The sequence below is a fragment of the Mucilaginibacter sp. RCC_168 genome (assembly GCF_041355315.1).
GTDB lineage: Bacteria > Bacteroidota > Bacteroidia > Sphingobacteriales > Sphingobacteriaceae > Mucilaginibacter.
The window spans coordinates 1-49,314 of sequence record NZ_JBFUPN010000034.1 but is presented as its reverse complement, the minus strand read 5'-3'; the positions used below and the strand labels follow the sequence as shown (position 1 = coordinate 49,314).

General features: G+C 43.3%; 42 protein-coding genes. 23 read left to right on the top strand and 19 right to left on the bottom strand.

Annotated elements, in window-relative coordinates; genetic code table 11:
- The first annotated feature begins 341 nt into the window (after nt 1-341).
- The gene (locus AB6735_RS25800) at nt 342-2,516 is read left to right on the top strand and encodes a DUF5916 domain-containing protein (RefSeq protein WP_370999079.1); all 2,175 of its coding nucleotides are present in this window, start codon (nt 342-344) and stop codon (nt 2,514-2,516) included.
- A 420-nt stretch (nt 2,517-2,936) separates the two neighbouring features.
- Nucleotides 2,937-5,012: a TonB-dependent receptor gene (locus AB6735_RS25795; RefSeq protein ID WP_370999078.1), complete on the top strand. Its 2,076-nt coding sequence runs from the start codon at nt 2,937-2,939 to the stop codon at nt 5,010-5,012.
- A gap of 103 nt (nt 5,013-5,115) precedes the next feature.
- Here the strand turns inward: AB6735_RS25795 and AB6735_RS25790 are convergent, their stop codons facing one another.
- Both AB6735_RS25790 and AB6735_RS25785 read right to left on the bottom strand, forming a co-directional pair.
- A complete protein-coding gene (locus AB6735_RS25790) occupies nt 5,116-7,671 on the bottom strand; it encodes a family 20 glycosylhydrolase (RefSeq protein ID WP_370999077.1) in 2,556 nt (851 codons plus the stop codon).
- 276 nt (nt 7,672-7,947) lie between these two features.
- Nucleotides 7,948-8,877, bottom strand: coding sequence for a cobalamin-binding protein (locus tag AB6735_RS25785; protein ID WP_370999076.1), 930 nt, complete (start codon nt 8,875-8,877; stop codon nt 7,948-7,950).
- Between the two features lie 245 nt (nt 8,878-9,122).
- On the opposite strand from AB6735_RS25785, the gene AB6735_RS25780 reads away from it, so the two are divergent.
- From AB6735_RS25780 to AB6735_RS25755, 6 genes are all read left to right on the top strand, one after another.
- Nucleotides 9,123-9,746: a LysE family transporter gene (locus AB6735_RS25780; protein WP_370999075.1), complete on the top strand. Its 624-nt coding sequence runs from the start codon at nt 9,123-9,125 to the stop codon at nt 9,744-9,746.
- 70 nt (nt 9,747-9,816) lie between these two features.
- On the top strand, nt 9,817-10,377 hold the full coding sequence (locus AB6735_RS25775) for an NUDIX domain-containing protein (RefSeq protein WP_370999074.1): 561 nt from the start codon (nt 9,817-9,819) through the stop codon (nt 10,375-10,377).
- Between the two features lie 40 nt (nt 10,378-10,417).
- Nucleotides 10,418-11,152, top strand: coding sequence for a lysophospholipid acyltransferase family protein (locus AB6735_RS25770; protein ID WP_370999073.1), 735 nt, complete (start codon nt 10,418-10,420; stop codon nt 11,150-11,152).
- 310 nt (nt 11,153-11,462) lie between these two features.
- Complete coding sequence (locus AB6735_RS25765; protein WP_090473820.1) at nt 11,463-11,936, top strand: ribonuclease H-like YkuK family protein; 474 nt, start codon at nt 11,463-11,465, stop codon at nt 11,934-11,936.
- Between the two features lie 60 nt (nt 11,937-11,996).
- A complete protein-coding gene (locus AB6735_RS25760; RefSeq protein ID WP_370999072.1) occupies nt 11,997-12,833 on the top strand; it encodes a sulfurtransferase in 837 nt (278 codons plus the stop codon).
- Complete coding sequence (locus AB6735_RS25755) at nt 12,830-13,300, top strand: hypothetical protein (RefSeq protein ID WP_370999071.1); 471 nt, start codon at nt 12,830-12,832, stop codon at nt 13,298-13,300. Before AB6735_RS25760 ends, AB6735_RS25755 begins: the two co-directional genes overlap by 4 nt.
- A 397-nt stretch (nt 13,301-13,697) precedes the next feature.
- Here the strand turns inward: AB6735_RS25755 and AB6735_RS25750 are convergent, their stop codons facing one another.
- The 7 genes from AB6735_RS25750 to AB6735_RS25720 all read right to left on the bottom strand — a co-directional run bounded on the left by AB6735_RS25750 (nt 13,698) and on the right by AB6735_RS25720 (nt 21,045).
- Entirely contained in the window at nt 13,698-15,005 is a 1,308-nt protein-coding gene (locus AB6735_RS25750) for an acetylxylan esterase (protein ID WP_370999070.1), read from the bottom strand.
- Nucleotides 15,006-15,035: 30 nt separating this feature from the next.
- Nucleotides 15,036-15,887, bottom strand: a complete 852-nt coding sequence (locus AB6735_RS25745; RefSeq protein ID WP_370999069.1) for a hypothetical protein — start codon at nt 15,885-15,887, stop codon at nt 15,036-15,038.
- Between the two features lie 180 nt (nt 15,888-16,067).
- On the bottom strand, nt 16,068-17,411 hold the full coding sequence (locus AB6735_RS25740; protein ID WP_370999068.1) for an acetylxylan esterase: 1,344 nt from the start codon (nt 17,409-17,411) through the stop codon (nt 16,068-16,070).
- Between the two features lie 8 nt (nt 17,412-17,419).
- On the bottom strand, nt 17,420-18,250 hold the full coding sequence (locus AB6735_RS25735) for a hypothetical protein (protein ID WP_370999067.1): 831 nt from the start codon (nt 18,248-18,250) through the stop codon (nt 17,420-17,422).
- Nucleotides 18,251-18,269: 19 nt separating this feature from the next.
- On the bottom strand, nt 18,270-19,493 hold the full coding sequence (locus AB6735_RS25730) for an acyltransferase family protein (protein WP_370999066.1): 1,224 nt from the start codon (nt 19,491-19,493) through the stop codon (nt 18,270-18,272).
- A gap of 178 nt (nt 19,494-19,671) precedes the next feature.
- Nucleotides 19,672-20,622: a TIGR01212 family radical SAM protein gene (locus AB6735_RS25725; RefSeq protein ID WP_370999065.1), complete on the bottom strand. Its 951-nt coding sequence runs from the start codon at nt 20,620-20,622 to the stop codon at nt 19,672-19,674.
- A gap of 255 nt (nt 20,623-20,877) precedes the next feature.
- On the bottom strand, nt 20,878-21,045 hold the full coding sequence (locus AB6735_RS25720; RefSeq protein ID WP_370999064.1) for a hypothetical protein: 168 nt from the start codon (nt 21,043-21,045) through the stop codon (nt 20,878-20,880).
- 48 nt (nt 21,046-21,093) lie between these two features.
- Here AB6735_RS25720 and AB6735_RS25715 point away from each other — a divergent pair, with 48 nt between their 5' ends.
- From AB6735_RS25715 to AB6735_RS25705, 3 genes are all read left to right on the top strand, one after another.
- On the top strand, nt 21,094-21,495 hold the full coding sequence (locus tag AB6735_RS25715) for a DoxX family protein (protein ID WP_370999063.1): 402 nt from the start codon (nt 21,094-21,096) through the stop codon (nt 21,493-21,495).
- 318 nt (nt 21,496-21,813) lie between these two features.
- A complete protein-coding gene (locus tag AB6735_RS25710) occupies nt 21,814-22,089 on the top strand; it encodes an ArsR/SmtB family transcription factor (protein ID WP_370999062.1) in 276 nt (91 codons plus the stop codon).
- A 75-nt stretch (nt 22,090-22,164) separates the two neighbouring features.
- Nucleotides 22,165-23,373, top strand: coding sequence for an MFS transporter (locus tag AB6735_RS25705; RefSeq protein ID WP_370999061.1), 1,209 nt, complete (start codon nt 22,165-22,167; stop codon nt 23,371-23,373).
- Between the two features lie 63 nt (nt 23,374-23,436).
- On the opposite strand, the gene AB6735_RS25700 is transcribed toward AB6735_RS25705, so the two are convergent.
- From AB6735_RS25700 to AB6735_RS25690, 3 genes are all read right to left on the bottom strand, one after another.
- A complete protein-coding gene (locus tag AB6735_RS25700) occupies nt 23,437-24,015 on the bottom strand; it encodes a YdeI family protein (RefSeq protein ID WP_370999060.1) in 579 nt (192 codons plus the stop codon).
- Between the two features lie 6 nt (nt 24,016-24,021).
- Nucleotides 24,022-24,456 carry a VOC family protein gene (locus AB6735_RS25695; RefSeq protein WP_370999059.1) on the bottom strand — a complete coding sequence of 145 codons (435 nt, stop codon included), beginning with the start codon at nt 24,454-24,456 and terminating at the stop codon, nt 24,022-24,024.
- A 135-nt stretch (nt 24,457-24,591) separates the two neighbouring features.
- Nucleotides 24,592-24,792, bottom strand: coding sequence for a hypothetical protein (locus tag AB6735_RS25690; RefSeq protein WP_370999058.1), 201 nt, complete (start codon nt 24,790-24,792; stop codon nt 24,592-24,594).
- A 135-nt stretch (nt 24,793-24,927) separates the two neighbouring features.
- Here AB6735_RS25690 and AB6735_RS25685 point away from each other — a divergent pair, with 135 nt between their 5' ends.
- Nucleotides 24,928-25,227: a hypothetical protein gene (locus tag AB6735_RS25685; RefSeq protein ID WP_370999057.1), complete on the top strand. Its 300-nt coding sequence runs from the start codon at nt 24,928-24,930 to the stop codon at nt 25,225-25,227.
- Between the two features lie 143 nt (nt 25,228-25,370).
- Here AB6735_RS25685 and AB6735_RS25680 read toward each other — a convergent pair whose 3' ends face one another.
- Together AB6735_RS25680 and AB6735_RS25675 are read right to left on the bottom strand one after the other, a co-directional pair.
- Nucleotides 25,371-26,297, bottom strand: coding sequence for an alpha/beta hydrolase (locus AB6735_RS25680; RefSeq protein WP_370999056.1), 927 nt, complete (start codon nt 26,295-26,297; stop codon nt 25,371-25,373).
- A 92-nt stretch (nt 26,298-26,389) separates the two neighbouring features.
- Entirely contained in the window at nt 26,390-27,301 is a 912-nt protein-coding gene (locus AB6735_RS25675; RefSeq protein ID WP_370999055.1) for a helix-turn-helix transcriptional regulator, read from the bottom strand.
- Nucleotides 27,302-27,429: 128 nt separating this feature from the next.
- On the opposite strand from AB6735_RS25675, the gene AB6735_RS25670 reads away from it, so the two are divergent.
- Nucleotides 27,430-30,900 (top strand): methylmalonyl-CoA mutase family protein, encoded by a 3,471-nt coding sequence (locus AB6735_RS25670; RefSeq protein ID WP_370999054.1) that lies wholly within the window; start codon nt 27,430-27,432, stop codon nt 30,898-30,900.
- Between the two features lie 53 nt (nt 30,901-30,953).
- Here the strand turns inward: AB6735_RS25670 and AB6735_RS25665 are convergent, their stop codons facing one another.
- Together AB6735_RS25665 and AB6735_RS25660 are read right to left on the bottom strand one after the other, a co-directional pair.
- Entirely contained in the window at nt 30,954-31,328 is a 375-nt protein-coding gene (locus AB6735_RS25665) for a WGxxGxxG-CTERM domain-containing protein (protein WP_370999053.1), read from the bottom strand.
- A 125-nt stretch (nt 31,329-31,453) separates the two neighbouring features.
- On the bottom strand, nt 31,454-32,227 hold the full coding sequence (locus AB6735_RS25660) for a hypothetical protein (protein ID WP_370999052.1): 774 nt from the start codon (nt 32,225-32,227) through the stop codon (nt 31,454-31,456).
- Between the two features lie 147 nt (nt 32,228-32,374).
- Here AB6735_RS25660 and AB6735_RS25655 point away from each other — a divergent pair, with 147 nt between their 5' ends.
- Together AB6735_RS25655 and AB6735_RS25650 are read left to right on the top strand one after the other, a co-directional pair.
- The gene (locus AB6735_RS25655) at nt 32,375-33,085 is read left to right on the top strand and encodes a M23 family metallopeptidase (RefSeq protein ID WP_370999051.1); all 711 of its coding nucleotides are present in this window, start codon (nt 32,375-32,377) and stop codon (nt 33,083-33,085) included.
- On the top strand, nt 33,082-33,846 hold the full coding sequence (locus AB6735_RS25650; RefSeq protein ID WP_370999050.1) for a DUF4846 domain-containing protein: 765 nt from the start codon (nt 33,082-33,084) through the stop codon (nt 33,844-33,846). The genes AB6735_RS25655 and AB6735_RS25650 overlap by 4 nt, the downstream gene beginning before the upstream one ends.
- A 414-nt stretch (nt 33,847-34,260) precedes the next feature.
- Here the strand turns inward: AB6735_RS25650 and AB6735_RS25645 are convergent, their stop codons facing one another.
- On the bottom strand, nt 34,261-35,280 hold the full coding sequence (locus tag AB6735_RS25645; protein WP_370999049.1) for an aldo/keto reductase: 1,020 nt from the start codon (nt 35,278-35,280) through the stop codon (nt 34,261-34,263).
- Nucleotides 35,281-35,637: 357 nt separating this feature from the next.
- Here AB6735_RS25645 and AB6735_RS25640 point away from each other — a divergent pair, with 357 nt between their 5' ends.
- Complete coding sequence (locus tag AB6735_RS25640) at nt 35,638-35,964, top strand: hypothetical protein (RefSeq protein ID WP_370999048.1); 327 nt, start codon at nt 35,638-35,640, stop codon at nt 35,962-35,964.
- A 47-nt stretch (nt 35,965-36,011) separates the two neighbouring features.
- Nucleotides 36,012-37,625, top strand: a complete 1,614-nt coding sequence (locus AB6735_RS25635; RefSeq protein WP_370999047.1) for a mechanosensitive ion channel family protein — start codon at nt 36,012-36,014, stop codon at nt 37,623-37,625.
- 523 nt (nt 37,626-38,148) lie between these two features.
- Here AB6735_RS25635 and AB6735_RS25630 read toward each other — a convergent pair.
- A complete protein-coding gene (locus AB6735_RS25630; protein WP_370999046.1) occupies nt 38,149-39,129 on the bottom strand; it encodes an acyl-ACP desaturase in 981 nt (326 codons plus the stop codon).
- A gap of 648 nt (nt 39,130-39,777) precedes the next feature.
- A complete protein-coding gene (locus tag AB6735_RS25625) occupies nt 39,778-40,809 on the bottom strand; it encodes a glycoside hydrolase family 5 protein (RefSeq protein WP_370999045.1) in 1,032 nt (343 codons plus the stop codon).
- Between the two features lie 172 nt (nt 40,810-40,981).
- On the opposite strand from AB6735_RS25625, the gene AB6735_RS25620 reads away from it, so the two are divergent.
- The 6 genes from AB6735_RS25620 to AB6735_RS25595 all read left to right on the top strand — a co-directional run bounded on the left by AB6735_RS25620 (nt 40,982) and on the right by AB6735_RS25595 (nt 48,931).
- Nucleotides 40,982-42,331, top strand: a complete 1,350-nt coding sequence (locus AB6735_RS25620; RefSeq protein ID WP_370999044.1) for a sensor histidine kinase — start codon at nt 40,982-40,984, stop codon at nt 42,329-42,331.
- A gap of 13 nt (nt 42,332-42,344) precedes the next feature.
- A complete protein-coding gene (locus AB6735_RS25615; RefSeq protein WP_370999043.1) occupies nt 42,345-44,429 on the top strand; it encodes a cellulose biosynthesis cyclic di-GMP-binding regulatory protein BcsB in 2,085 nt (694 codons plus the stop codon).
- 159 nt (nt 44,430-44,588) lie between these two features.
- Nucleotides 44,589-46,433: a glycosyltransferase family 2 protein gene (locus AB6735_RS25610; RefSeq protein WP_370999042.1), complete on the top strand. Its 1,845-nt coding sequence runs from the start codon at nt 44,589-44,591 to the stop codon at nt 46,431-46,433.
- A 158-nt stretch (nt 46,434-46,591) separates the two neighbouring features.
- Nucleotides 46,592-48,157, top strand: coding sequence for a hypothetical protein (locus tag AB6735_RS25605; protein ID WP_370999041.1), 1,566 nt, complete (start codon nt 46,592-46,594; stop codon nt 48,155-48,157).
- A 69-nt stretch (nt 48,158-48,226) separates the two neighbouring features.
- Nucleotides 48,227-48,592, top strand: a complete 366-nt coding sequence (locus tag AB6735_RS25600; protein WP_370999040.1) for a hypothetical protein — start codon at nt 48,227-48,229, stop codon at nt 48,590-48,592.
- A 12-nt stretch (nt 48,593-48,604) separates the two neighbouring features.
- A complete protein-coding gene (locus AB6735_RS25595) occupies nt 48,605-48,931 on the top strand; it encodes a hypothetical protein (RefSeq protein WP_370999039.1) in 327 nt (108 codons plus the stop codon).
- Nucleotides 48,932-49,314 lie beyond the last annotated feature (383 nt).

Here is a 49,314-nt window from a genome sequence, read left to right as displayed (position 1 = left end):
AAAAAGAAGCAAAAAGAAAGCTTCAACAATAATAACAACCTATATTATTTGTTGAAGCTAATCTAAAGGCAATGACGTGTTTTATAGGATTTCCTCCCACCCTCTTTCCGCCGAAGGCGAAGAGAGGGTCAACGAGTGCAACGATGTTGGGGTGAGTCTTCGTCACATGGCATATTCATCAGAAGGAAAGCATCCTGAATGCATGGTAATATCCACCATGCCTGTTGGATCCCGAAATAAATTCGGGATGCCCTGTTAATTAATTTCTTCAAAACACTGTAAATCGCTACCTTACCGCATCCAAGTAAATCGATTTAATAAAACCTAACAAAGCATTAATTTTGAATCTTATCTATCCCTTATCACCAGGAAAATTATTAATGCTGATGGTATGCTGCCTGCTTGCTTTTACGGCATCGGCCCAAAAAAAGAATGCCGCTTATCAATACCACATCCGTAAGGCAACCGGGCCGATAGTTATTGACGGTATGATGGATGACGCCTGGTATAAAACCGACTCCACCAGCAGCTTCTTTATGGTGCTGCCGATGGATACCAGCAAAGCCAGCTTGCAAACCCAGGTACGGATGACCTATGACAATAACAATATTTACATTATTGCCACTTGTTATACCACTGGACCAGGGCAATACATGGTGGAATCAATGAAGCGGGATTTTGCATTTCAAAAAAACGACAATTTTATATTTTTCCTTGATCCTTTTGATGCCCGAACCGATGGCTTTAGTTTCGGCGCCAACGCCGCAGGGGGCCAATGGGATGGCACCATGTACGAGGGCGGCAAAGTAGACCTGAGCTGGGATAACAAATGGGTATCGGTAGTAAAAAACTATCCCGACCGTTGGGTGTTTGAAGCGGCTATTCCGTTCAAAAGTATCCGGTACAAAAAAGGGGTAGATGTATGGGGGATCAATTTTAGCCGCAATGATCTTAAAACTACCGAAAAATCAAGTTGGGCGCCCGTACCGCGGCAATTCCCAACCGCTTCGCTGGCTTATACCGGGTCATTGGTTTGGGATGAGCCTCCACCCGAAGCCGGTACCAATATATCACTGATCCCCTACGCGCTGGCAGGTGTATCCAAAGATTATCAGGCCAAAACGGGTACAGCCTGGAAAAAAGAGATCGGCGGCGATGCCAAGATCGGTCTTACCTCATCCCTTAACCTGGATTTGACCGTGAACCCCGATTTTTCGCAGGTGGATGTGGACCAGCAGGTAGTTAACCTGAACAGATATGAGTTATTCTTTCCCGAGAAGCGCCAGTTCTTTTTAGAGAATGGCGACCTGTTCGCCAATTTCGGTTATTCAGATATCCGGCCATTTTTTTCGCGCCGCATAGGGCTTAACGCGCCTATCCGCTTTGGCACCCGGCTTACGGGCAAAATTGATAAAGACTGGCGCGTGGGCCTGATGGATATACAAACCGGCGAGGCGGATGCTGCAGCTATGCCTGCTCAAAACTACGGCGTATTAACCCTGCAACGCCGGGTGTTTGCCCGCTCCAACATCGGCTTTATGTTTATCAACAAAGATGCTACGGGTACAGCCACTCCGGGTACGCAGTACAACCGTAATGTGGGTATGGAGTTTAACCTGGCATCATCAAACAATTTACTCACGGGTAAACTGCTCGGCATTAAATCATTTACTCCCGGACTGAAGGGACATGACATCGTAGCTGCGGGTCACCTCCAATACCTCAGTAAATACTGGACGGCTTATCTGCAGGACGAATACGTGGGTAAAAACTATACCGCCGGCGTAGGTTATGTACCACGGACTGGCTATAACAAGATCAGTCCGCTGTTGCTGCGTAATTTCTTTCCAAAAGCAGGCGGGATACTGAGTCATGGCGTACAGCTGGTATCCAACTATTATTTTGATGAACAGTTTAAGCGTACCGATAACGAAAGTACACTCTCCTATCTTATCACCCTGCGCAACCGCAGCACCTTTACCTTATCGGCCATTAATGATTATATCAAACTGCTGGTACCTTTTGATCCTACCAATACCGGCAAGCCGCTGCTTCCTATCGGCACAGAAAACCATTGGAATACCATCGACGCACAGTTTGTATCCAAACCACAGGCCCTATTCACCTACCTGGCCGAAACTGCTTATGGCGGCTATTATCAAAACGGTCATAAAACTACCGTTACCATGCAGTTAGGCTATCGTTTTCAGCCTTATGTGAATATCGCGGTGAACAGCTCTTTTAACGACTTGCGGATGGCACTGCCCTATGGCAATACCAGTTTCTGGCTCATTGGCCCACGTACTGATATTACCGTAAGCAATAAGCTTTACTTTACCACTTACATACAATACAACGGGCAGATCCGCAATATCAATACCAATATCCGTATGCAATGGCGCTACAAACCAGCATCCGACTTTTTTATTGTTTACGGCGATAACAACACACCATCGCCCTTCATGGTCAAGAACCGGCAGTTGGTTGTGAAATGGACTTATTGGTGTAATTTGTAAAGGCGTACAAACATCTTAGATATTTCTTTTTCTTCCCCTCAGCGGGTAAGCTTCGGCCGAAAGCCAATAGAACGATGATGGGTTGTGAGGAGGTGGGACATAGCAAGTTTTGCAGAAGATGGGGGTTCGAGTGTGCGAAGCAGGGCAAATAATTGCGGTCCGTGGTTCTATTGGCTTTGTAGCGTAAAGGCTTTGTGCGGCAGAGAAGCATTTCCGCTGAAAGCCTTTTTGGTTACTTTTGTGGCGACAAAAGTAACTGGCCCTCCCGCGGCCATGAGCGGGTATGCGTCAGGTAATCCGTTAAAACCCCTCCCCTTCCCGAGGGAAGGAATCGCACTTACTCCTGCTCTTAATTTGTTACCTAAACTCACATGGTTTTACAGGTTAAAACACATATTTTTGGATTCTACCTATTGATCCATGTTAAAAATTTATACCACCTTACTTTTCATATTTATCATTGCGGCAAATACAGTTGCGCAGACCTCAAAAAGAGATACCACCCATCTGCAAGCGGTTACTGTTAAAGGTTACCTGAGCGAGCAGCCGGTACTCAGTGTACCCGCTTCGGTAAGTGTGCTGGGAGCGGCACAGTTAAAGCTACAACCTGATAACTCCTTCGTGAGCGCCTTGAATACCGTGCCGGGGGTACGGGCCGAAGAACGTTCGCCGGGTAGTTACCGCTTGTCTATCAGGGGTAGTTTGCTGCGGTCGCCATTTGGGGTAAGGGATGTAAAAATCTATTTTGACGAGATCCCGCTTACCGATGCCGGCGGCAACACCTATTTAAACGCGGTGGATATTGCCAGCGTACCCAACATCGAGATATTAAAAGGCCCGGATGGCAGCTTATTCGGCGCCAACTCAGGTGGGGTAATGTTGCTGAGCCCGGTAAACCGCTATGCCGATACGAGCTATAGGTCCATCGGTATCAACACCGGCTCCTACGGACTTTTTCATGAAAAGGCCAGCATACAGCAACAGTTTGGCAAAAACCTGCTGAGCATAAACCAAAGCTACCAGGCTTACCAGGGCTATCGGCAAAACAGCAATATGAGCCGCAATTATATACAGGTGGCTGATAAATGGAACTATAGCGGTAAAAATGAGCTGCGTTTCCTGGGTCTATATTCCGACCTGGCTTATGAAACACCCGGCGGATTAAATTTTGCCCAGTTCAATGCCGATCCAAGACTGGCCCGGCTACCAACACCAACCATTCCAGGAGCTATACAGCAACACATCGGCATCACTACCAAAATGTACCTGGCCGGTTTGGTAAATGAGTACCACTTCAACGATCGAATCCGTAACGTGTTATCAGTTTTTGGTAATCATGTTGATTTTGCCAACCCGTTTATCACCAATTACGAACAGCGCGGCGAAAACACTTTTGGCTTCCGCACCTATTTTGAGTTAGCCGGTTTACCGCACGAAAGCATCAACTGGAAGGTTAACCTGGGCATGGAGTGGCAGCAAACCAATTCGGTGATCAGCAATTATGGCAATAAGGCAGGCGCAAAAGACACCACCCAAACCAGCGATTATATCCACACTAACCAGCATTTTATATTCGCCCGTTACTCGGCCGATATTTATAAACGCCTGCACCTGGAAGCAGCGCTGAGCCTGAACTGGTATGGCTATGATTTCAAGAATATCTATCCACTGGAGCAAACCAACTTTTCCAACCGCAGTTTTACACCGCAGCTGATGCCAAGACTGGCCTTAAGCTACCAGGTAACCAATAACTTTATCTGGCGCGCATCCGTAAGCCGTGGATACTCTACCCCTACTACTGCCGAGGTACGGCCAACTGACAATATCGTGAACACCTCGTTGCAGGCCCAAACCGGCTGGAACTATGAAACCGGTTTCCGCCTGCGTAACCAGGATGAGACCATGTTCCTGGATGTATCGGCCTTTTACTACCGCATCAGCAATGCTATTGTGCGCCGTGTAAATGCTAATGAAACGGAGCATTACATCAATGCCGGCGGCACCAATCAACCCGGAGTTGAACTGTCATTTACCGATTGGCTTATCCGGCCAAATAGTACCCATTTTGTAAGAGGGTTGCAATTTAACGAATCATACACCTACAGCAAATTTACTTTCAGAAATTATGCAGATGCGGTAACCAACGCCAGTTATTCGGGCAATAATCTTACCGGTGTACCGCGTAATATTCTTGTGAGCAGTTTGCAGTTAAGGGTACCTTATAACCTGTCGGTATTTGCTCAGCATAATTACACCTCGAAAATCCCGCTGAATGATGGCAACACGGTTTATGCGGGGAGCTATAACCTGTTACAGGCCAAAGCCAGCTGGCAGCCTGCCATCGGCCACAAAACACACCTGGAAATTTATGCCGGTGCAGATAATATCCTGAATGAAAAATACAGTCTGGGTAACGATCTGAACGCCGTAGGCAACCGCTACTATAATGCATCACCATTGCGAAATTATACGGTGGGCATGGGGGTGGTATTTTAGAAGTTTTGAGTGGTGAGTTTTGAGTAGCCAGTAATCTTCATAAACAGATTTGCTTAAAGTTCAGAACTCACTACTCAAAACTCATCACTCAAAAACTAATACCCTACGGATTCAAACTATTGCTCCCCCCTTCGGCTACATTGCCACCCCGGCCCTTTACATCAAAGGCGCGGAACTTGATCACACCGCCATTGTAATTCACTGGACCGGTATATGGTTTGCTTTTATCATCCGGATCTTTGCCGTTAGTAGTATAGCGGATAGTTAAGCCGGGATAATCAATATTACTCAGGTATTTTCCATCTTGTAAACTAATGCCGGGTTTTGGGATCCGGTAGTTATAACCACCTTCGTAATAACTCAAACGTGGCAATTCACGTTTACCCAAAACATTCAAAAAGCCCGACCATGCCGTTTCGTATTCCTGCTTGGCTTTCACGGGGTCGGTTTCGGTGGCCCATTGCGGATCAGGTGCCCAGGCCCGTTCGGCTAATGCCAGTAAACGCGGGAATATCATATAATCCATCCGTTCGGTACTCTTCACAGTTTCGGCCCAAAGCGCGCCTTGTAAGCCTACGATGTTGCCTTTGCCATAATCGGTAAGGCGCTGTTTGCCTATAAATAAGGACCGGTTAATGGGATTGCCATTTTTATCTACATCCGCATTTTTGAAATAATCAAAGGGGATAAACGAGTAAAATTTATCGATGCCCAAAAACGCGCCCCAGTAATAACCCGGCTCATCAAATGATTTGTAACTGGCCATGTCGAAATACAAATTGGTAACACAGGTAAGCACCACTTTGTAACCTGCGTTGGCTAAACGGTAGGCCAGGTCTTCTTGTCCATCACCCAATACGTTGTTCCATACGTCGGCTTGCAAATGTTCTTTGGTAAAATCGGGATTGGGTACATAAGCCGGGCGACCATCCAGCGTGGTTTTACGCAACGCCATTTCTTCCCAGCCAGAAAGCAACAGGCCTTTGGCTTTTAATATATCATTTACACGACCATAAAAATAGTACCAGAGATCGTTAGTGCTTTGTATCTCGGGGTGACTGGCCTTTAGCGCCAGGTAAGCCGGCGATTTTTCCCATACATGCGCAGGCACCTCATCACCACCAAAATGGATAGTTTGCAGCGGTGCGCCTGCTTCTTTGTAAAGAGCAGCAACATCGCTCACTACGGTTTCTACAAAGTTATAAGTTGATGGCAGCGATACATCGATCACATTATCGTTCCAATACTGCACGGAGCGATACTCCGATTTATCATTCAGATCCCGCAGCAGGTATTTTTCGGCATCGGCTTTTTTACCTTCGGCCATCAGGCGATCGTACCGGGCATCCATCGCTTTGATAGGCGCGCGGGCATGGCCTGGTGTTTCAATTTCGGGGATCACCGCAATGTGGCGATCAGTAGCGTATCTTAATATCTCGATATAATCGGCACGACTGTAAAACCCGGTACCCACCGTATTATTCACATCCGGCCCGGAACCATGCGACGCGGGTAAAAAATGTTTGCTATCCAATGTGTGGCCACGTTTAGCTCCTACCGAAGTTAGCTCAGGCAGCGATGGCAGTTCCAGTCGCCAGCCTTCATCATCAGTTAAATGGAGATGCATGGCATTCAGTTTATAGAGGCTCATGGCTTCCAATAGTTTCAGCACCTGCTTTTTAGGCTGAAAATTACGGGCCACATCCAGCATCACGGCACGATAACCAAAACGGGGCTGGTCTTTCACATCAACCGCGGGTATCTGTACCGATTTTTGTTTTTTGGCAAAAGCTGTAGCGGGTATCAGTGATTTTAAAGACTGAACACCATAAAAAGCGCCGGTACTGGTTGAAGCATTAATGGTGACGCCTTGTGGTGTTACTTTCAATTCATAAGCCTCAGGAGCAAGACCATTTACTTTGGTTAAACTGATAACCGAGGTTTTGGATATACCGATGATCGGGCTGATCAGCAATTGATTTAAACCTGCTTTTAGTTGACCGGCTTCTTTTGTAAACTCTTTATCGGCATCAATACGTATTTGATCATCCAGTGTAAATACGCCGCCTGTTTCCTGGTAGCTTGCGGGTGTAGGAAAAACTTTTGGCAATTGCCCGGCCGGGATATCGGCAACATTTTTATTCCGGTCGAAAACAATTTCGGGGGTTATTAAACCCTGGTAAGTGGGTTTGTAGGGCTCCACAGTAAATGAGGTGATGGAATATCCTTTTTCGGGTTGCGCGTCCCAAACCAGGTAAATACCTTCGGGCGCATCCGTGGCGTTCACTACCGGGTCGTCATTAATATATTCTATCCGGGTTGATGCACCGGGTTTCAGTTCCTTAAAACCTTCTGTTGGGGTGATGCTGTACAGGTCGCCGTTCACCTGGTTTATTTTGGCGTTATTGCTTACCGCATGTTCTACAAAACCACGGCCTGAATTAAAATAGAACTTCCATCCGCCGGCAGGCAATACCTCGTGCCCGCTGTTGGTGATAATCAAAGCGGTAAGGGCCTGGTTTTTATTCTGGTAATTGTTATCAACCACCTGCCAGGTAATGTGCAGATCGGCTATATTGAACTTGATATCCTGATGAAGGGTAAAGGCCGTGCTCATGAAAAGTGCTACGACCAGCATCGTTGTGAAGATTTTGCGCATAGTATAACCGTGATTGATAATAGATTGAATGGTAAATATAATTTAACATTTCAATTTTAGCTATACTTTTTAAAAAAATTTAAGAAGACACTTTGAGAGCAAGGACGAGGAGAGCAAGGAGCAAGGACAAAGGGAGAAAAGATGAGTAGAATAAGGAACAAAGACAGAAAAAGGAAGATAAAATAAATCGACGAAGAAAAAACCCCTCATCCTTACTCCCCTCGTCCTTGCTCTAAAAATCCTTGTTCCTTGTTCCAAAAATCCTTACTCCCTAACCTACACTCCAAACCTGATCCAGCCTTCGCCTTCATAGCCAAAGGCAAACTGTTTGGGGCGGAATATCTCGGCCAGTATCTCGATAGAATCAACTATCCGAGGGCCTGGACGATTGAAGTATTGGTTACCATCAACTATAAAAAGTTGGTTATTTTTGATCGCCTTAAGTTCTGTAAAGCCGGGCAGGCTCATTAAAATATCGATCTCTTTAAGGGTTCTTTCAATAGAAAAACCGCAGGGCATCACTACTAAAAATTCGGGATCCTGCAGCAGGATATCATCCCATTGTACATAAGGCGAATGTTTGCCATCCTCTCCTACCAATATGGGGGTTCCTCCTGCAATTTTTACCAGGCCGGGTACCCAGTTACCGGATATCATCATTGGGTCGAGCCACTCGATACAAGCTACCGTGGGCCGGCTTTCGCTGAATTTTAATTTATGCTTGATTATATCTATGCGTTCCACCAGGTTCTCTACCAGTTCGGCACCCGCTTCCGGAACATTTAATGCTTTAGCTATCGTGATAATATCACTCAGGATATCATCCAGGCTGTTGGGTTGAAGCGAAATTATTCGAGCCTTTTTCTCCAGATAATCATCCAATGCCAGCTCCACATCGGCCAGGGAAACTGCACAAACCTCGCATTGATCCTGCGTGATCACCACATCGGGTGCCAGTTCTTTGATCTGTTCGCGTTTTACCGTGTATACTGATAGTGCATTGGCCAGAATCTCCTTTACCTTGATATCAATCTCATTGCTGCTTAAATTATCCGGGAAATTAGCTTCGGTACAAACCGGCAATTGTTTTACGGATGCAGGATAATCGCACTCATGCGAGCGGCCTACCAGGTTATTTTCTAGTCCCAGGGCACAGATGATTTCGGTAGCAGACGGTAGTAAAGAAACTATTTTATCAGTTGACATGGTGTAAATGTGCGGGTATGCAGATGTGCAAATGATAAATCAAATGTGCAGATATGCAGATGTGCAAATGTGCAGATGATTTATTAGATGTGCAAGTGATAGATTAAATGTGCTTATCGAAGTTCAGGCAAAATCCGCACATCTGTAATCCGCACATTTGCATATCCGCACATCTAATCTATCATCTGCACATTTGCACATCTATCGTTTGCACATCTGCACATTTAGAACTTATCTTTGCACTAATGATATTCCTAACCTTTTTTATTGGGGTTATTGCCAATTTTATTGGTTATATCCCTCCCGGAAATATAAACCTTACGCTCATACAGATCACCATTAACCGGGGGATGAAAGAGGCCGTGCGTTTTATTACCGCTTTTTCCTGTGTTGAGTTTTTCTTCACCTATTTTATTATGCATGCAGCCCGCTGGCTATCGGGCGAATTAAGGTTAGCTGTCATTATCGACTGGGTAATGGTCATCCTATTCGGCGTTTTGGGGACTATTACGTGGATAAATCGCAATAAACCACCCGAAACCAATTACTCCGAACATGCCAGTATCAAATATGGCATATTGCTTGGTTTTTTAAACCCCATGCAGGTGCCTTTCTGGATGGTGACCGGCACCTATCTTATTACTCACGAGTGGATATTGGATGGCCGCGTGGCACTCATTATTTTCAGCATCGGCTCTGCCGCCGGGGCATTTCTTTGCCTTTTCCTGTATGCCCGGTTCGCCAAATTCATGCAGCAAAAATTTGCACTAAGCACGCGTTTTATCAATACAGGTATTGCCATTCTGTTTTTCGCTTTTGCGGGGTACCATATTGTGAAACAGATCTATCTCTCGTTTTTTAAACACTGATACGTTTGCGGTAGACTGACATGGCCAATTAACGCTTTGCTTTCTTAGTTCTTATTACTACTTTAACGCTATGTTCCATCCCGAAGAAAATCCCTGGAAAATAACATCATCCAAAAACGTTTATGATAACCCTTGGATAAACGTTACCGAACACCAGGTCATCAACCCTTCGGGCAATCCGGGTATATATGGCCAGGTACATTTTAAAAACACAGCTATTGGTATAATACCACTTGATGATGAGCTAAACACCTACCTTGTAGGACAATCCCGCTTTCCCTTGAACCAATATAGCTGGGAAATACCCGAAGGCGGCGGCCCGGAGGGTACAGATCCGCTCGAGTCGGCTAAGCGTGAACTATTGGAAGAAACAGGTTTGAAAGCCAGCCAGTGGACCGAAATTCAACGTATGCACCTGAGCAATTCTGTAAGCGATGAACTGAGTATTATTTATCTGGCCCGGGGTCTTAGCCAGTTTGAGGCTGAGCCTGAAGATACCGAACAGTTGATCGTCCATAAAGTTCCCTTTGCCGATGTATACCGGATGGTATGCGATGGCCAAATCACCGATTCTGTAACCGTAGCCGCGGTGCTAAAAGTGCAGTTACTTTTGTTAGAAAATCGCTTATAAAACGGCTCATTTACACAAAAAGAATTAAATTTGCTGGTCGATGAAAAAGTTTTTAGGCTATATTTTGTCTCCCTTTGCTATTGTAGCATTTTTTTTGGCACTCCTTATCTTTCATCCCATACAGTGGGTGAGCTTCCGTCTGTTTGGATACGCGGCACACAAACGATCGGTCGACGCTTTAAACCTATGCTTGCTAAGTACAGCCTACTTACTGGGCAACACGGTTACTTTTATCAATAAGCAAAACCTGCCAGCTGGTCGCCCTATTATATTTTTGGCTAATCATCAAAGCTTGTTTGACATACCACCATTGATATGGTATCTGCGTAAATATCATGCAAAATTTATTTCGAAAATTGAATTGACCAAGGGTATTCCTTCCATTTCCTACAACCTGAAACATGGAGGCGGTGCCAATATCGATCGTAAAGATTCCCGTCAATCCATTGCTGAAATTGTTAAACTGGCCCTGCGTATGAAAGAGAATAAATGGTCGGCAGTGATATTTCCCGAAGGCACACGCTCTAAAGATGGCGAAGTAAAAGGCTTCCAGGTGGGTGGTATAGCAACTATATTAAAAAAATGTCCAGAGGCGCTGCTGGTACCCATCGCTATCAAAGACTCCTGGAAACTGATCCGTTATGGTTATTATCCGCTTAATACTTTTACACCCATGACCTGGGAAGTGCTTGCTCCTATTGAACCAGGTAATGCCCCTATGGAAGACCTGGTGCTGGAAGCTGAAAACCGCATTAAAGAAGCTTTAGGCAATTAATTATTGAATTACTGATTTAGTGAATTAGTGATTTTTTGACGGATATTGTCTGAACCACGGTTAACCGGATTAAAGGATTCTCAGGGTTTTAGAAAAATTCAATAAATCAGTAATTCAATAATTGTCTTCGTGGTAATCCCTTAATCCGCGTAATCGTGTTAAGACAATCTTCTTAAAATCCCCAACGTGTTAATAATCAGTTAAATGTTAACAAATAAATGACGTGGTGTTTACGTTAATATGAAACCTTATCGCTTATTTTTATAGACCCATAAAAAAGGTCGGCAAAAATTTACCTAATACAAATTTTATGACCTGGAGAAAATTCAGCGGCGAGGTTATCCAATCGTCCATTTTAGAAGAGGTTGAAAGAGCGATTGAAAGGGAGGCTGCCCTCGGCAACAAACTCAAAGTATGTATCGGCACCGACTCACAGGTGAAAGGGGCTGTAACCGATTTTGCAACCGTTATTGTTTTTTTACGGGAGCAACGTGGCGGTTTTATGTTCATTCATCAGGAACGTACCTCGCAAAAAATGAGCATCAAGGAAAGGATGCTGAGCGAAGTGCAAAAGTCGATCGACATTGCTTACAAGCTTTGCGACCTGCTCGATCTGTATGACGTTGACCTGGAGGTACATGCCGATATCAACACCAACCCGATGTTTAAATCGAACCAGGCCCTGCATGAGGCTATGGGTTATATTTTAAGCATGGGCTTTGTGTTTAAGGCCAAACCCGAAGCTTTTGCCAGCTCGTACTGCGCCAATAAAATAGTGCAGTAAAAAGCGCAAAAGTAGCCGAGACGTATTTATATTTGATTTTTATACAAATCGAACATACCTATGTCGCCACTAATAGAAATCAACGATCCGGCTTTGTCCGGCGCGAATACCATTCTTATCGACGCCCGTGCCGGGCAGGATGCACATCAACGCTACCTTGCCGGCCATCTGAAAAACGCGGCTTTTGTTGACCTTGATAAAGATCTTGCTGCTAAAGTTACCGATGCATCCCAGGGCGGAAGGCATCCGCTACCTGATATTCATGATTTTGCAGCTTTGCTTGGTAAACTGGGGATAACTCCACAAAGCCATGTGGTAGTTTATGACGACAAGGGCGGAGCTTTTGGCGGTGCCCGTTTCTGGTGGATGCTTAATGCTGCTGGTCATATCCATGTACAAGTACTGAACGGTGGCCTGAACGCCGCGATTAAAGCCGGCATTGAATTAAGCACCGAAGAATATACACCAACACCAGTATCCCCCTACCCTGTAAGCGATGGGTTTAAAGGTACGGTTGACATTGAAGAAACCGGGAGCGCCGCACAAGATGAAAGTCGTATTGTAATAGATGTTCGCGAAACGCCGCGTTACCTGGGCCAAACCGAACCGATAGACCTGATAGCCGGGCACATCCCAGGCGCGCTTAATCTGCCTTATATTTATAACCTGGATGCCGATGGCAAATATCTTCCGGCAGAAACCCTGCGACAGCTTTATAATGATGCTATTGAAAAGGTAGACAACAGCCAGGTAATTGTACATTGCGGCTCGGGTGTTACAGCTTGCCATACCCTGCTCGGGATGGCCTATGCAGGCATCATAGGACCAAAACTATATGTGGGTTCCTGGAGCGAATGGTCGCGCAGGGATTTACCTATTGGCACCACTCACCGATGAAATCATACATATTAAAAACAGAACAGGCCATTCCCATTAGTTTGGATGCTGCCTGGGATTTTTTCTCGTCGCCATTAAACCTGGCCAGGATCACGCCTCCTGATATGGGCTTTGTGGTAACATCCGATTATGCCGCCGATACCAAAATATATCCAGGCATGATCATTACGTATAAAATAGCGCCGCTGCTGGGTATCAGTATGAATTGGATGACAGAAATAACCCATGTAGCCGACAAACAATATTTCACTGACGAACAACGCTTTGGCCCTTATGCCCTATGGCACCACCAGCATCATTTTAAAGAGATCGATGGCGGTGTATTGATGAATGATATTTTACATTATGCGATCCCTTACGGTATTTTAGGCAGGCTGAGCAATACTCTTTTCGTAGCCAATAAAGTAAAGGAGATCTTCGCTTTTAGAGAAAAGGCTATTGAAGAGATATTTGGGAAGATGTCTTAATTATTGAATTAGTGATTTATTGAATTAGTGAGTTCCTCGCTCCCGCGAGATTAGCGCAGCGTATCTCGTGGGAGGCATGGTTTCAGCTTCCAGCTTACGTCAGCTGAAAGCTGAAACCATGTATACCATGAGATGAAAGCTCGCGACAGCAGATAGCATAGAGATTTTTGTCCCCTCCGGGTCTCTCGCAGAGGACCCTGAGGTTTGGACATGTCTTAGTATACAAGTTTTAGAATAATCCTGTCATGTGTTTACAGGCTTGTAAGCAGCCTTAGTGTCCCTTTCAGGAAACCCCGAGGGAGCGGAAGGGCTATTAGAATCAAGGGCAAAAATCAAGAGAACAACAAGCCCGTCATTGCGAGGTACGAAGCAATGACGCGTGGAAAAGGTATGTCCTTTAGAATAATCCAAAAACATCCCGCATCTTATGCCCATCCTCATCCAAGAATGACTTAGGAACCTCGTGCCCCAAATCTTTATATATGCGGATGGTGGCGTATTTAGACGGGATGTTATTATAAAAAACAAATGAGTTTGCCGGTGGTGCCAGATGGTCAAGCAAACCTACACCCACCATTATAGACGATCTGATGTTTGGCGCAAAATTCTTGATATCATAATAATCCAGGTTATCCATCACCTTGCTATAGCTTAGAGTAGGCCTATTGGCAACATATTCTTTAATATCATTGATAGGCCATTCTGCTACACCGGCCAGATTGCGGATGTCACCCAAAATAGGGTTCTGGGCCGATACCAGTTTGATGCGGTTATCTAAACCTGCCAATGCCACCGCAAGGAAGCCCCCCATACTGCCACCCGATATTTCGATCCGGGTAGAGTCCAGATCTGGTCGCGAACAGATAAAATCAATGGTACGTATACAATCCATAATGGCGCCACGCAGCACATATTTATTCTTATCTTCGATATTGAGGGTAATGTAATCCGGTCGTTTAGGATGTATCACATCACGGCTGTTACCCTGCCCACGCACATTAATGGTAATGATGGCCAGGTCCTCATCCTCACCCAGCATGGGCTTCAGATCAACCTGGTAGCCGGGCAAACCTACAAACACCGGAAACCGGCGGTTCTTGCTACTGCCTTTAGGTATAGTTAACCAACCACGTACCGTAATGTCATCCAATGATTTCATCTCGAAAAGGAAAACCCGACGGTTATCTTTTTCCAGCTCAGGTTTCTCGGTTACTTTATAGTTGGGTTTAACAATTGCCAGCTGCGACTTCGCCGTTTGCCAAAAGCTATCAAAATCAGCGGGGCGAGGATGGCTTGACCTGATCTCTTTTGGGCGTATACCAAAAACACGTTTGGTGGTATCGTCATAATCAGATACATTGATCATGAAATTGATCTTATAAAAACCCGGTTTCATGGCGGGTATGGTAAAGTTATAACTGTTGCTGCTGTTTTTGGAGATCTTAACGCCGATAGAATCTTTTACTAAGAGCTTGCCTGCCGGTGTAGTGACCACATAGGCCACACGACCTGTCTGATCGGTATGATAAGTGTTCTTTACCTCGAAAGTATAACTGGCGTTTGAATTAAAGATACCATCATCGCTATGTGCTATCAGGGTGGTTACCACCTCTTCATCGGCTTTTGATACAGGCTTGCCGTTGCCCGTAATTGCAATACAGACACCAACAAGCAGGATAAATGTATATTTAATTTTTTTTACCATTTTATCTATTTAGGACTTAAGACTTGATAGCTACTTAGTATCAATATGATAATTTAACGATGCGGAAACGCTGCTGCCAACGCTGGTATTTCTGCCGCTTACAAAAGTTCCGCCACTTACAAACAAGGCTACTTTTTTACTGAATGAATGCCCATAACTTACCGATACCTGGTTAAAGGCAAAGTTTTTATTAGTAACTGGATTGGGCGAAAACGCTTTGTTATTACTGCTTGCATAAAACCCACCAAAGCTTACCGATATCTGCTCTCTGAATTTTTTATCCAGTGTTAAGCCATAAGTAGCATTATATCTATCCTGAAAAACCGACTCGTAACCAAAGTATTCGCGTACACCGTTCTCCAGTATAAAATAGCTGTTTTTGCCAAACAGGTGTCCGCTGCCCGCAAAAGCCAGTCTTAATTCACCGCCTTTTTGGTTATAACCCAGGTTAAGATTGGTATACATAGGTATAATAGCCGTAGCCTGCAGACTGAAATAGTATTTGTAGTTGATATTAGCCAGGTAATACCGTATGCCTAACTCAGCATCGCCAAAGCCGTAATTTTTATAAGTGGCAGTGTTATCCTTAAAGGTATTAGCAGCATAAGGGATTAAAGCCGATAAGGTAAAACGCCTGCTAAGGCCATACTCGGTGTATAATGATGTGCTTAACGACGAGAATTTGCCATTATCTGCAAAAGGACCTTTATTTCTATGCGCATCCCACTGTTTATCAGCAAAAAAGTAACTGACCGATGGAGATAAAGTAAGCCGTCCCGGCCTAACCGGGAAACCGCCGCCCGCATAGCTTTTATATTGCACTATGATAAGCAGCACAACGGCCATTGGTAAACATTTATAAAAAGTATTTTTAAAGATCATATTTACAAGGTATTGATTACTCTTTGCGGGCATGAAGCAACTCCCACCTCATATAGTCACATCGTTTCCATCTTCAGGAGATTGCCTCGTTCCGCAAATACCGTTTCGCTATCTTTTATTGCTTAAAATAACTCCCACAAATCCTCACACAGCATACGGTAGTCTAATACCGTGCCGTAATCAGGGTATGCGGAATTTTTCACGAACCCAAAGGTTTTGGAACATGAAATAGTTAAAATCTACCTCATGTGTGGAATTTGGTACACACACAAATTCCTTATTGGTACTGCCCAGATGGTTAAACAAAGCCATACTGCAACGCGGCGGACAAAACTGATCCAGCAGACCAATGCCCATCAATACCGGGCATTTTACCATCGGTGCAAAATTTTGCGGATCATAATAATCAAACGTGGTATAAAACTGCTCCCAGCTAAATTCAGGGTGCCGGTTTTTATATTGCCTGAACATTTTAAACGGGACCACCTGCTCTTTATATGATGCCGATATACTGTAATTATCGCGGATATCTGCATACAATGGTACCTGCATAGTGAGTACTTTAACCCTTTTATCCAGGCCGGCGGTAACTACGGCCAGCGCTCCACCCTGGCTGCCACCTTCTACAAATATTTTGGAGGTATCAATACCGAGATTGGCGTGTGAGTACAAAAAATCGAGCCCGCGAAGGCAGTCCATGTAAACGCCGCGGTAAATGTATTTGTCTTTGTCCTGTATGTTGGTTGTGCTATAATTATCGGTATTGATGTGTACTACATCCTTACTGTTACCATTACCACGAACGTTAATATCAAACGCTATATAATCGTCGTTATCCATATTGGGTTTAAGCTCCACCACATAGCCTGGCACGCGGTAATGCACCGGAAATTTGCTGCCATCGGTAGGGATCACGAGCCAACCACGGATCAGCAGGTTTTCGTATGATTTCATTTCCACCGAGTAAACCTTTTTGTATTTGGTTGACAGATCGGGACGAAATATCACTTTATACTGCGGCGCTACTTTTGACAATTGCCGGCGGGTTTCCTGCCAGAACTGATCAAAATCATCAGGTTTATGCAGCTCGGAGGTAATAGCCTCTGGGTTCACCCCAAAAACTTTACGTACGGTATCATCATACGCTGATAAGTTAAACATGAAATTGATGTGGTAAAAACCTGGCCCTTTCGGTGCTACTTTTACACTCAGGCTTTTAGAACTTCCTGCTCCAATAGAAAAATCGGCGGTGTTCTCAAAGATCTTTTTACCATCATCAGAAGTGATAATGTAAGAGAATTTGCCCTCCTGTTTTTCATTGTAAGTATTTTTCACACTTAGTTTGTAGCTGATCTCCTCACCCGTTTTAAACAAACCGTTTTTGTTAGCCGGCTTAGCATCCAGTATTACTTCGCCTTCATTGCTCTTTTGTTGTGGGCACAAGGCACGAGCTTTAGCTACCAGGACGATCGCGGTCAGCAGCATAAACAAGGTCCATTTTAAATATGTGTTGATGTTACGCATCGCTAATATTATATTTTTATAATTGCCAAAACAGAACCACCATAACCTACTCCTGTATTTTTACCAAAAGGTGTATAATACCCCCCTATAAACGTCGAGAACCTGCGGGTAAACTGATGTCCATAGTTTAATGATGGTTTAAAAAACGCGTAATCCCGGGCATTGTTAATATTGGGATTAAAAGCCTTGTTGGAGCTGAATGACCGGAAAAACAACAGTTCCAAACTCAATTGATCATGATGGCTAATGGGATAACCAACCGTTCCACTTAAGCTTAGTTGATCCGGTCCTTGTACATCAAAATATCTCCGATAAGCCAGTTCGGTATTGAAATAACCTTTGCTGGCAATGGATTTGGGCAGATTGCCACAATACATCAGTTTTAACTCAGCACCATAATTACCTAAGCCCAATTCCACGTTACGGTTATAGAGCGGGGCTATGCCTGAAACTTGCACCGATAGATAACGTACATAATTAAAATTAACCAGGTTATAGCTCAGCCCTATGTACAGATCACCCAAACCCTGATTGGTTACTTTATCACCATTAGCAAATTTGTTTTGCGTATACACATAAGGCACGCTGGCAATAAGATCCAACCGGCGTGAAATACCATAACCCACATAAAGGTTGGCTGAGTAAGAAGTGAACCCTGCTCCCGGGTCGCCTTTAACACGGTGCCCATTACGGTCAAACCTGTCAGTTTGATGATACAGAAACATCGAGGGGATCACAATATCTCGGTATTTGCCTATGGGCCAGCTGGCAAATGATCTATAGGGGTTTGCTCCTATAAAAACCAGCATACATAAGCAGGATAGTATCAGTTTTTTCATCTTTGGTTCAGGTAGTTATTTAAACAATTGACTTGGTATGACTTGGTTTATACTTGACCAAAAAATTCGACCGGCGGATATAGTGATTTAATGGCTCCTCTATCAGTTTAAACAAGGTTACAGATAGTATATTTAATAAGATAAAAGCATACAACAGGTTCAAACTGTCATATTGAAAAGGCGAATGCCAGGTTACCCCCCACTTGTCATACAGCTCAAAAACCTTATCGTTTAACTGGTCAAACCAGGTATGCATCAGGTTATATATCCAGCCCAGGTGTATCAGGTAAAATATATAGGAGCTTTTACCCAGCAGTTCAATAAAAGGTAGCGCCAGGAATTTTTTGAACAAGGTTGTTTCGGTCAATATGCCGTAAAAGAATAGGGCTACGGCTATGCATAAAAAGTAATTATTAACAATAATACCGATAGGACTTTCAACACCAGCGGCCCAGCCTTTTGGGATAGGTTGCAGCGCCATTACAAAAACGCAAGCAAATATGAGCAGGAAACCGGTATAGGTATAGTTTATTTTATTGGTACGGGTAAAACCCTTGTTGAGTACATAACGTGCCAGTTGTATTCCCACAAAAAATTCAAAGCAACGCCCCAGGAAAGTGAACAGCATGACAAAGGTAAAATTGCCGAAGAAGCCATGCCAGTTGATATGACTGGATATAAAGTATAATAAAATACCAGTTAAGGTAAGCACAACCGGCTGTATATAAAATTGACCAAAACGCTTGGCGATCAAAAATATAACCGGTGCCGAAAAGTAAAAACATTCCTCTACCGTTAACGACCAGCCCTGCGCTATACCTGTATCCCAAAACTGATAGAAGAACCCACGGATAAAAGTAACGTTCATGAGCATGAGGGCAATAGGATGCTCATATCCTTTGGTAATGGTTTCGTCCTTAGTTATAAAGTAGTAAACAAAGGCCGCCACGGTAAGTAAAAAATACATGGGATAAATGCGGGCAACCCGATTTTTGAGGTATTGCATAAACCAGGGTTTACTTAAACCATCAAAGTTTTGGTAATATCTGAATGTGATCAGAAAGCCTGAAAGCACAAAGAAAATGCTTACACCAATGTGGAACTCACCCAGAAAGCGTTGCACAATGTGAGGAAAACTTTCATCAAAAACATAGGCAAAATGCGATATGAAAACCAGGTAAGCGGCCATTGCACGTACACCGGTTAAAGCAGGAATATAGTTGGATTGCGCTCGTTGTGACAAATCAGGTATAAATTTAACTAATAAACCATTATTTTATAACTAAAGGTTTACAAATCTGATACCAATTGTCTGAACTCGAATTTATGGAATTAATGAATTTATAGAATTTTACAACTCACAGTTATCTTAAAATTCTAACTTATTAATTCCAGAATTCTTTCATTCGAAAAATTCCGGTTCAGACAGCTGAGCCCTGCACTACGCCACGGCTCAGGATCCTTTGGTCAATATAATATTGGATCTCTGATTTTTTGAGGCCCCAGTTGGGTGCTATCAGTAGTTCACGATCACTCAGACCAAAAAGGCGCTGTATCACAATATCGGGACGTACACGGGGTAGCAGTTCGCACAGGAAATCGGCATATTCATCAATACTGAAAACCTTAAATGGTTCGCGTTTATATTTTACGCCCATTACCGAACCCTCTACAATGTGCAGGTGATGGAATTTTACAAATTTAATCTGTGGGAAGCGATTGATCTCATCGGCATATTTCAGCATCATATCATGCGTTTCCCAGGGGAAACCGAATATGGTATGCACACAAATATCCAGCTTGCTGTTCTCCACCAGTTTCAGAGCTTTTACCAGTTCCTCGTGGCTACAACCACGATTGATCTGCGACAGGGTATCATTATAGATGGATTCCATACCCATTTCCAGATCCACGTCAAAACGGTCGGTATAACTCTCCAATAGAGCTACTTTTTCCATGTCGATACAATCCGGACGGGTTCCCACACTCAGACCTACGATATCTTCGGTACCATAGCTCAAGGCCTCGTCATACATCATTTTTAAATAATGCGCCGGGGCGTAAGTATTGGTATTGGGTTGAAAGTAAATAATGAATTTATCCGCCCTGTTGCCTTTACGGGCACGCTCCATACCTTCTATCACCTGCTGGCGCACGGTAGGCGCGTTGCGGCTTACAGATGGGGTAAAGGAATCAACATTACAATAGGTACATCCGCCATAGCCTTTGGAACCATCACGGTTAGGGCAGGTAAAACCACCGTCGACAATTACCTTGAACACCCGCTGCCCTTTGTATTTATCGCGCAACCACGGACCATAATTATTATAGCCCTTTTCCCATACCCCTGTTGTTGACTCTGTTACCTGCATTTGCCGCAAAGATAATCATTTTTCTATGGGTATGAGAAGTGCCAACTTGGATCAGTATAGCTTAACGTATTTTGTTTAACTATGCTAAGCTGTTATATTAGTATTTTTTAAAACTGTGACAAAGCGAGGATTGCCTGCCTTTTTTGAAATTATAGGATTGTTGACCATATACCTGTACAACTTACCACGGTATTGTTATTGGTTAATAAGATCGGCATATCACAAAAGAAAGCTACCCAGTTACCGACACATATTCTATATACCCAAAGCTGCTGATGGGTGGGTTAAACTCATTGGGTTTATTACCATAGTAGTAACTATAGCTATTATCTGGCTGTTAAACAGGCAATAAGTTAAAGCGAGGCTATGCCTGATCACATCCATTTGTCGTAATTCCCCCCTGTAATTGTCATTTATGCGCATCACACGCGGTTTAAATCCAACCTACCTTTACTAAAAAAACAATAACTCATGGAAACTACACAATCACAACCTGCAACTACAAACAGTAAAGCATCATTTATTACGGGTACTGTTATCAGTGTACTTTGTATATTATTCCTGTTATTTGACGCGATAGGCAAAATAGTACTCGAAAAACACGCAGTTAGCGCCTCCGCTAAATTAGGCTGGGTCGAAACCACCTTACCGGGAATGGGAATTACTTTATTGGTCTCTACCATACTGTACATCATTCCAAAAACCAAAATATTGGGAGCAGTTCTGCTTACCGCTTATCTTGGTGGAGCTACCGCTACCATGGTGCGTGTTGGGCAACCATTTTACTTCTCAGTAGTATTTGGCATACTGGTTTGGCTGGGTGCTTACCTCACCAATAGTAAACTACGCAACCTGCTGCCGCTGGTTAAATAAGCGGATAATTAATTTTACTTACTCATTACCTGGAGATCTGATGCGGCCTGCATCAGATCTCCGGATTTTTATTTCAGTACAAAAATGGGTTTACATGGTCTAAACTCTTCATGGTTAACATTGACTTAAACAATTTAAAATCAAATAATTAATTTATTTTACCATCAAAATGTGGGTTTACAGTGTAAACCATAATTAGCTTGCTGTTACTTAAATGACATAATTAATACATAGAAACATTTCTATGTATTAATATTTTTTATTTACCTTTGTGTCGTACAAAGATCATAGGTTAACGAATATGATCGACCGGAAATAATGGACAATAAAAAAATAGAAAAAATATCCAGGGCATTGAGCGATGCTAACCGGATAGCTATTTTACAACAATTTAAAAAGAAGAAGGATTGCCTGTATTGCGCCGAGGTAAATGATCTGTTGGATCTGACCCAGCCCTCTGTATCCCATCACCTGAAACAACTGGTTGATGCTGAATTATTGTTGCCCCAAAAAGAAGGTCGCAACTTAAAATACGTATTGAATCAACAGGTTCTCGACGAATATATAGCCTGCCTGAGCGAATTGAAAGATTAGCCCCTCTTCCCAAAAAGAAGAGGTTTATTTTGACCCTACATATCGAAACATTTGAATATTTAAATACTAAAATCTATGAAAAAATCTATCTATATCATGGCCCTGGGAGCATTCGGCATCATTACCACCGAATTTGGGGTTATCGGCATACTGCCTATGCTGGTGAAAGAGTTTCATATCTCCATTGATACGGCAGGTTGGTTGTTAAGTGCTTTTGCCTTAACTGTTGCCCTGGCAGGACCGTTCACCAATATGCTTACCGCCAAAATGAACCGCAAAACCATCATGTGCCTGGTGCTGGGGATCTTTGTGATATCCAACCTGCTTTCGGCAATAGCGCCGAATTTTACGGTGCTGATGATTGCCCGTATTTTACCGGCCTTTTTGCACCCGGTGTTCTGGGCGGTATCTATGACGGCCGCTTCCAAACAAGCCGGACCAAAAGACGCGCCAAAAGCCATTGCTATAATCATGGCCGGGCTCAGTGTAGCTACCGTGTTGGGCGTGCCATTAACTACCTATATAGCCGATCTGTTTAGCTGGAGGGCTTCATTTGTTTTATCTGCCTTAATTAACCTGTTAGCCTTTGGCGCGCTGGCCCTATTTGTGCCATCTATGCCGGTTAACGAAGCCGATGCAAGTCCCAAAAGTCAGGTACAGTTACTGGGCCGACTACATATATGGGTAAAACTATTAACCGCCACCGTTATATTGGCCGGTATGTTTGCCACCTATGGTTATCTTGCCGAATACCTTAACAAAGTTTCGCACATGAATGGTGTGCAAATTAGTGTGATGCTGCTGGTATTTGGTGGTACAGGTATCATTGGCAACTGGCTTACAGGTATTGCGCTCAGCAAAAACATTATGGTTACCAGTCGCTTATTTTTATTAGCATTGGTAGTGATGCATGCACTGGCTTACCAGTTTGGCGGATTGTTTATCCCCATGGTGATCATTTTATCGGTATGGGGTTTGGTACATACCGGGGGCTTTTTAGTAGCTAATTTACTGGTTATCGATGGCATACACGGTACCGCGCTTGATTTCATCAACAGCCTGCTGCCATCCTTTTTTAATGCGGGTATTACAGTAGGTACTTTGCTGGGAGGCTTTGTTATCGCGCATTATGGCATCCACCAGGTGATCTGGATGACGATACCGCTGTTATTATTATCCTTTGGACTGAGCTTTATTAAAGAAAACGCGAAACACAAAGTAATTGAAAAAGCACCTGCGGAAATTTCCAAACCAGAGCCTGTTGAATCTCCTGTTTTCGAATAAAATATTAAATATGAAAGATAAAAAGGGTCACACACGTATAGTTTGTGACCCTTTTTATTTTGATCAACTCAATTGCTTTGGCTTTTGGTTTTGAGCTGCAGATTCCACAATTTGATCAAGTCTTAATTTTCTTGTTTCCGGCCGTTTTGCCAATACCAGCCATTGCAGGATCCGCTTTTTATCGGAGCGGCTCAATCCTAAAAAGTAAACTTTAGCGACTGGTTTCTTATTGAATTCCTTTTCCAGATCGGGCGGAATGATCAACTCTTCTACTTCATCCAAAATCGACCAATAGCCATTGTTTTTAGCAGCTTCAATGCTCGCAAAGCCGGGTTTGGCCATCAATCCTTCGTTAATAAACCTTTCCGCTTTCTCTTTATTGATCTTGCTCCATACGCTTTTAGGTTTTCGTTTGGTGAAAGACTGCATGTAACTTTCTTCGTTAAATGACCTGGCCAGACTATCAATCCAACCATAGCAAAGCGCTTCCTCAACCGCCTCGTCATGATTAACACCTCTCCCGCCAGCATTCTTTTTTGAGCATATAACCCATATAGTTTCGCCGCTATCATGATTTTCATGCAGCCAATCCCGCCATTGCTGCCGGCTTTCGGGCGAAATTGTGCTTAATTCCTTTGCCATTTGGGGTTATGCTTTGTTAATAGCACCCAGAATCTCCAGGTAGTGCGGATTGTACATAATGCCCAAAACATTGCCAAACGGATCAATAACCGAGGCGGTAACAAAACCGGCTTCCCCGCGCTTAGTGATCGGTTCGTACTCTTTGGCACCCATAATTATGAGTTTTTTAAACACTGCCTCAATATCATCAACATGCCAAAAGGCAATGGCGCCGCCCGGGCCAACAGTAGCTGCTTTGGGTGCATATTTACGGTCAATAAAACCCAGCTCATGTTCATAATCGCCGATGCGGAACTCGATGTATGCTGGGTTACCTGTGGGTGGGAAAGCAAAATAGGCGTCGATACCCAGGAACTCGGCATACCAACTTTTTGCGGCGGTCAGGTCGTCGGCAAAAAAGCAGGTGGTAGCAAGCCCCCTTAATGTTTGTGTTGCAGTCATTTAGTATGTTTTAAGGTTAATAATAACCAAAGCTAAAAAAGCAAATGACAACGCTATGGCAAGAGCCTGGTTTATTTCCTTTTGCCGGTAAAAAGTTGCTTTACGCATATTCTGCGGATAAGCAATGCCTGCTATTTATGCAGCCTCGCTCATTCTGTATACAGATGAGCTCTCCTCGCCATTATCGCTAATACAAAATTCTACATAACCCCCGACTGGCTGGGGCGCGAAGTAAGCGTCGATGCCCAGCAGCTCCGCATAACATTTCGACGCAGCCATATCATCTGCTACAAAGCAGTTGGTGGCGAGTGTTGTTAATGTATGTTTTGCAGCCATTTTGTTGGTTATTGATTTATTAATAACCAAAGTTAAAACCAGCTACTGACAACCCTATGTCAGCAGAGTTTTACTTTATTTTGTGCAGCGTAAACTTTATATTAGATTACCAATCAATAAGCTGAAAAGACAAAGATGTTAGACTTTTATTTAATAGATGATCATCAGGCGAAGCCCAATTATCCAGAACAAAAAGACCTTCAATTTATTGGAGAGCTGGATGATCAAACATTTAACAGATTAAAAAACAAAAAAATCATAGCGGATCGCTTTGATTATTATTCGGATTTCAGATGGAATACCGCTTTAATCAAACAAATGTGTGAAACTATTCAGCAAAAACAATTACAAACCGACACTGATGTAAAACAGCTGCTCTCATTACTTGGTATCGCCGGAGAAAATCAAAGTGGATTAATTGCTTATGGGGATTGAAATGAAGTTCTGCCTGTGGTCGGTGTTATCACCGCACCACTTGCATATTAAGTCAGCTTCAGTAAAAAACACATCAATTAAATGGTGCGGTGACAACACCGACCATAAGCTAAACGATAGCAAAGGAATTACAACTCTAAAAGTTAACGCGCTATTTCAGCCACTGCCTTCAAAAACCCATTTTCATCCAACCAGTTCCGGCACCAATCAAACCATTTATTTTTGCTTTTGGGGTTCTCTAATCCAAAGCCGTGACCGCCAGCCTGAAAAATGTGCATCTCGGCGGGTACTTTGGCATTTAGCAGTGCATTAAAAAATAACAGGCTGTTTTTTACAGGTACCACATCATCATCTGCCGCGTGTACCAAAAATGTTGGAGGTGTGTTGCCGGTCACGTGCTTATCGTTACTAAAAAAATTCAAGGTAGCTGCGGGTGCCGTTTTGCCTATTAAAGATTCGCGGGTACCGCTGGCTATGCTCAGGTCAAAAACAATAACAGGGTATATCAGCATCATAAAATCGGGGCGCAGACTGATCTGTCCTTTATTTTTAATTACCGGCTTGTCAAAATGAGTCCCGGCGGTGGAGGCCAGGTGCCCGCCTGCCGAAATACCCATCAATCCAATTTTATGCGGATCTATGCCCCATTCTGCGGCTCTTTGTCGTACCGTCATGATAGCCTTTTGTGCATCCTGCAGTGGACCAATGCTTTTATCAACCATAATGGTATCATTAGGTAAACGGTATTTCAATACAAAGGCGGCGACCCCTATTTTGTTAAATTCCCTGGCAACCTCCACACATCCATCAACCGCCAAAACAGAATAGCCGCCGCCCGGACATATGATCACCGCTACACCAGTTGCCCTGTTTTTCTCCGGAAAATAACCAGTGAGGTTGGGGTGCGTCACATTGCTGATCAACCCTGAGCTATCCCTTAGCTCCATAAAGCTTGCAGGCGCTTTTTTGGAATTGGGGATATCTTTCTCATACAAGGCAATCACCTGACCCTGCCCATAAGCATTACCAATAAATAGTACAAAAATGATGAGTAAGATGGCTTTCTTCACTGTTCCTGAATTTGTTTGTTTTTATAAAATGACAATACCGGTTCAATATTATAACTTCATCGGGAGGGGATATGTGCAAAAATGCTCAATTTTTAAGCACACTTTCTAAAGCTCAGCGGCTGAACGCCATGTGCCGATTTAAACGCCCGGCAAAAAGCACTTATATTTTCAAACCCGCATAACCAGGTTATTTCATGTACGGGTTTATCGGTCAGTTTTAATAGCTCGGCGGCACGTTCAAGCCTGAACCGGTTGAGATATTGATGAGGTGTTACCTGAAAAACGGCTTTAAATTGCATCACCAGTTGCGATACGGACAGACAAGCTACACCACTCAACATATCCAGATCGGGATTATCCATATAGGAGGAGTGCAATACATCCCTGGCGATGCATAAACGCTTGTATACCTCTTTTTGAGTACTTACTTTAAGCGCATTCACTTTCTCGGCATGTTTTGCTTCGGATTTATGCGTTTGGATCAGCTGGTGTAATAAAAATACCAGGTGCTCATCCATCAGGCTGTTATTATAGTCGCCAGTATCCAACGTAGTGATCAGGTTCAATAATTGCCCTTGTAACTCCGGTTCGATATAGTTAAGATTCTGAAAAAACTCAAGCGTATTTTTATCCTGATTAAAAGGATCATCCAGCAATATTTCGGTACCATGCAGCGTATCATGAAATACCGACGAAGCAAATTCCTTTTTAAAAAAGATCGACAGGCACCTTACTTTTTCACCAGTATCCATGTGGCATGAATAGTTTTGATCGTCATTCAGTATTAGGAACTGCCCCGGCCTTACCGCTATATTCCGGTTATTGATACCATACCATTCTTCGCCACTGAGTACAGTTTTAAAAGACAGGCAGCCCACATGATTGTCGCAATGGCTGTAACTACTCAGTGCATTGAAAACGATATTATGTTTTTTGAACCTGCTGAAATGCAATTGCTCATCAAAGCCGGGCTTAGCATGATCTGGCAAACTGGTAAAATACATATATGCAAGATAGTAATTATGCTTAAGATAATAAGTAATGAACGGATTTACAGCCTTATTTTATTATGCATGCATAATATCCACCTCAAAACAATTACTAAATTTGTGCTGACCAATTATTTATCTTCATGGAAAGCATTGCCCCATATCAATCCCGATACAAGATTCGTTTTGTAACAGCGGCTTCGCTGTTCGACGGACATGATGCTACTATCAACATCATGCGCCGGATACTACAAAGCAGCGGTGCCGAGGTGATACACCTGGGCCATAACCGCTCGGTTGATGAGGTGGTGAACTGCGCCATACAGGAAGATGTACAAGGCATAGCGCTTACCAGCTACCAGGGTGGTCACCTGGAATATTTTAAATATATGCATGATCTGCTGGCCGAACGCAGCGCGGGCCATATCAAAATATTTGGCGGTGGCGGCGGGGTATTCCTGCCGCAGGAGATCGAAGAACTACAAGCTTACGGTATCAGCCGTATTTATTCGCCCGATGATGGTCGTACGATGGGTTTGCAGGGCATGATCAACGATATGCTGCAGCAATGCGATTTCCCTACGGTTACCCATCTCAACGGCGAAATGGACCATCTACCCGAAAAAGACGCGGGTGCTATTGCCAGACTGATCAGTATGGCCGAAGGTAATATTCTCCACACACAAGCCCTGGACAAAGGAGCAAAGACAAAGGACAATAAAAACCCAGGCAAGGCTGTAGTGTTAGGTATCACCGGTACAGGTGGCTCGGGCAAATCGTCATTGGTAGATGAAATCGTGCGCCGTTTTTTGATGGCTACGGATAAAACACTGGCCATTATTTCGGTTGATCCATCTAAACGTAAAACAGGCGGTGCCCTTTTGGGCGACCGGATCCGCATGAACGCTATTAACAACCCGCGGGTATACATGCGCTCGCTGGCTACGCGGCAGGCCAACCTGGCGCTATCTAAACACGTGCAGGAGAGCATCGATATCTGCAAGGCTGCTGGTTTCGATCTGATCATTGTGGAAACCTCGGGCATTGGCCAGTCAGACACTATGATCACCGATTATTGCGATGTATCTCTTTATGTGATGACCCCGGAATTCGGCGCGGCTACCCAGCTGGAAAAGATCGATATGCTGGATTTTGCCGACCTGGTAGCCCTTAACAAATATGATAAACGTGGTGCATTGGATGCCATCCGCGATGTACGCAAGCAATATAAACGTAATCATCAGCTTTTTACGGCTAAGGATGATGATCTGCCTGTATATGGCACCATGGCCTCCCAGTTTAATGACCCGGGGATGAACACGCTGTTCTTCGCTGTGATGAAAACTATCAAGGCTAAAACAGGGATTGATCTGTTAGCTGGTACAGGGAATGTGTTGCCTGGCTCGGGTGAAGAATCTGAAAAGATCTACATCATTCCTCCCGAGCGTAACCGATATCTGGCAGAAATTGCCGAAAGCAGCAAAGCTTATGACGATTGGGTAAATGAACAATGCAGGATTGCCCAGCAATTGTTCCAGGTAAAAGGGGTGATGGAGCTTGGTCAGACATTGGAGCAAGGAATAAGGAGCAAGGACAAAAATCAGCAAGGCAAAGTCCTCTCCTTTGGAGAGGGTTTAGGTGAGGTGTTTGCTCATTTGGAAGCTCAGCTTCATCCTGAATGTAAGCGCCTGCTTAAAGAGTGGCCCGAAGCAGTTAAAAAATATAAGGCCGAGAGTTTTATCTATAAAGTGCGCGACAAGGAGATCAAACAGCCTTTGTACTACACTTCTTTATCTCAATTACAGATCCCCAAGATCGCTTTACCTCGTTACGAAGCATGGGGCGATGTGCTGCGCTGGCTGCTTACCGAGAATGTACCCGGCGAGTTTCCCTACGCGGCAGGCGTATTCCCGCTAAAGCGTGAGGGCGAAGACCCAACCCGCATGTTTGCCGGCGAAGGCGGACCTGAACGCACCAATAAACGCTTCCATTATGTATCGCTTGGTCAGCCGGCGCACAGGTTATCCACTGCTTTTGATTCGGTTACCCTTTATGGTGAAGATCCACACATCCGACCAGATATTTATGGCAAAATAGGCAACTCCGGCGTGAGCATTGCAACACTGGATGACGCCAAGAAACTATACTCGGGCTTTGATCTTTGCGCCGCGTCTACCTCTGTATCCATGACCATTAACGGACCGGCCCCCATGCTGCTCGGTTTTTTCATAAATGCAGCTATTGATCAGCAATGCGAAAAATATATCAAAGAACATGGTTTAGAGCATCTGGTAGAAGCCAAATTTAAAGAGTCGTATGATGATAAGGGGCTGGGGAGACCGGAATATAATAGCCTCACCCCAACCCTCTCCAAAGGAGAGGATTTAGGTGAGGCTGGGGTTCTTCCTCCCGGCAACAACGGCCTCGGCTTAATGCTCCTGGGCTTAACCGGCGATCAGGTGCTCCCTGCCGATGTTTATGAAAAAATAAAAGCTTATTCCATCTCTACAGTCCGCGGTACGGTGCAAGCCGATATTTTGAAGGAAGACCAAGCTCAGAATACCTGCATTTTCTCCACCGAGTTTGCCCTGCGTATGATGGGCGACATGCAGGAATATTTTACCCGGGAGAAAGTACGCAATTTTTATTCGGTGTCCATATCCGGCTATCACATTGCCGAGGCCGGGGCCAACCCTATTACCCAACTGGCCTTTACCTTATCCAATGGATTTACTTATGTAGAATATTACCTGAGTCGGGGTATGCATATTGATGATTTTGCGCCCAACCTATCGTTCTTTTTCAGTAATGGTATCGATCCGGAATACTCGGTGATCGGTCGTGTAGCCCGGCGCATCTGGGCGAAGGCTATCAAGAATAAATACAAGGGGAATGATCGGTCGCAAAAGCTCAAATATCATATCCAAACCAGCGGGCGGTCGTTGCATGCACAGGAGATCGATTTTAATGATATCCGCACTACATTGCAAGCGCTTTATGCCATTTACGATAACTGCAATTCGCTGCATACAAATGCCTATGATGAAGCCGTTACCACCCCTACCGAAGAATCGGTTAGGCGGGCCATGGCTATACAATTGATTATCAACCGCGAATTGGGCCTCGCCAAAAATGAGAACCCCATACAGGGCGCTTTCATTATAGAGGAACTCACCGATCTGGTTGAACAAGCCGTATTAACCGAATTTAAGGCCATTAACGATCGCGGCGGCGTATTGGGCGCTATGGAAACCATGTACCAGCGCGGCAAGATCCAGGAGGAATCATTGTATTATGAAACCCTAAAGCATAACGGCGAATATCCTATCATCGGGGTTAATACCTTCCTGAATAAAAAAGGGTCGCCTACCATTGTGCCTGCCGAAGTGATCAGAGCTACTGAGGATGAAAAACAATACCAGATAGAGGCTTTGCACGCCTTTCAGCAGCGTAACCAGGAACGTATCCCCGAGCTGCTCAAAGCCCTGCGGCACGCCGCCATTGCCAGTGACAATATTTTTGAAAGCCTGATGGAAACCTGCAAATATTGCTCATTAGGGCAGATCAGCCATGCGCTGTACGAGGTTGGCGGGCAGTACCGGAGGAATATGTAGAAGCCTGCAATTCTCACTTATCATTAAAAATCGAATAACCCTATCTATTGATATTAACTTACCTGGCTGTTACTCTTTTTCCTTAATCCCAATAAGCCTAATAAGCCGACCAAGCCTAACAGGCCCCAGTTATTGCGACCGCTACCGGCATGTTCGTTACCTGTTTTAAGATCATTGATCAATGCTGTTTTTTTCACTCCGGAATCACCGGCCGGCAAGGCATTGCTATCTGCTAATGTACCTGTTCCGGTACCTGACACGGTTGCAGCACCAGGTGCTCCCTGGCTAACACCTGTGCCGGCACCCGAGCCATTTGGTTTGGTTGTAGCTGTGGTATCCTTTTGAACTGTTTGGGCCGATAATGGATTTGTTAAGCTCAGCAACATTCCCATGGTTAGTGCTGTCGCCGCGGTTTTTAATGTTTTCATAGCTATAGATATTGATGTATTTATAAAACAACAATAGCTATGCCACTGCATAATTTTATACTGAAAACCTACCTTTCAAACTTAAATTTGCCCTACGCAAGCCAACTACCAAAATAGAAGGCTGATCAGACCGGTAACTCCACTTTATTTTTTTTTGCATAATTCAGATAGCTATATCCTGCTATTAGGGTACCCAATATAGTGCAAAGCAAGGAATATCCTAAAGTCCTCAAAATATTCATGACGTTAAAATAGATCTTGAGATACGTATCCCTAATGTTTCCCATTCCCAGTATGTCTATAAAACTGATTAGCCTTTGGGCCAGTTCCGCACACAAAAAAGTGCAGAGCAGGAAGATAGCCGCATTTTTTAAAACATCGTTGTTTACCAGTGGCTGTCCGGTTCGTTTCAGGTATCGAAAAGCAGCAATTGAGCTGATGAGTAGTGTAAATATCAGGCTAATTACAGGTGCTATAAGCAGGAGATGATTTTGTTTCATAGCCTCATAAAACCGACCGTATATAAAATTGATGGCCTCTGAATTGAGCTGAAAAAAAATGATCAGGATAATAGCAGTTTTGGCCACATACCATACTTTAAGTTTTGTGCCTGAATGAAGATTTGCGCGGTATTGACACAATAAAAAGAAGGTTAGCAGTATGGGAAAAATAAAAAAATTAGGATAATCAGCCTTTTTGAAAACCCCGGCACCCGCCACCACCATATCAAAAATAAACCATAACGAGTTGAATATCCATGCGGTGATCTCCAAACCCCGGCTTCTTCTTTGTCTGGCCAAAAGCACAATAGAAAATATCAGACCCAGCAACAGGATCAGTAAAATGATTCCCCCTATAACGAAAATTACAATGGTGGCCTCTAAGGAAAGTGAATACATGTTAAGGTTTTTGTTTAAACTACTATAATAAATTAAAATGCGATATTGTTTACCGCCAAGAAAAATACATTTTGTAAAAGTAATCGACTTGTGAATAATTTTCCGGGGCATTTACAATTTCTATAAATTTAATGGGTTATAAACTTTATGAAAAAGATCATCCTACTGCTTAGTGTTTTATGTATTGCTGCTGTTTCAAACGCGCAGGATATCAAAACCATTTGCAACAACATCAATAATTTAAATACGGCTATTTTAAATGGTTCTATAAAAAGGCAGGATGCTGCCGGTCAGTTCAAAACGCTAATAGACCAGCTCAAAAAAACCGGTTATAAAGCCTCATCATCCGGTTGGGTATTTCCGCTCAAAGGCTACAGAAGCAGCGCCATAGGGGGTACAAACGGCAACGGGTACTCAGATAAGGGCTACAATTTTCTTGATGGTAACAAGCACGCGGCCCATCCTGCTCATGATATTTTTATTAATGATCGCAATCAAGACTGCCTGGACGACCGTACCCATCAGCCGGTTGATGTACTGGTTGTTGACGACGGCATTGTAATAGCTTGTACCAACGAATGGGACCCGTCAAGCAGTCTCCGTGGCGGAAAATTCATTTGGGTATATCATCCGGCACAAAACTTCTTCACCTATTATGCACACAACCAGGCCATTTTTGTAAAGCCCGGAGACGAGATAAAACAGGGTCAAAAGATTGCCGAAGTTGGCCGAACAGGCTATAACGCATACAAAAAACGCTCGCCTACGCACCTGCATTTTTCGGCGTTTCACTTAGTGAATGATCTGCCTGTGCCCTATAATCCTTATTTACAGTTGAAAAAAGCCAAAACTATATGAAAGCCTTCATCCTCCTGCTGACATTATTATTATTTATTGGTACTGTCAAACCCGATAATGTTGTAAGCCGGTTTAAAACCCCGGTGGGTTTTCAGCGAGTAACCGCATTACCCGGTAGTTTTGGGGCCTGGTTGCAAGGGCTTCCTCTTAAACCCGTGGGTACACCTGCCCGCACCTACAAAGGCGAAATTGCCCGCACCGATCTATATACTGCGGCCATTGTAGATATGAGCATAGGTACCCAAGACTTACAGCAATGTGCCGATGCCGTAATGCGCCTCCGTGGCGAATACCTGTATCAGCAAAAGAACTATAAAGCCATCACTTTTAATTTTACCAGCGGTTTCAAATGTGATTTTGTGCACTATGCTAATGGCTACCGCTATACCAATGAGCACTGGGTATTAAAAGCCAAAAAGGACTACAGCTACCCCAATTTCCTGCGCTATATGAACCTGGTTTTTAGCTATGCCGGTACTTTGTCCTTACAGAAAGAACTCAAAAAAGTAAGCGACCCGGATCAGCTTAAAACCGGAGATGTATTTATCAGGGGTGGTTCGCCGGGGCATTGTTTTATTGTGTTGGATGTGGCAGAAGATGCCCGCCATCATAAAAAATTCCTGCTGGCACAAAGTTTTATGCCCGCCCAAAATGTTCAGGTACTCCAGGATAATGGCGACCCCTGGTTCGGTCTGGATAAAAAAAGTACTATCCTTTATGGCGAGCTCATCAGCAAAGCATATTTGAAACGATTTGACTGATCACCACCCCAAAAACTTTTTAAACCTTAAATTTTAACACTTTCCTGTACAAAACGGGGCTAAAAACAACTCAAAAGCATTCGAAAAAAATCGATTTTAACACTTTTTAACAAATTTCAGCAGGGTTTTAGCGTGTTTTTAAAACTTTAAAAAGTATTAAATTATTGGCATTCAAATAACCATATATCAAACGATCGTTTTTTGGCCTTGTTTTTCTTTTAACTAAACAGCCCGGCTTTCTGGTTGGAAAGCCGGGCTGTGCCGATTGACATAAATATACGATAATTTTGGCGGAGATCAAAAAGGACCTCACCTAAACGGCGAAGCCCTCATGTAATAATCCTCTCCAAAGGAGAGGACTTTACTCAGCAATTTTACTCCCTCTCCTTTGGAGAGGGTCGGGGTGAGGCCTATTTACCTTTTCTCCACCTTATCATAAAACCCACCGAAGGAATTCATCCTCACACCTTCTTCCTTAAAAAAGTCGCCGGGGAAACCGAGCTCGATGGCGCTGGCATCGCTCAATCTTTTTAGCTGATCATCGCTCAGGGCAACCTCCACTGTTTTCAGGTTATCCAACAACTGATCAACCTTAGTGGCACCTACTATCGGGATACACGAAAAACCCTGCTGACGGGTCCAGTTGAGGGCCACATGACTTTCCGATACGCCCAATTCAGCGGCGATGTCCATGACTACTTTGGTAATGCCTTCGGCACGGCTATCCAAACGTTTGCTTTCGGGTTTGATACGGCCTTTATCGCCTTTCAGATATTTTCCAGTTAAGGCTCCGCCTGCTAAAGGCGCCCATGGGGTTACCGTCATCCCGAAATGTTTGGCCATCGGTATCAGTTCGCGCTCGGCGGTGCGGGCCAGTAGGCTGTACTCTACCTGCAAAGCAATAAACTGGCTCCAGCCCATTAATTCGGCAAGGGTATTGCCCTTGGCTACCACCCAGGCCGGTGTATCGCTAATGGCAGCATAGTTTACCTTGCCTTGCTTAATCAGGTCATCCATACCGCGCAGCACCTCATCTATAGGTGTAATGTCATCCCAGATATGCAGGTACAGCACATCGATAAAATCGGTTTTTAAACGTTTCAGGCTTTCCTCTACGCTCCGCATCATGTTTTTGCGGTTGTTGCCCGATGCGTTGGGGTTGGTGGTGTTATCCTTCAGGGTGTACTTGGTGGCCAGTACAAAATAATCGCGGTCGTGATTACTCATATAATCGCCAATGATCTTTTCGCTGGTACCCAGCTTGTAAATATTGGCGGTATCCAAAAAATTGCCGCCTGCATTGGCATAGGCATCCATAATGGCAAAGCTGGTATCCTTATCGGCACCCCAGCCGGCTTCGGTGCCAAAGCCCATGGTGCCCAAACATAATTCTGAAACTTTAAGGCCCGAGCGGCCCAGTAATTTGTAATTCATTGGTGTGTGTTTTTAATTCATAGTTGGCGAGCCGACTCACCCCGCCTGTACTTCGTTGGGCGACCCTCTCTTCGCCTACGGCGGAAAGAGGGTTAAGAAATTTTTTTCTTCATGCGTCATTGCGGTACGAAGCAATCTCTATGCTATACAAAGCGCCCCTGTAAAATCGGGGATTGCTTCGTACCTCGCAATGACGCAACTTTTAAGTCATCATCCCTCTTTCCGCCGCAGGCGAAGAGAGGGATGGCGAGCGAAGCAAAGCCAGGGTGAGTCGATTCCTGCGCTTAAATATCGCTTTTATATAACAACAAACAATACCCACCCCGGCTTGTACTTTAAATATAAACACCCATCGCCATGAAGATCATCACCCTCCATAAAGCCATCAAGATACAGGAGTTGTACAATCTGTTGCTGCAAAAACTTAACCCCCTTTTTCATGAACGCCGCAAAAGCGATATTGATTTCACTGTTGAACAAAAAAATGGTTCCATTGAAATAAATAGTCCCAAAATATATGAAGGCTTCCTCTTTAGCCTCACTCTAAATGGTGCAGAACTGTGGATAACCCGGTCTGAACATTACGTAGATGATGTAAACTCCCTCACCATTGAATCTATCCTGAACGACCTGTTTAAGGATCTGGCAGGCTCTCATGGTACCGACCTGGTGCAGGAAGGATAAAAAGAATTGAAATATAATTTTTAGCTTTAACAGAAAATCTGCCTGTTATGCCTAAAAGTTATTACCTTTTTGTTCTGTTTTTATTAGCGACCCTTACTGCGCTGGCACAAAAACCAGTTGAAACCAAAGGTTATCCTGTCACTATTAACCGCGATACGCTTTTTACCTTTTATACCGGGCAGGGCTTGTTTGAACCGGCCGAGCGGGCCCAGGTAGTTACTAAACGTATTGAGGGACTGGTTGATCGCATTGATTTCAACCCCGATTCGCTCACGCTGAAAAACGACACCTCGGTTTCGGTGATCTCCTATAATTCGCAAATTATTCTGGCGGTAAATAATAAGGATGCAACCTTCACCGAACTTAACCGCCCGCAACTGGCAGCCAGTTACCTGGTCATCCTTAAAAAGAAACTGGGTAATTATTTTACCGATAGCAGCACCAAACAAGTGGTTATTAATATCATGGAAGCCGTTGCCGTAGTGATACTGCTGATTGTTTTAATATGGGCGCTTAACAAGGGCTCGCGCTGGTTAAAACTAAAAACACTAAAAGCCTGGGAAGCCCGGATGGATAAACTGGCCGCCAAAGGCGCCCCGGTTGCTTATGCCAAACGCCTGCTGCCATTGGTTACCGGCCTGCTGCGTATTGGCAGGTTTATATTGATCATTTTGCTGGTTTACCTGGCGCTGCCGGTGTTGTTCTTTATTTTTCCCGCGTCAAAACCTATAGCGGTACAGCTGCTTAGTTATATTGTTAATCCCTTTAAAAGTATACTGCTGGGCATTGTGCACTACATACCTAACCTGCTTACCATTGCCGTAATTTATATAGTAACCCGGTACATCGTAAAGCTGGTAAAATTTATTGCTAACGAAATTGCCCAGGGCGCCATTACCATTAATGGTTTTTACCCGGAATGGGCCATGCCTACCTATAATATTATCAGGGTATTGCTGTTCGCTTTTATGTTTGTGGTGATATTTCCGTATTTGCCGGGTTCCGATTCTAAAGTTTTTCAAGGGGTAACGGTATTTTTAGGGATCCTGTTTTCGCTGGGCTCATCCTCGGCCATATCCAATATGGTATCGGGCATTGTGCTTACCTATATGCGTCCTTACAAAATTGGCGACCGTATTAAAGTAGGCGATGTAATGGGCGATGTGGTGGAGAAAAACCTGCTGGTAACCCGTCTGCGTACTATTAAAAACGAGGATATCACCATACCTAATGCTACCATATTAAGCGGGCATACCACCAATTACAGCACAGTAGCCAAAACCATGGGACTGATACTCAACACCACCATAACTATTGGTTACGATGTGCCCTGGCAAACGGTGCACAACCTGCTTATCAGTGCTGCCGAAGCTACCGAGGGCATCCTGCTTGCCGATCATAAACCCTTTGTGTTGCAAACCGGGCTGAATGACTTTAATGTAGCCTATCAGCTGAATGCCTATACCGAACTATCGAATCAGATGGCGGCTATCTATTCCAGACTGCATCAGAATATACAGGACAAGTTTAACGAGGCCGGGGTCGAGATCATGTCGCCGAATTACTTTGCCCTGCGCGATGGTAACCACATCCAAATCCCGGATGGCTATGTACCGGAAGGGTATAGCAAACCAGGGTTTAAGGTGGAGAAAGAGAAATAGGATTTTAACTGCACGAGGACGTGCGATTCCCCTCTTGAAAGGGGTGGAGGGGTGTGTTATCTACGATGCTGAAGAACACACCCCTGCTTTTGCACATGCCTCACCCTACCCTCTCTCAAGAGGGGAATAGCCCATGAAAAGACAGCATCTATACTAATTCAAGAGGTGTAGCCCCTGATGGGGCAAAAAACCTTTTGGTTCTATTTCTACAAATATGTAGTCCCTACGGGACATGAAATACAGCCACATTTGCAGCTTAAATTGTTGCTCTATGTCCCGTAGGGACTACATATTTGTAGAAAATAATTGTAAAAATTTGGTGTGCCCCGTAGCGGGCTACCCCTCCTGTCATTTGATGAGCTATTACTCTCAAGAGGGGAACGTAGGAACTCTCGCAATGAACAGAACATCACCCGTAAAAGATTTCTCCTCGTACCTCGCAATTGACGTGTAGGGATATCCCTGTAAACCAACAAAGGCACCCTATTCAGGCGCCTTTGTTCATATTTTCTGATAAGGAAAATTATCCGTTTATCCAGCTGAATTTGTATTCCAGCATGGGGTTTTTCATGCGTTCCGCAACACGCAGCAGGCGCGATGGCAGGTTCATGATATAATCGCGGGCTTTTTCGCCGGCTTCGTTCAGGTCGATAGTGCTTTCAATATGCCAGTCTTCTATCAGCTCTTTTAATATATCCACATAATCAATAGCGGTATATATACCCAGGCGCTGAGCGGCATCGGTAAAGTGCCCAAAAGTTTGACCTACTTTTAAACCTACTTCACGCAGGAAGTGAGCAGGCATCACGATCTTTTTACGCATCATATCCTCAAAGGCTATCATGGCTTCGCTCGGGTCAACCTCAAATATTTTTTCGATAAAGTATTTATAAGCCCTGGCATGGCGGGCTTCGTCGCCGGCAATGGTACCACACATTTTTGACAATAGGGTATCGCCATCCTTTTTAGCCTGTGATGCTACACGTCTGTGCGATACATTTGTTGCCAGTTCCTGGAACGAGGTATATATAAAGTTGCGGTAAGGATCGGTCCCGGTACCGATATCAAAACCATCGGCAATCAGATACTGGGTTGATACCTCCATCATACGCATATTAACACGGCCCGACAGGTACAGGTATTTGTTTAGCAGGTCACCATGACGGTTCTCTTCACTGGTCCAGTGGCGGGTCCATTTCATCCAGCCGCCTTCTTCATCTTTAGATACGCCTTCAACCATGGTCAGCCATGATTCATAAGTAGGCAGCGCTTCTTCTGTAATGGTGTCGCCAATTAAAACGGCTATCAGATCGTAACTTAAACCCTGGGCGCTTTCCTGCAGCTCTTTTATTTCACTAAAAAAGGAATCTCTTGTAGAGTCAGGTAAAAAATCAGATGGCTGCCAAATAGTATCAACAGGCTTTAAATATTCAAACATCTTCTCAAGCATATATTTTTCAATATGCTCCATAACCTCCCGACGTTTTTCTTCAAAAAATTTCATAACAGTATATTACCTGGCAAAGGTAATCAATAAATGAATAATTATGTTATTTGATTTTATGGACAGGGGGAAATGGATTAAAAATAATTAGATAAAGGATTTTTTTGGGAGTAAAGATTTTGGGCTATTAGTTAAAGAAGGGCGTTACCTACGGCCCGGGCTATCCGCTCATACTGCCCGGGCATTAGCCACAGGCCGGTATCCGCTGCTATCCCTAACGCGGCAACTAATTAATGATTTAGTGATTTAGTGATTTCTTCTTCCCCGTCAGCAGATAAGCTTCGGGCTAAAGCGGGCAGAACGATGCTGACCCGTGCGGCTGTAAGGGCATAGCGAACCTTACCTGAAGCGGAGGGTAATGAGTGAACGAAGTGGAGGTAAGGTTTAGCAGCCCGTGGTTCTGCCAGCTTTGCAGAGCAAAGGCTATGAGCGCAAAGAAGCATTTCTGGTGACAGCCTTTTTGGTTACTTTTGTGGCGACAAAAGTAACTGGCCCTCCCGCGGCCAAGAGCGGGTATACGCTATACATCTCCGTCCTGTACAGCATAGAGATTATTAATATTATTTCTGTTGGTATTAATGAGCTCCCTTTGGTCGGTTGTCTTCATCCTTTACAGCAATGACGCGTGAAAGTAAACTTCCCTCCCCTTTATCGCACAAACCCAATAGCCTCCTTCATACAAGTAGGTAAGGTATTCATTGCCGGTTTACCGGTAAACAGAGAGAACGACCCGCTATAATCCCAAAGCATGCCGGGTATGTTTAGTCGTTTAAGGGCTATTCGCACAGCTTTAATATAACGGCAGCGGCTATCCAGATCGGCATATTTATTATAAACGCCATATTCGCCGCACAGTATAGGTACATCGTATTTAGTGGCCCAATCCTTAACTATCTGTAGTTTATCGTTAATGGATTGTTCATTACCGTCTTTATTATACTTGTTATAATTGAGTTCGCCGGCGGTTCCCCGTGCTTTTGGGTTGAGGGCTGGAAAATTTTCCGCATTATAAGGAAATGATACCCCGGTTGTTGCCACCTGGTCGCCCACCCATGCTGCACCCTGGTGGGTAAAAAAGAAGGGTTCGTAAAAATGAAAAGTGTAAATAATGTTGTCATCGGCCAGGCGCACAAAGCGGCTCAGTTCATAAATACTGTTGTAATTGGATGCGCCAATGATGAGGGTATGCTTTTTATCAATTTTGCGGATGGCGGTTACCATGTTATAGGCGGCGTCCTTCCACACTTTGGGGTCAATTCTGGGCGGTTCGTTATATAATTCAAAAAAAACATCATTAGCGCCCGTATGGATATAATGCTTTACTATTTTTAACCAGCGGTTAATAATTATAGGTGTTTCTACCAAATAATTGGTATCATTTAACTTTCCGTAGTGGTAATCAATCACCAGTTTAAAGCCATAATCATGGCATAGTTTTACTACCTGGTCAATACGGCGGAACACTTCCTCATCAGGTACATGCTGCTCTTCAAACCACCCAAAAGCAACGGGCAGCCTGATGCTTTTAAAGCCAAGTTTCTTCAATAATTCCAGATCGCTTTTTTTTAAATCCTCTTCCGCAAACGTTTGTTTAACCCATGTTTGCTCCAGCCATGAAATACTGATGCCATGATCTAAACTTTGCGCACGTTTAAAAGCCAGCGAACGGACTTGCTTCATTTTTGGACTGCTTTTTGCAAGAGCGCCAGCAGTTGATACTATGAGTATTAACACATAGTTTAAGATTTGCGTTAAAAGAATTATTCTCACTCTCACCTCTTAAACCTAAGCTTGATAAAAATCCATAACAAAACAGGGCTTGATTTTTAATTATAATTTAAGATAACGAATAATGTTTGTTCAAATTGCAAAAGACGAATTAATAAAAGAGACCTATAAAAAAGCGTGGTTCCAAACCAATAATATTATTTGGCCCATTATTTTGCTTTACCCGGTTTTCAGCATTATTGATTACGTATATGCTCCCGAAATTTGGATACAGTTTTTTATTGTAAGATTGATCACCAGCGCGCTCATATACGGTCTGCATGGTCTTTTTACAGCTAAAAGATATGATTACCGCCTGTTGCTGCATATCAGCTTCTTTATGCTGTCGGTAACATCGGCGCTTTTATGCAATATTGTAAAGATCCAGAACCTTAATATTTATTACCTGGTTTTTGCCACTATTGTATTATTTTTTAACCTGCAGGTTTTTTGGGAACCTATAAATTCATTTATTGAGGTATTGGTAGCTGTGCTGCTATTGGCTATATTTTTTAATCTGTTTAGTGATTACAACCTGGATATCGTGATTGGCACAGGTGGCGGGCAGTTTTTTATTATAACCGCTATTATTTCATGTATCATTCCGGGTACCCGTTACAAGGTAATGCGGAGGGATGTGCGCTCGCAAATCCTGATCGAAAAATCAAACGAGCAGCTCAAACAACAAAATGCCGACATTAATGCCAAAAACAACCTGATCGACGCGCAATATGAACAATTACGCAAGATAGATGGGCAAAAGAACAGCTTTATCAATATAGCCGGGCACGACCTTAAAAATCTCATTGGCTCGGTAGTGATGAGCAACAACATGATCAAGGAAGAGGATTATCGCCTCAGTAACGACCAAAAGGAGTATGTGGGCTATATAGCGGAGTCGGCCGAAAAAATGCAATATCTGCTCAATAAGCTGATGGATGTAAAAGAGATAGAATCGCCGGAAATGCAGTTTAAGCTCGAGATATTTGATGCCAATGTAGAGGTGGCCCACGTTTTCAAAGGCTTATATGAAACCGCGCAGATGAAAAACATCCACCTTACGGATAATATCCTGAAATTGCCACTTAATGTTAGGCTCGACAGGGTATTTGCGGGTCAGGTATTTCAGAATCTTTTATCAAACGCCATTAAGTTTTCGCAAACCAATAATGATATCAGGGTAGTGACCAGCCTGCAGCGCCAGCGTTTTGTTTTTGAAATTATTGACGAAGGCATAGCCATTGGCCAAAAAGAACTGGACATGATGTTTAACAAGCTAAAAACGCTTAATGACACATCAGGTACCAATGAAAGCCGCCTTGGTTTAGGCCTTTCCATCGCCAAACTAATGACCCAGGAAATGGGCGGCGAACTAACCTATCGCAGCGACGATAACGGTAATTATTTTAGAGTTGAGTTTTACGTTATAAATTAATATTTACAACCAGATGAATAAATTTTTAGCCCTTTTAGCCTTTGTATTTTTAGTGAGTACATCGACACAAGCACAAAGTATAGTAACTTTTAAATCGCTTGGGCATGAAGACGATGTGCTATACGGAATGAGTGGCGCCAATTCATTTTATGTGAAAATAACCCCGCTTACCGAAATGAATGGCAGCAAGCTGGTGTTATATTTTGAGCCTTCACAGGCTTTGATCAAAGAGCGTTCGTACATTAACGTGGTTATCAATAACAAACCAGCCTATAGCGCCCGCTTAACCAGGGATTCTATACAGAAGCTTGTCCTGAATCTGACCCGTGCGGATCTGTCGGCCGATAAGTTCCTGAAGATCCAAATAAAAACCCTGTTAACCATCAGCGATGATGAGTGTAAGGATCTGGATAACCCGGCTATGTGGTTAAAGATCAAAAATTATTCATACCTGTCATTACTAAAAAGCAATAAGAGCTTTTTTGATAACGTCAACATTAGCAACTGCTTCGACTCTAAAAGGGCTATTGTTTATCCGGCAAACCCAAGCCTGTCTGACCTTAAAGCGGTGGCATGGGCCTATTCAAGGTTAAAGAAGACGCAAACACGCAACATCCAGGTTTTTGAGGAAGATAAACTCCCCGATTCCGTGCGTAACTATATACAAGTGGGTAATATAGCAAGCCTGCCTGCCGCCAAACGCGAGTTAGTAAAAGTAACCCCGCAAAGCGGTCAGGGTTTATTTTACCTGCACAAATCGGTAAGCATGGTTACAGATACTATTACCCGCATGGTTGCTGCGCCAAACGGTACGCTTACCCCCGTTAAAACCGTAAGCCAGGAAAGCGTATCTAAAGAAATTTTATTTGTTACCGGCGGTGACGACACTGGTTTTGAAAAAGCTATTACCGCCCTGGGTAACATGAATATCCTGAACTCCACCTATGGCGATTACCTACTGATCGAGAAAGCACAAAACACTTTCTTTAAGAGCATCGACGAAAACCGCTCTAAATTATCACTGAAACAAATTGGTGGTATCAGCGACTTTTTATCAGGTATTGGTTCGTTAAAAAGTGCCTACTCCTTTAAAAACAGCGACTTTAGCTTTACGCCAAAAGAAGTAGAGATCCATTTTGTGGCCAACTACAGCGGTTTAAGCCCCGGCGACCGCGGTTTCTTTAATATTTACCTCAATGGTTTGCTCATCAGCAGTGAGAAACTGGATGCATCCGGAAAGTTAAATACTTCTATCACCATTAATCGTTACCAGCACCATAAATACAATACGCTGGAAGCCGAATTCAGATTTTTCCCAACTACGGGGCATTGTAAAGACAGCTTCATCAATTTCTTTGCCGAGGTTGACGTAGATAAATCATACCTGGAGTCAAAAAATCCGTTCATCACCAGCAATCTGAGTTTTTATCAATACCCGGAAGCTTTTAACACAGGTACTACGCGTGTATTAATAAGCAGGGACTATGCCAAATATACTGCTGCCGCGCTTGGCGAAATTATTTATGAGCTGAATAACAACATCAACGCCAATAACTTTCCTGAGTTTGTTTATTCAGATACCATGCAGCCAACCGAGCTTAAAAAATACAATATCATTGCGCTGCTTTCAAAGGATGATAAACTGCTGAAAGAGTTTGCGGAAGCGCCAATACAATTCGAACGTGATTTCCGGCTGTATAATACCGACAATCATGATCCTGTTTATTCCCTGTCAGACACGGTATCAAATGGGCTGGCCCAGATATTTTACGGGCACAGCAATAACGCCACACTGGTACTTACAGCCACTGGCAAGCACATATCCGAGGCATTTTTAGCGGTATCAAAATCCATTACCGAACAGCTTTCAACCCTGTCAAGTAACGTTTGCATATCTGATGTTAACTCCAACAAATATTTGTTCAACATCAATAAATCAAGCGAGAACCTGGAATATATCGACACCAAAAGCGGTTTAACCCGTTTCTGGGACAATTACAACCTGTATATATTGCTGGGTTTACTAATACTGATATTGCTGTCGTTCCTGTACGTACGTTCAAAAGTTCAAAAATCACAGGAGTTGTTTAACGATTAATCTTTTATGTATCAAGTAGTTAGTATCAAGTATCACGACTTTTGGGGTACCAAATACTAACTACTTGATACTATGGATCAGGTACTACGATTTTTCTGTAACATTTAAATCTGTACTTAATACTTGATACTAACTACTTGATACCAAAACACCCAAAATATGAGTATTTCTATTCCTGAACTTTTGGTTAGCGACAGGTTCATCACACCAGGCGATCAGGAAAAAATCAAGCATTTTTCAGAACGGTCGGGAATGTCATACGCCAAAATCGCTTTGAACTTTGGTTATATCTCGCGTAAAAATTACGAGCGGTCATTAACCAACGCGGGCTTTACCTTCGCGCCGGTAAGGGAAGAAGCTTTTGATACCGAAATACTGAAAAAGATAGATCTGAAATTTGCTAACGATCATATTGCCTTACCCCTCCGTATCGAGAACAATAAGGTAGTGACGTTAATGAGCGATCCGAGTAACCAGCTGTTTATTGAGTTTATTCGCTTCACTTATGATCTGGAACCACATATCATTGTAGCCAGCGATCTGGACATTACCTGGCTGAGCCATAAACTATTGGGCGAAAAATATGTAAAAGCATCTGTGTATGAGCTTTTAAAACGCGATCCGGCCAGTTCGGCATCCACCACCTTTACCAGTCCGCAGTTGGTTACTATTTTTATCATCATCGGTATCACTGCTGTAGGTTTGGTGCTGAATTTTAAAAACACCTCTATCATCATTAATGTGATGGTGAGTTTATTTTTCCTGATCGCCATTGTTTTTAAATTATTCCTGGCCCTCATTGGTTCGCGTTTTGAACTGCACCAGGCGGTAACCAAAACTGATGTACGTGATATTGTGGAAGACAGCCTGCCGGTTTACACCATATTGCTGCCGGTTTATAAAGAAGATAAGCTGATCAAAAAACTCATCTGGAACCTGCAGAGCCTGGATTATCCACGCGAACAACTGGATATTAAACTACTGATTGAAGAAGATGACGACAAAACCCTGCAGGCGGTTCAAAACCTGGATTTCCCTGGTGTTTTTGAAGTAATTGTAGTGCCATTTCATATGCCTAAAACCAAGCCCAAGGCCTGTAATTATGGTTTGCACTTTTCAAAGGGTAAATACCTCACCATTTATGATGCTGAGGATATTCCCGATACCGATCAGCTCAAAAAAGTGGTATCTCTTTTTTCCAAGTTGCCGCAAAATTATATCTGTATACAAAGCGCGTTAAACTATTTTAACAGGAACGAGAACTTCCTTACCCGGATGTTTACCCTGGAATACTCCTACTGGTTTGATTACATGCTTCCCGGACTGGATACGCTGGACATTCCTATTCCGCTGGGTGGTACCAGCAATCACTTTAAGATGGACGCGCTGATAGAGTTAGGCGCCTGGGATCCGTTCAACGTTACCGAAGATGCCGACCTGGGTGTACGCGCTTACGCCAAAGGCTATAAAATATCCATCATCAATTCCACCACCTACGAGGAAGCTAACAACGAACCTATTAACTGGATACGCCAGCGTTCGCGCTGGATCAAGGGGTACATGCAAACTTACCTGGTGCACATGCGCAACCCGGCTGCACTGGTTAAAAAAATTGGATGGCGGGGATTTTGGGGCTTTAACTTTTTTATAGGCGGTACCTCGGCCACATTTTTGGCCTATCCGCTTTTGCTCATCATATTTATCAGCTACCTGATATTTGATTTTTCGACTATACGTACCCTGTTCCCTGATTGGGTATTGTTTATGGCGATATTTAACCTGATGGTGGGCAACATCCTGATGATCTATATCAACATGATGGCGGTATTTAAACGCCGGTATTTTGAACTGATATTATTTGCCATTGCCAACCCGGTTTACTGGTTAATGCACTCGGCAGCAGCCTATATGGGCCTGTACCAGTTAATAGTGAACCCTTTTTACTGGGAAAAAACCAATCACGGATTAAGTAAAGTTAATAACCCAACAAATGTTATTAAATAGATTAATAATAGCCTCACCTAAATCCTCTCCAATGGAGAGGACTTTGACGTGCCGAATGAATAAATATTCATTTTTAAGTCCTTCGCCTTTGGAGAATGGTTGGGATGAGGCCCCTTTGTTGCCTAATCCAACAAACGTTATTAAATAAGATTGTTGTAATGAAGATCACAAAAAATCAATACCTTTTTATTTTAACCCTGATACTTGGCGTTTACTACCTGGTGATCGGCATTTATTTAAATCACCTGGGTTATTATAATCAGGAAAGCATTTTTTACATCGAGAAAACCAAAATAGTTTTTGAGGGCCTGGGCAACCGCATTAAAGTAATGGGTCTTACATCGCCCTTACTGCCTTTTTACAATACCTTTCTTTTTAGCTGGATAGACTCCTACCTGGCGCCGGTAATAGCATCGGCTATTGGTACGGCCGTTTTATTTTACATTATTGCCAGTACCCTAACCAAACGTATTGAGGACGATTTTTATTTATACGCGCTGTTATTGTTGTTTTTTCTGCATCCGGGCTTGTTATACACAGCCTGTTCGGGAAAATCCATCTACATGGTGCTCACTTTCTTTTTCCTGTTCTTTTTTAACCTGCTTAAGTTTTATCGTTCCAATACCACGTTTCACGTTTCGCTGGCCAGTATCTGTTTGGTGATCCTTATTTTTTGCGATTATAAGTTTATCTGGCTCACCTTATTCTTTGCTCCGCTGGTATTGGCCATTACTGTTCAAAGCTTAAACCTGGGCGAAAAGGAATCTATTTTCCGCTTGTTTTTAAGTTTTAACAGTCCCTCGCTGCGCCGTAAGCTCATCAATAAAACATTTGCCATCTACATTATCCTGTTTATTTTGCCTGTAGCATCGGTGATCTGTTATAAGTTGCTCAATTTGACGCACGCCAACGATCTGAATTATTTTATCGAGAGCCCTTATGCCACCTGGAACGTGCTGGTTGATAAGCTTAACTTTGATATTGCCACTACCAGCGCCAACTATCAGTTGCCCGAGCTATCCATCATGGTATCGTTAAGGGTGATCTATTTTTGTCCGCTCATATTGGTGGCTATTTATCTTTTCAGGGAAAGTACCTACCAGGCCTTAACTATTTTAACGCCATTTGCCTTTATTGAATTTTTGCACATCAAGTACGATAAGATATTTTTAAACTACGAGTATTACCTCATTTTCTTGATCCTGGCGTTACTGTGCCTGGTGTTTAAGGCGCAAACGGTGAAGCGGCAACTACTGTTTAAGGTAATATTATCGGTTGTAATATTGATCCAATTATATACCGGTTATATTTTCCTGAGCGATTCCTTAATAACCGACGAAAAGAGGTTTATAACAACGCTCACAACAGGCAAACAGAATACCGACCAGGAAGAAAGTATGGAACTGGCAGATATTATTAATAGTCTGCCCAAAACTTCGCGTGTACTAATGGATGATGCCGTAGCCTACCCTGTTGCCGCGTTTACCCATGACATCCAGAAACTGACCCTACCCTACCAGGAGCTGTTTTTAAGTGCTATAGAAACGCCTTACCGCTATGACAATTATATCCTGATAGCGACCCAAAAGAATCCGTTTACGGGCTATACTCAGTTGAGTAGCCGCTATATCCCACTCATTAAGATAGTGAACAGCGGCGTAAACTACCAACGCGTATACGAAACCGACAACTGGATCCTTTACCGCATAGTTTCTACACAGTAACCTTCCTGTATCTTATCATATATTATATCAACCTGCTGTACCCGGCAGGTTTTTTTATAATTTTATGATATGGATAAAGATAATTCAGTGGAAAAATTTGTAAACGACGAATTAATTAAACCAACATTTGATTTAAGCATTGATTATGCTGAACTGGTTTTAGATGGCTTCTTAGAAAATGATGTTTTAAAATCAATACCATTTATTAAAACTGGTGTTTTATTATATAGCTCCGTTTTAAAAGTGAAAGAAGCCTTTATTATTAAGAAACTACTTATCTTTTTGCAAGCCTTTCACAAAGGACAACTTTCTGATGATGAAATTAACACATTTCAAAATAAATTCATTAGTGATGTTTCATATAAAAACAAAGTTATTGAGCAAATCATACTAATGAACGAGCGATTTATTTCACTTGAAAAATCTAAAATTTAAGCCAATTTGTTTTTGGCACACGTCAAAAACATGCTGAATTGGGATGATTTATTGATTTTAACTGCTGCATTAGATACTATGAATTTAAAAGCTTTGCCTGCTTTAAAAGCATTCGGTAAAATCAAAGATTATAGAATGAATATAGTAAGTTATGATTCTGTTTTCTTTCTTTTAGCCTCTGGTTTAGCAATTAAAGAATCAGGAACTCTACTAAATAGCTATGGCGTTTGTTTTTACCATTATGGGATCATGGCCGATTTTACGTACAATTCAAATTTTCATAAAAATAACAGTCCATTTTACAAAGGACGTGCAAATACAAAAGATTTAATTGATTAAATTTCAACCTGTTGTAACTATCAATACTCCCTTAGCGATTAGGCATAATAGATTCGGATAAGCTTGATTTGTACTCTAATAAATTAAAGCCTGATATTAAGATAGCTCAACAGGCGTTGAGATAGATCCCCTTTCTCTCACTCCTGTATCGAAGTCTCCTTTAATATATCTGCAAATGTTCACCAGGAAGGAATGTCAGCATTAACTCCGGGATGAACATTATCATAGTATCCTTGAACACCATCTGCATAAGTTTCTAAGGCTTCAAGGAAAAAACAAACACAAAAAAGCCCTTGACTGATTACTCAGCAAGGGCTTGATTTAAGATTGGGCACCGACCTACTCTCCCACGTTTTACCGCAGTACCATCGGCTCTGGCGGGC

Bases quoted from the DNA above. Each gene is read 5' to 3' on its own strand.
- AB6735_RS25795 (WP_370999078.1), top strand. From the start codon at position 2,937: ATGTTAAAAATTTATACCACCTTACTTTTCATATTTATCATTGCGGCA.
- AB6735_RS25790 (WP_370999077.1), bottom strand. From the start codon at position 7,671: ATGCGCAAAATCTTCACAACGATGCTGGTCGTAGCACTTTTCATGAGC.
- AB6735_RS25785 (WP_370999076.1), bottom strand. From the start codon at position 8,877: ATGTCAACTGATAAAATAGTTTCTTTACTACCGTCTGCTACCGAAATC.
- AB6735_RS25780 (WP_370999075.1), top strand. From the start codon at position 9,123: ATGATATTCCTAACCTTTTTTATTGGGGTTATTGCCAATTTTATTGGT.
- AB6735_RS25775 (WP_370999074.1), top strand. From the start codon at position 9,817: ATGTTCCATCCCGAAGAAAATCCCTGGAAAATAACATCATCCAAAAAC.
- AB6735_RS25770 (WP_370999073.1), top strand. From the start codon at position 10,418: ATGAAAAAGTTTTTAGGCTATATTTTGTCTCCCTTTGCTATTGTAGCA.
- AB6735_RS25765 (WP_090473820.1), top strand. From the start codon at position 11,463: ATGACCTGGAGAAAATTCAGCGGCGAGGTTATCCAATCGTCCATTTTA.
- AB6735_RS25760 (WP_370999072.1), top strand. From the start codon at position 11,997: ATGTCGCCACTAATAGAAATCAACGATCCGGCTTTGTCCGGCGCGAAT.
- AB6735_RS25755 (WP_370999071.1), top strand. From the start codon at position 12,830: ATGAAATCATACATATTAAAAACAGAACAGGCCATTCCCATTAGTTTG.
- AB6735_RS25750 (WP_370999070.1), bottom strand. From the start codon at position 15,005: ATGGTAAAAAAAATTAAATATACATTTATCCTGCTTGTTGGTGTCTGT.
- AB6735_RS25745 (WP_370999069.1), bottom strand. From the start codon at position 15,887: ATGATCTTTAAAAATACTTTTTATAAATGTTTACCAATGGCCGTTGTG.
- AB6735_RS25740 (WP_370999068.1), bottom strand. From the start codon at position 17,411: ATGCGTAACATCAACACATATTTAAAATGGACCTTGTTTATGCTGCTG.
- AB6735_RS25735 (WP_370999067.1), bottom strand. From the start codon at position 18,250: ATGAAAAAACTGATACTATCCTGCTTATGTATGCTGGTTTTTATAGGA.
- AB6735_RS25725 (WP_370999065.1), bottom strand. From the start codon at position 20,622: ATGCAGGTAACAGAGTCAACAACAGGGGTATGGGAAAAGGGCTATAAT.
- AB6735_RS25720 (WP_370999064.1), bottom strand. From the start codon at position 21,045: ATGCGCATAAATGACAATTACAGGGGGGAATTACGACAAATGGATGTG.
- AB6735_RS25715 (WP_370999063.1), top strand. From the start codon at position 21,094: ATGGAAACTACACAATCACAACCTGCAACTACAAACAGTAAAGCATCA.
- AB6735_RS25710 (WP_370999062.1), top strand. From the start codon at position 21,814: ATGGACAATAAAAAAATAGAAAAAATATCCAGGGCATTGAGCGATGCT.
- AB6735_RS25705 (WP_370999061.1), top strand. From the start codon at position 22,165: ATGAAAAAATCTATCTATATCATGGCCCTGGGAGCATTCGGCATCATT.
- AB6735_RS25700 (WP_370999060.1), bottom strand. From the start codon at position 24,015: ATGGCAAAGGAATTAAGCACAATTTCGCCCGAAAGCCGGCAGCAATGG.
- AB6735_RS25695 (WP_370999059.1), bottom strand. From the start codon at position 24,456: ATGACTGCAACACAAACATTAAGGGGGCTTGCTACCACCTGCTTTTTT.
- AB6735_RS25690 (WP_370999058.1), bottom strand. From the start codon at position 24,792: ATGGCTGCAAAACATACATTAACAACACTCGCCACCAACTGCTTTGTA.
- AB6735_RS25685 (WP_370999057.1), top strand. From the start codon at position 24,928: ATGTTAGACTTTTATTTAATAGATGATCATCAGGCGAAGCCCAATTAT.
- AB6735_RS25675 (WP_370999055.1), bottom strand. From the start codon at position 27,301: ATGTATTTTACCAGTTTGCCAGATCATGCTAAGCCCGGCTTTGATGAG.
- AB6735_RS25670 (WP_370999054.1), top strand. From the start codon at position 27,430: ATGGAAAGCATTGCCCCATATCAATCCCGATACAAGATTCGTTTTGTA.
- AB6735_RS25665 (WP_370999053.1), bottom strand. From the start codon at position 31,328: ATGAAAACATTAAAAACCGCGGCGACAGCACTAACCATGGGAATGTTG.
- AB6735_RS25660 (WP_370999052.1), bottom strand. From the start codon at position 32,227: ATGTATTCACTTTCCTTAGAGGCCACCATTGTAATTTTCGTTATAGGG.
- AB6735_RS25655 (WP_370999051.1), top strand. From the start codon at position 32,375: ATGAAAAAGATCATCCTACTGCTTAGTGTTTTATGTATTGCTGCTGTT.
- AB6735_RS25650 (WP_370999050.1), top strand. From the start codon at position 33,082: ATGAAAGCCTTCATCCTCCTGCTGACATTATTATTATTTATTGGTACT.
- AB6735_RS25645 (WP_370999049.1), bottom strand. From the start codon at position 35,280: ATGAATTACAAATTACTGGGCCGCTCGGGCCTTAAAGTTTCAGAATTA.
- AB6735_RS25640 (WP_370999048.1), top strand. From the start codon at position 35,638: ATGAAGATCATCACCCTCCATAAAGCCATCAAGATACAGGAGTTGTAC.
- AB6735_RS25635 (WP_370999047.1), top strand. From the start codon at position 36,012: ATGCCTAAAAGTTATTACCTTTTTGTTCTGTTTTTATTAGCGACCCTT.
- AB6735_RS25630 (WP_370999046.1), bottom strand. From the start codon at position 39,129: ATGAAATTTTTTGAAGAAAAACGTCGGGAGGTTATGGAGCATATTGAA.
- AB6735_RS25625 (WP_370999045.1), bottom strand. From the start codon at position 40,809: ATGAAGCAAGTCCGTTCGCTGGCTTTTAAACGTGCGCAAAGTTTAGAT.
- AB6735_RS25620 (WP_370999044.1), top strand. From the start codon at position 40,982: ATGTTTGTTCAAATTGCAAAAGACGAATTAATAAAAGAGACCTATAAA.
- AB6735_RS25615 (WP_370999043.1), top strand. From the start codon at position 42,345: ATGAATAAATTTTTAGCCCTTTTAGCCTTTGTATTTTTAGTGAGTACA.
- AB6735_RS25610 (WP_370999042.1), top strand. From the start codon at position 44,589: ATGAGTATTTCTATTCCTGAACTTTTGGTTAGCGACAGGTTCATCACA.
- AB6735_RS25605 (WP_370999041.1), top strand. From the start codon at position 46,592: ATGAAGATCACAAAAAATCAATACCTTTTTATTTTAACCCTGATACTT.
- AB6735_RS25600 (WP_370999040.1), top strand. From the start codon at position 48,227: ATGGATAAAGATAATTCAGTGGAAAAATTTGTAAACGACGAATTAATT.